Origin of the sequence: Acinetobacter psychrotolerans, assembly GCF_048552595.1 — a bacterium.
Taxonomy (GTDB): domain Bacteria; phylum Pseudomonadota; class Gammaproteobacteria; order Pseudomonadales; family Moraxellaceae; genus Acinetobacter.
On record NZ_JBIMDK010000020.1, the window covers coordinates 1 to 57,671 of the forward strand.

The window sequence follows — 57,671 nt, forward strand, 5'->3', positions numbered from 1 at the left end:
TCTCATTCGAAATCTTAACAACCCAACCAAGCTATTGATTTATCAGAAGTTTTATTTAACATCACCGCCGATGGATGTGCATTCTACAGCATTTCATACCCAGCACAACCCCTTTTTTAACTTATTTTATAAATAACAGTTCGTCTGTTTATTTATTCTACAAATTAACCATTATTTTTATTAAATTACTTAAAATTTGAACTATTTATATTTGTTTTTTTTCTTTAAACTGTTTTTAACAATCCAATCAATATTACTTTAATTCGAATATGGCCTATTTTATAAATAGAAAAACTTTATGTTTAGGGATCTTGCTTTCATTTAGCAACTATTCCCCTGCCAACTCGCCACATAATATTTTCATGATGACATTGTCAATTTTAAGTTATGCAAAATGGAACACCCCCAACCCTCTACTATGTGTAGTTGAGAATCCAAACTATACAACTCAATTCAATCATTATATTAAAAATACAAAATCTTCTTTTACCGCATCGCTCATTCATTCAAGTGAATTAAGAACTCGTGAATGTGATGCCGTGTTTTTTTCCAACACAACAGCATCTACAGAACAGACGTTAATTAATACGTCGCTCAACCCCTCTATTTTGTCTTTTAGTTCTAATAATAATGAATGTGAAATAGGAAGCGCTTTTTGCTTATCAACAAATAAGGCTGGGAATACAATTTTTAAAGTGAATTTAGATAGTTTGGCACAATCAAAAATCCACATTGATCCGCGTGTTTTATTACTTGCAAAGAACTCGGATTAAAGTAATGATTAAAAAACTATTCAAATCGACATCATTACAAGCTTTATTCCGTAAATCTCAGTTTACAATTTTTGCGATTACCTTATTCATCTGCACATCTACTTTTGTAACGATTTCCGTTTTTACAGTTGAATCTTATGCCAAGCAAAATCTAATATTAATCAGTCGCACAGTCTCCGAACGCATTCAACCCGCTTTGGTATTCTCAGATAAAATTGCGATGGCGCAAATTATTAATGAATATACATTCCAACACTCTGTCCGCTTGATTCAGGTTTATGATGCTCAAGGAAATCTGGTTGCAGAAAGTTTAAAAAATGTAGAGCATTATTCTTATATTCAGAATATTTTTGATCATATATTCCTAAAAGATGCAATCAATCTAACTGTTCAACACCAAGGGCAAACCGTTGGTCGTGTAGTACTGTATGGGAGCTCCTATGAAATTCTCTTGTTTATCTTTAAAATCTTCCTTGGGTTAGCATTTGGAATGCTCTTTATGGCATTCGCACTATTATGGTCTGTAAATTTAACTTATCGCCATATCATGCATTCATTCACACCACTGGTTCAAATCGCACAACTTCTTCGCAGCCAAAAAGCATATAACTTAAGATTTCCAAAGAACGATATCAAAGAATTCCAAGAGTTAAATGGAGCTTTTAACCAATTATTAGATGAAATCCAGTCTTGGCATACACACCTTCAAAAAGAAAATGTCGAACTCTCATATCAAGTTCAACATGATGATTTAACTCAACTTCCTAATCGTAATTATTTCTATCAAGTTTTGTGTAATTTATTTGATGATGTTAAACATCGTGAAAATCTAGCATTACTATTTATTGATAACAACAACTTCAAAGCAATCAACGATAAGTACGGACATTTAGTCGGTGATGCAGTACTTAAGGAAATGGCGCAACGATTACACGACCATATTCGCCAAGATGATTTCGTTGCACGTCTTGCAGGTGATGAGTTTGCAATTATTTTACGTTCAGTGTCTAAAGTTGAGCATCTGATTTCAATTGCAGAGAACTTACTTAAATGTTGTGAAGACCCTCTAATCTATAAAGATCAGAAAATATCTTTTAGTTTCAGTATTGGTATCGCAATTTCAAGCCAAGCATCCAACCCAGAAGATTTTATTTCTCAAGCTGATCAAGCCATGTATAAAGCAAAATCTCTACAACACCACTGGTACATTTATCACTCATAATCATTAATGTAGGTTTTTTATGACATTTAAAAATACACAACTGACCATTATTGCAGTTTTTTGTTTAATGCTGACAGGCTGCATGAATTTAGGCGGCCTAAGCTACAAGCAAGCTCATTTTGTAAAAAGTGAAGGCTTTACACTTACTGATGAAGGCTGGAGTCTCGGCTTACCTGAGCGATTATTGTTTGGCTTTAATGAATCTAATATAAAACCTGAACATCAATCTGAATTGGCTCGTTTAGCAACACAGTTAAACAAATACCACTTAGACAAACTGAAAGTTGTGGGTCATACAGATAATGTTGGTAATCCTGATTACAATCTAAAGTTATCTAAAGTTCGTGCCGAGGCTGTTGCAGATATATTTGTTTCACAAAAATTCGATCCAAAAAACATTCTAGTGATAGGTAAAGGTGCAGCACAACCCATTAAACCCAATGATACTGAAGCACATAAAGCTGAAAATCGTCGCGTGGCTGTGATTATTATTCCTTAATTTTTTAGAACAAAGCATGTATTTTTAAAGGTCTCTTCGGAGATCTTTTTCTTTTTATATTCATTATAAATTTTAGGCATAAAAAAACCGCATTTAAGCGGATAATTTATATTTAAGACTTGAGCAATCAGTTTCAAACTTAAATTGGTCGGAACAGTAGGATTCGAACCTACGACCCCCTGGTCCCAAACCAGGTGCGCTACCAGACTGCGCCATGCTCCGAGTGGGGTGGATGAAGGGGCTCGAACCCTCGACAACCGGAATCACAATCCGGGGCTCTACCAACTGAGCTACAACCACCATAAAAAATTTCAGGATCTATAACATCAAGCAACATATGGTGCGCCTGACAGGATTCGAACCTGTGGCCATCCGCTTAGAAGGCGGATGCTCTATCCAACTGAGCTACAGGCGCATGAACAATGACACTAAATATCATAAATTCCTTTGCCTTGAAGAATTGGTCGGAACAGTAGGATTCGAACCTACGACCCCCTGGTCCCAAACCAGGTGCGCTACCAGACTGCGCCATGCTCCGTTCATCTCAGCTTTTGCATCACACATCGTGTGGTACGGTGTGCATTCTAGGCGTGACGCCCGAAGACGTCAACACCTATTGTAAAAAAAAGTTAAAAAAACCAGTCAAATGTATATTAATCAAGCATCTCAGCTGTTTTTTATACAAATTTAACGTTTTAATTGTGCGCTAAAGTTTAACATCCGATCTAAAGGCAATTTTGCCCGTTCTGCAAGTGTTGCATCTACGAATATTTCTTGATCACCTTTTTGTAAAACATCTAAAATACCATCCAACTCATTCATTGCCATCCATGGACAGTGCGCACATGAGCGACACGTCGCCCCTTCACCTGCTGTTGGCGCTGCAATGAGGGTTTTATGTGGTACTGCTTGTTGCATTTTGTAAAAAATGCCACGATCAGTTGCCACAATCAATGTTTGGTTGGGTAGTGTTTGTGCCGCTTTAATTAATTGAGATGTACTTCCCACTGCATCTGCAACATCAATAACAGATTCTGGCGACTCAGGATGTACCAATACTGCTGCATCTGGATACAAGGCTTTCATATTGTCAATGCCACGTGAGCGAAACTCTTCATGCACAATGCAAGAACCATCCCACAACAACATATCTGCGCCAGTTTTCTTTTGAATATAACGGCCTAAGTGCTGGTCTGGTGCCCAAATAATTTTTTCGCCTAAACCATCTAAATGCTCGACAATTTCAACGGCACAACTTGACGTCACCACCCAATCTGCACGTGCTTTTACAGCAGCAGAGGTATTGGCATAAACCACAACTGTGTAGTCTGGGTGCGCATCACAGAATGCTGTAAACTCATCTACTGGACAGCCAATATCTAATGAACAGGTCGCTTCTAATGTCGGCATTAATACTGTTTTTTCAGGAGAAAGAATCTTTGATGTCTCCCCCATAAACTTTACACCTGCCACAACCAAGGTAGTTGCCTCATGATCACGCCCAAAACGCGCCATTTCCAATGAGTCCGAAATGCAACCACCTGTCGCTTCCGCAAGCTCTTGCACTTCTGGATCGCAATAATAATGCGCCACTAACACAGCATTACGCTTTTGTAATTCTGCTTTAATTTGTTCAAACTTCTGCTGTTTCAGCTCAGGACTTAAAGTTTTGTCCTTTGGCTCACCTAAACGATCTAAATGCGCTTGCACAATCGATTTTGCTTCGTTGGCAATTAAGTTATTCGCATCATTCATAAAAGGTCTTCTCTTTCCTTGGCGCTGGCGTCATGCGAGCATTGATACACTTGTGAATTCATTGTACTTTCTACTGCACACAAATCCACCACTAAAAATATTTTGTTATAAAAAAACCTCACGAGTGAGGCTTTTTAAAATATTTAAATTACGAACGATAATCTGCATTAATCTTGACATAATCATAGGATAAATCACAAGTATAAACTGTGTCTTTGGCTTGACCACGACCTAGATCTACTCGAATCGTCATTTCTGTCTGCGACATCACACGTGAACCGGCCTCTTCAGTATAGTCTTCTGCTGCACCACCATCTTTACAGATTTGCACATCATCTAGCCAAACTTGGATCTTCTCTACATCTAAATCTTTTACACCTGCATAGCCAATTGCGGCAAGGATACGCCCCCAGTTTGGATCTGATGCAAAAATTGCAGTTTTAACTAACGGTGAATGCGAAATACTATAGGCAATATCACAACATTCTTGTATATCATTTCCGCCCTCAACAGCAACGGTAATAAATTTGGTTGCGCCTTCACCATCACGAATAATCAATTGTGCTAAACGTTTCATCACACGGGATAAAACATCCAATACAACAGTATAACGTGCATCATTCTCAGAGGTGATTTCTATACCACCCGCCTGCCCTGTTGCCGCAAAAATGCATGAATCATTGGTTGATGTGTCACCATCTACCGTAATACGATTAAATGATTGATCTGCACTTATTTTTAGCATTTTCTGAACAAGATTTCGTGCAATTGGAGCATCTGTTGCAACAAAGCTCAACATGGTCGCCATATTCGGACGGATCATGCCTGCGCCTTTAGAAATACCCGTCATGGTATAAGTGATACCATCGAATTCGAATTGTTCTGATGCACCTTTTGGTGTCGTATCTGTGGTCATGATACCAGTCGCAGCATCAAGCCAAGAATCATCACTCAAACTATCTAAAGCAGGTTGTAAACCTTGTGTTAAACGTTCAATTGGAAGTTGTTCGCCAATGACACCTGTGGAAAATGGTAAAATTTCAAAAGGTTCAACTTGAGCCAATTCTGCAAGCTTAAAACACGTTATTTGGGCATTTTCCATACCCAACTTACCTGTACCTGCATTTGCATTGCCTGTATTGATAATCAGATAACGTGGATTCCCCATTTCCAAATGCTTTTTAGACACATGAACTGGTGCTGCACAGAATGCATTTTGCGTAAAAACACCTGCAACTTGCGTATCTTGTGCAAATTCAAAAACAACTAAATCTCGTCGATTTGGATAACGGACATACGCCTCTGCAGAGCCAACTTTTACACCTTGCACCACATGCATATGCGGCATAGACACGTCACCAACAGCCATTTTTAAATGTCCAAGCTTAATCAAGAAAAACACAGCTTATTAGAAAACTAAAAAAAAATCGAGCTTAATAAAATGCTTATTTATTTTTACTATAAGAAATGATGTTTGATTTGAATATAAAATTGAAAAAGCCAGTAAAACGTACTGGCTTTTTCAATTTTCATTGTGAATTTCTAAGTATTCTCAATGATTTTTAAATGAATGCGCATTTAGAATTTAAGTATTATTAAATCAAACCTTATTGTGCAGGTGATACTGCCGTAGTGTCTACAACCAACAATGCTTGTTTTACTTTTTCTTGGCTGCCGACAGATAAAGCAGGATTTGAAGCAACAACACGATTAATTGTTGCAGGTGTTACCGCAGCAATTGCAGCCGTTTTAAGGATAATTGGGCGACCACCTGTATCTCCCAAAGTATAACGAATACCCGTACGTGGGCTAATCACGGTAGTTGTTTCATTTTTTACTTCAGTTTGTGCAGTCGTCGCACCTGTTGCTGCTTGAACTTTTGCTACCGTCGTGGTTTGTGGTGCGGTATCTGCAATTGCCAATACTGGAATTGCCAAAATTACAGCAAATAAAGGTTTTAATAATTTTTTCATTGTCTTTCCACTGATATATCCAATTCAGCAAGTTAATAGCATTTAATTGGCATTCCTGCAATCAAAATTAACTCACTGCAATAACTTGTAAAAAAAGCAGAACAATTGTTCTGCTTTTTATCAATTTTCAATGTTGCATTAAATTAAATTTTACCGTGACATTGTTTGTATTTCAGACCTGAACCACATGGACAAGGTGCATTACGGCTTTCTGGTGCAGCAATAACATCATCATTTGCAAATTTTGCATCGACAATGACATCATTTACATTACCTGTTAAACCATCTATTTCATCATGTGCGAAGTTTAAACGCATAGACTCAGCTTGGGCATGTTGTTGAGCTTCCATTTCTGCAAGCTCTTCAGGTGTTGGAATGTGAATACGTGAAATATCCGTTACAACGTCAGACTTAATCACACCTAGCATATTTACAAATAAGTTAAATGCTTCTTTCTTATATTCTTGCTCAGGATTCTTTTGTGCATAACCACGTAAATGAATACCTTGACGTAAATAATCCATTGCAGCCAAGTGATCTTTCCAATGACGATCCAATGAACCGAGCATGAAATGACGCTCTAAAGTTGCTGCACTTTCATCGCCCATTTGTTCACGGCGACTACGGTAACGCGCAATGATATCATCAGAAATACGCTCTACCAATGCTTCTTCATCTAGACGACGATCATCTTCCAACCATTTATTGATCGGTAGATCGACACTAAAATCTTCTCTTAATGCATTTTCTAAGCCGTTAATATCCCATTGATCATGAATAGATTCTGGTGGAATATAATTTTCGATTAAACCTTTCACGACTTCACGATGCATTACTTCGATGTAATCTTGAAGTGTATTTTCTTGAAGAATCTCATCACGTTGAGAATAAATAATTTTACGTTGTTCATTATTTACATCATCGTATTTCAATAAGTTCTTACGAATATCAAAGTTACGCGCTTCTACTTTACGTTGTGCATTTTCAATTGAACGTGACACCATTTTGTGTTCAATGGCTTCATTTTCCTGCAAGCCCATTGCACGCATCATGCCGACAACACGATCACCTGCGAAAATACGCATCAAATCATCTTCTAAAGACAAGAAAAAGCGTGAGACACCTGGATCACCTTGACGACCTGAACGACCACGTAATTGGTTGTCAATACGACGAGATTCATGACGTTCAGAACCAATGATGTGTAAACCACCAGAACTGATCACCATTTCATTACTTTGTTCCCATTCCGCTTTTAGACGTGCTTCATCTTCCGCAGTATGGTTTTCAATTTTTCCAAGTTTCGCTTTCCAGTTACCACCCAACAGAATGTCTGTACCACGACCTGCCATATTGGTTGCAATGGTGACTGCACGTGGCGAGCCTGCTTGCGCAATAATATCCGCTTCACGCTCATGTTGTTTGGCGTTCAAAACTTCGTGTTCAATACCTGCTTCTTTCAATTTATCTGAAAGAATCTCTGAAGCTTCAATGGTCGCTGTACCAATCAAAATAGGCGCAACACCCGCTTCATGAATTTTTTGAATTTCTTCAATAATAGCGTTGTATTTACCTTGACGGTTTAAATAGATTAAATCGTTCTGGTCATTACGAATCATTGGACGGTGAGTTGGAATAAGTACCACATCCAAACCATAAATTTCGTTCATTTCCGCCGCTTCAGTATCAGCAGTACCTGTCATACCTGAAAGCTTTTTGTATAAACGGAAATAGTTCTGGAATGTTGTTGTCGCTAAAGTTTGGTTTTCAGGTTGAACTTCTAAGCCTTCTTTTGCTTCTACAGCTTGATGCAAACCTTCTGACCAACGACGACCAGGCATAGTACGACCTGTGTTTTCATCGACAATGACCACTTCATCATCATGCACAATATAATGAACATTGCGTTGATATAAGAAACGTGCACGAATTGCAGCAGACACATGGTGTACAAGATTTAGATTAGATGGTGAATATAAGCTTTCACCTTCCGCCAATAAACCCATTTGAATAAGTTCTTGCTCTACAGTCTCATAACCAAATTCTGTCATTTCAACTTGACGTTGCTTTTCATCAATCCAGAAATGACCACCGTCTGCGACTTTTTCTTCTTTTTGAGCTTTCAACTTAGGTGGAATATCATTAATTGCCACATAAAGTTGGGATGAATCATCACTTTGACCAGAAATAATCAACGGGGTACGTGCTTCATCGATCAAGATCGAATCGACCTCATCGATAATCGCATAAACTAGACCACGTTGCTTTTTCTCTGCCATAGAGAAAACCATGTTGTCACGTAAGTAGTCAAAACCAAATTCGTTGTTGGTACCGTAAGTGATGTCATCGCGATAAGCTTCTGCTTTTTCGACGGGTGATTGCATAGAATAAATCACACCAACGGTTAAACCTAAAAACTCATATAACGGGCGGTTTAACTCAGCATCACGTTGTGCCAAATAATCGTTCACAGTAATAACGTGAACGCCTTGCTCACTAATTGCATTTAGGTAAACGGCTAAAGTACCCATGAGGGTTTTACCTTCACCTGTACGCATTTCTGCAACTTTACCTTCATGCAACGTAATACCACCAATGAGCTGAACGTCATAGTGACGCATGCCCATTACACGCTTTGCTGCTTCACGACATACAGCAAAAGCTTCTGGCAATAATTTGTCTAGGTTTTCACCTTTCTTATATCGTTGTTTGAATTCTTCGGTTTTCGCAGATAAGTCTGCATCACTTAAGGCAGATATCGTCGGCTCGAGCGCATTGATCTTATCGACAACTTTACGCATACGTTTGAGTTCGCGCTCATTTTTTGTACCGAAGATACCTCCGATCAGACTTGCCAACATGAATAAACTCTCTAAATTGAAGGATAAGCAACTTTTCATCAATGAAAAGTTCGCAGTCCTTCTGCTGTCAAAATAATTTTTTCTCAGACGATATTATGGTGCTAGAAATTTGAAGTACAAGGGTTTTACACAAAACCAATTAAAAAAATCTCACACCTTGTTCTAGCGTATATCAACCAAGGCGCATTAATGTAGCAAATTTGATCGTTATTTACAGCGATGTTCAGGTCATTTTCAAAAATTTTTAGCATGATTCCATTATTAATAGCTATTTTTTTCATAAACAAATGCAAAAACACTATTTTTAATTATAAAAAAACTAAGAGATAGTCATTACTACGAGCTAATGATTGAATACTTTTTTAAATATTGAGGGTTTTACAATGACTTTACGATTAGGTGACATTGCGCCCGATTTCGAACAGGAATCGAGTGAGGGAACAATAAAGTTTTATGATTTCTTAGGTGATCATTGGGGCATTCTATTTTCTCATCCAGCAGATTACACACCTGTATGTACGACTGAACTTGGCTATACTGCGAAACTTAAAGGTGAATTTGAACAACGTGGTGTCAAAGCTATTGCACTTTCTGTAGATGATGTTGAATCACATAAAGGGTGGATTAAAGACATTAATGAAACACAAAATACCCAAGTGAATTTTCCAATCCTTGCAGATAAAGACCGTAAAGTTTCCACACTGTATGACTTCATTCACCCAAATGCCAGTCAAACGCTGACGGTAAGATCTTTAGTGATTATTGATCCAGATAAAAAAATTCGTTTAATTATCACTTACCCTGCATCTACAGGACGTAATTTCAAAGAAATTTTACGTGTAATCGACTCACTTCAATTAACCGACAACTACAAAGTAGCAACACCTGCAAATTGGCAAGATGGCGAAGATGTGGTGATTATTCCATCATTAAAAGATGAAACTGAACTGAAAGAACGCTTCCCAAAAGGTTACACGGCGGTTAAGCCATATTTACGACTCACACCACAACCCAATAAAAACTAAAAAATATCATCATTTATAGCTGCTTACTTTATTCGTTGAATATCTTCATATTGAATAAAGTAAGCAGCTTTTTTATTTATAGTGGTTTGATTCATTAGAATGTTGAGTCTGAGAATAAAAAAATATTGATCATTCACACAAATTATTGGGTTATTTCTGAGCAAAAACAACGCATCTCTGTTAAAGTTATTGCCTATAACAATGCATATTTTATCAACTACAATCATTGAGAAAAAGCATGAAAGGTACAATTTTAGACTACAACATACAAAGTAACTCAGGAATCATCACTGGTGATGATCAAATTCGCTATCCATTTTCAGGTGCAGAATGGAATGGGCAAACAGCACCGAGCCGAGGCTTACAGGTTGATTTTAATGTAGATAGTATGGGCAATGCCTTACAAATCTACACAACCCTTGGTCACAACAGTCCTCTTGCAGGAATTAATAAACAACTCAATCAAATTTCAGATCCCAACAAACATGAAGAGCAATATAATCCTGTTGATTGGTTCGTTAAGTGTATTAAAAATTATGTAACTTTTGATGGGCGTGCTCGCCGTAAAGAGTTTTGGTTTTTTATGCTCGTGTGCATAGGACTCGGAATAGTCGCACGAATTTTAGATCGCATTATTGGTACTGGATCTATGATTGATGGCTTGCTCAATTTAGCACTATTTCTACCGAGCCTTGCCGTTGGCGCTCGTCGACTACATGATGTTGGACGTTCAGGATGGTGGCAACTTCTAGCGTTTACCGTCATCGGCTTAATTCTGCTGATTATTTGGTGGGCAACAGACACTAAACAAGAACAAAACAAATATGGCGCTCCTGCACGCTCTTAATAGTTTTATTTAAACCATAAAAGGGCTTGATTGCCCTTTTATTTTTTGCATTTAGATGTCTTTAGATTAGCCGTATTTACGGGCAAAATCTTCATCTGAAGTACACAAATAAATAATGAACTCGATGAATGCGACAATGGACGGAATAAACGTCCAGCAGAAAATAAGATAAACAATACCCCAACCAATCTGCCCTAGATAAAATTTATGTGCGCCAAAACCACCTAAGAAAAATGCCAATAAAGCAGCAATAACTCGATTCTTTTCACCAATTTGATTTGGAAGTTGCAGTGACTGATTCATCAAATAAATCTCAATAGCTTGACCTGCGCCATCTACAGCAAAATCAACTCGCTGACCACGACTTGGCGCACGCTGATCACGCCATTGCACCCCAGAAAATTGATACCGATTTTGATCATCTCCAGTAATCACGCCTGAATTTGTTTGTATTGAATAATCGAGTATTTGACCTTTCATGTTTCACCTTTTTCTGTATGTTTTTTGAAGTTTTATCAGTGCTTAATAATATACTTAGTTGTTATATGATAAGAAATTTTAAATGCTCTGTATAAGCTTTTTTTTACAATGAAAATGTATGCCAAATTTATTTCGTTGAAAATAGCGATGTAACAAAATTCAGTACAAACCGACTCAATCACTAACTGACACTAAACTTTTTCTACTTCGATGACACTTTCAGTTAACTAAACTATTTAACCCGATACCTATAACCAGACAATCCCTAAATATCACGATATGGATGCATCCTTTCTTTGGTTTTTTAACCGATTTGTCTAAAAGTTAGGTTGTAAAAAAAGGTGCTTAAGCACCTTCTTCATACACATTTATATTTTGATTACGCAGGTATACGTAAAACTTGACCCGGGAAAATATCATCTGCATTTTTAAGCAATGGGCGATTTGCTTCAAAAATTTTATTGTACTGATTTGCATCACCATAATATTCTTTCGAAATCTTAGAAAGATTATCACCAGATTTCACGGTATAGAACTTACTTTCAGATTCAGGTGTTGCTACAGTCATCTGATCATCTACCTGCGCAACATGATCAATATTTCCAACTGCAAGAATAATTTTTTCTTTATCTGCTTGAGTCTGTACTTGACCCGAAATTGCAGCGCTATCCGTCGCACCGTTATATGACACAGATAAACCTGCTACAGGTAAGCCAAGTGCTTTAATATGACCCAATAATTTATTTGCAATCTCTTGTGCAGATGGTTCAGCAGGTGTTGCTGGTGCGGCTTGAGGTTCTGCAGGTGCTGTATTTTTTTTACCGATGCCTTTAATAAAATCAAAAAGACCCATTTATATTCTCCATTTCTTTGTTAAAAATTGTTTTATTGATCATGTTATAAAAATTTATAAACTCTACTTTTATAGCGAATAAACACATCTAAATACGTTGTCATTGGTAACATTACGGTGACTATATGTAACTGTTTTAATTATTCTAAATTATTTATGAAAAAAGCCACCAAAAATGGTGGCTTAATTCGTAGAAATCTACGTAGTCAGTCTATTAACCAAGTTTTTTAGTTACATAGTCAATAGCTGATTGAACTGTAGTAATTTCGTTTGAATCTTCATCAGGGATAGTGATGTCGAAGTCATTTTCGAAAGACATAACAAGTTCTACTAGGTCTAAAGAATCAGCACCTAAGTCATCCATAAAAGATGCTTCGTTTTTGATTTCTTCAGCTTTAATGCCTAATTGTTCTGCAACAGCTTGTTTAATGCGTAGTTCGATATCGCTCACAGGAGTTCTCCTCATTGCTTGTGGCAGCTTTTAACTGCCTGATAGTTTAATTGAATATTAAGTTTTTTCAAAGTTTATACATCGCATTAAGCCATGTATAAACCACCATTTACGTGTAATACTGTGCCTGTAATGTAACTAGCTTTGTCAGAAGCTAAGAAACTTACTGCGTTTGCAATATCTTGTGGTTCACCAAATCGGTTTAAAGCGACTTGATCATTCATTTTTTTACGAATATCTTCGTTCAATTGCTCAGTCATTTCAGTTGCAATAAAACCAGGTGCGATACAGTTCACCGTGATTTGACGGCTACCCATTTCTTTTGCAAGGCTGCGACTGAATGCTTCAATCCCCGCTTTTGCAGCAGAATAGTTGGCTTGACCTGGGTTGGCAAAATGCGCAACCACTGAACTGATATTGATGATGCGACCAAAACGAGCCTTAGTCATACCTTTCAATACACGTTTAGACAAACGGAAAACTGCTTTCAAATGAATATTGAGAATGTCATCCCAATCATCTTCAGACATACGAAGCAATAAATTATCTTTGGTAATGCCTGCATTATTCACCAAGATCATTACTGAACCATATTTTTGTTCAATATTAGTTACTAAAGTATCAATTGCAGCGCCATCACGGACGTCTAAAACTGCGCCTGTACCATTTTCAGCAAAAGCCACAGAAAGTTTTTCTGCACCTGCTTCAGAAGTCGCAGTACCAATAACAAAATAACCATCTTGAACCAATTGCTGAGCGATGGCTGCGCCAATCCCTCTGCTCGCACCTGTCACTAGTGCAACCTTGCGTTCTTGTGTCATGCAATTTTCCCTTCCGCCATTAGAATGGCATTTAGTGCATCTTCCATACGACTTTGTGTATCAATTGGAAATGCTTTTTCAATATTTGGTAAGCGTTTCGCTAAGTTAGCCAACACACTTCCTGGACCGCATTCTGCAACATATTGAATTCCTTGATCTTGAAGGAACTGCATTGTTTTTGTCCATTGCACAGATTGATATAATTGCGCAGTTAAAGCCTGACGTAATTGCGATACTTCTGTCGCGATTCTAGCATTCACATTTTGTATTACAGGTATGTGTGGTAGCTCAATGGCAGTTTGTTCCAATGCTTCTGCAAATTGTTCTGCTGCTGGTTTCATGAGTGAACAATGCGATGGCACGGATACAGGCAAAGCAATGGCTTTACCCGCATTTTCTTTAGCAGCCTGCATAACAGCCTCGACTAAAGTTTTATCACCAGCAATGACCACTTGACCTTTTGCATTATAATTTGCTGCTTCTACAGAACCACGACCTTGTGCATTTACTTGTTCACAAAGTTCTAGCACTTTTGCATCCTCTAAACCGAGAATAGCCGCCATTGCACCCTGCCCTTGTGGGACAGCCGATTGCATCAATTTACCGCGTAAGTTAACCAACTTAACTGCATCTGCCAATTTCATCGAGTTCGCTGCAACTAAAGCACTGTATTCACCCAGTGAATGTCCAGCCAGATACTTTGGCGCCACACCACCCAAATCTAACCATACACGCCACATTGCAATACTTGTTGTTAGTAATACAGGTTGGGTATTTTCAGTTTGATCTAAACCTTCGCCACTTTGAGCAATGTGCCATAAATCAAAACCAACGGCATCCGATGCTTCTGCGAAAGTTTCTTGCACACCACCAAACTGTTCAGCAAGTTCCGCGAGCATGCCCACTTTTTGCGAACCCTGACCTGGAAACAAAAATGCTGTTTTAGTTGCTTGAGCTGCTTGTTCGAGTCGCTTAGCAGACATATTAAAGTCCCTTCATTTAATCTTGATCGTTTCCGATGCGGCAATTTTACAGTAAAAAAAAATTATTTTAATTGCGAAATACAACAAAAACACAGTGATTAAAAACAAAAAAAGGGAGCTTACGCTCCCATTTTTTCCATTAAGCTTTCACCTAATGTTTCACCAATTATTCAGCATCAGCTGCTTTAGCGAATAATTGACGACCACGATAAAAACCATCTTTAGTCACATGATGACGACGATGAGTTTCACCAGTAGTCTGGTCTACAGTTAGTGCATTCTCGGTTAAAGCGTCATGCGAACGGCGCATGTCACGGCGAGAGCGACTTTTACGGTTTTGCTGAACGGCCATGATGGCTCCTTACAAATCGAAAAAATGGATCAGAACAAATTCGGTTGTCTTAACTAAATAGTATAACACAAAATTTAGTTAAGTTTACCCTTCAAACCTGCCAAAACATCAAACGGATTATCCCGTTTTTCTTCGACAATGTCCTCAACGGCTGGTTGATGCTTATGCTCACAAGCGTCATGCTTAGGAGATAAAGGCATCAACAATAATAACTCATCTTCTAAAAGTGCAAGTAAATTAACAGTTGCAGGCGTATTACTTGCGTAATCAGCCTTAGTTGTCGCATCACTTTCACCTAATACGATGAAATCAGCATCCTCATCCAAGCGCTCTATCAGTGACTCATCGTCCATCAAAGCTAAATGAAAGTCAGAAGCTAAAGAAATTTCAACAGACTCCAAACAACGTTGGCATTCCATTGGAACACTTACTTCCACACGACCATCCACCCATACAATACGATGATATGCATCCATTGATAGCTTACAGTCTATAGTAATCAATTGATGATCAATTGATCCAACAGCTTCACGGGCAATACGAACAAAGCGAGACAGTGGCAGGGTACCTGACCACGCGTAGCCTTGTTCAGCCCATTTAAACGGCTCAATCTGTGCCGGAAAGGTATTTGCTGACATAATTAAGGCGGCAATTCTACAAATTCATGGGTACTCTGTCAAAGATTAAGATACAATTTTGTACTTATTTAGACAGATCATTTTGGTAATACAAGCTATGCATCAGTTGCAGCCGCAACCTGAAGTCACCACTTCATTACAGTTCAATACAGGTTTAACTTCGGAACAATCTGAAAAAACAGCCTCAGTACAACGTTTACAGTGGACAGATTTAAAGACTGAAGTTCAACAAGTTGACTGGCTTATCTTACACTTTAATCAATGGTTTTCCCACTTAAATGTTGTTCTTGTTCGTGGAGATTTCGAACCTGAATATTTTCCTTCGATAGATCAAGCCCCTGCACGCATTCAATTTGCACATGGTTTTTTTAATAGCGCTTTACATGAAATAAGCCATTGGAGCATTGCAGGTGAAAAACGTCGATTACTATCCGATTTAGGTTATTGGTATGCACCAGATGGTCGCACAGCAGAACAACAAACTTTATTTGAACAAGTCGAAGTTAAACCTCAAGCGATTGAGTGGCTATTCTCAAATGCATTTGGTCGGAAATTTCAAGTTTCTTTGGATAATTTAACGGGTGATGGTGGGAACGGGACAACATTTAAAGACAACGTCTATGCGCAAGTGCAACGTTATTTAGCTGGTGAATCCAAACTTCCTCGTGATGCAAAACATTTAATTGAGTGTATTTGTGCCTGTATTCGAAGTGGCAAAACATTACAAAGCGATGAGTTTAGAAGAGAAATGCTCGATTAAGCAGATGAAATGTTTTTTGTAGATTGAAACATCATCTTGATTCAAGTGATAATGAACACATGATATGAATCAGGAGAATAATTATGCTGCATTTAAGAGTACATCCTGACAACCCTCAACCACGTTTAATCAGTCAAGCTGTTGAAAGAATTCGAGCTGGTGACGTGGTGGTTTACCCAACTGATGCCGCCTATGCGATTGGCTGTCAGATTGGAAATAAAAATGCCATGGAACGTATTGCACAAATTCGTGGTTTAAGTCCAAAGCATCAATATGCGATTATTTGCGCAGATTTGTCTGACATTGCCACCTATGCAAAAGTAGACAATGCCATGTATCGCTTACTCAAAGCGAATACCCCTGCTGTAACCACTTATATTTTACCTGCGACCAGTGAAGTTCCTCGCCGTTTAATGCATCCAAAGAAAAAAACCATTGGATTACGTGTTCCTAGTAATACCGTCTGCCAAATGCTACTCAAAGAGTTAGGCGAACCCTTACTGACCAGTACATTGATTCTTCCTGGTCAAGACTCTCCTATGGATGACCCATATGATATTGAGCAACAACTGGAAAAGCGTATTGATGTATTTATAGACAGTGGTTTAGGCTCGTTAACCACCACCAGTATTATTGATTTATCTGGCGTAAACCCTGAAATTATTCGTCGTGGTGTGGGTGATGTAAGCGCTTTTGAGTGAGCAGCTTTCAACCCAAATCGTTTTATAGAGAAGCTGCTATTTCTAAAGGTGAAGTAACAGCTTCAATCTCTATTTGCCTTCTTCAGTTGTAAAGAAACTCAATCATCGATGGAATACTAAGCAACATAGTTTATAGGCATTGATATTTATGGATTTATTTACAACATTATTGAATATTAATCACTTCCAAGAAAAACAATTTTTATATGTAGAACAACCGTGGTCACCTGAATCTGAGGTTGAACTTAGAGAAACGGATCTAACTAAAAATACAAACCCATCAAAATTTGAATTTTTCATAGAAATCTCTGAACTAAAATCACTCTTACAGCACTTTGAAAATAAAAATGTTTGTTTAAGAGAGACTTGCTACCTCATTATTGAATACATTCTTGATCAAAAATAATCAACGGCACATAAAACTGAAGCATGATTACAAGAAAAAATAGATATTTAAGGAAATGAAACTGTACGCATTTTTAAATCACAAAAATGTAAATAACGATCCCATATTCATAAATGAGTAAGATCGATTACACAACAGCATCATTTACAGATTGGTATTTTGCTTAATTCAGTTTATAAACTAAACAACAATCCTAAAAACAAATGCTTAAACTATGATTTATAACGTACATCATCTGCATTGTGGCACGATGTGTCCTGTTTGTGCGCCACTTTATGGGCAGCAAGGCATCACAGCTAAAATGGTATGTCATTGCTTACTTATTGAAACCGATCAAGGACTAGTTTTAGTCGATACAGGTTTCGGTATGCAAGATTATTTGCATCCACAAACACGTTTAGGCAAATTATTCACCACAGTCAGTGCGATTCAATCCGATTTCAATCTGACCGCTATTGCACAAATTCAGCAACTTGGCTTTAAACCTTCAGATGTGAAGCATATTTTGGTCAGTCATTTAGATTTAGACCATGCCGGTGGCATTTCAGATTTTCCTCAAGCAACGATTCACATTTTATCGAGTGAATTCAATGCTGCACAAAAAATTTCTGTAATGAATAAGTTACGCTATCGTCCACAACAATTTAAAAATCATCGCTACTGGAATTTCTTAGAACCTCAAAATGGTGAAGCTTGGTTTAATTTCAATCGAGTCCAAGGTTTTAGCATTTTCAATGATGAAATATTGTTAATACCATTATTGGGTCACACCGCAGGACATTGTGGTATTGCCATCAAACAGCAAGACCGCTGGTTATTATTCTGTGGAGATGCTTATTTTTCACATTTAGAATTGAATCCAAAAAATAAGTTGAGGCTACTCGATAAAACTGAACGCTTATTGGCGGACAACAATACACTTCGCTTAAAGACATTATCGCAATTACAAACACTTGCATACAATGAGCCTAAAATTGATATTATTTGCGCACACGACCCTGTTGAACTAGGCCGATACTTCTAAATGCTTAAATCTACTTTATCTCGCTCAGCTATCATTCTTATAGTCAGCTTACAACTGACTGCATGTATGACGACACAGGCCTTACCAGATCATGAGCGCCCTCAAAATTGGGGATCCATGATTAACAAGCAGCATAATCTATATCAAATCAGCCCTATGCTTTATCGTAGCGAACAACCGAATTCTGTCTTTATTCCAGAGTTAAAGAAAAATAATATTGATGTGGTGATCAATTTAAGAAGTCGAAATAAAGACAAAATGGTGCTTGCTGAGCAAAATTTTAAATTGGTTCATATCCCCATTAATACTTGGGCGATGGATCGAAATGATTTATTGGATGTGATGAAAGCGATTCAAACAGCAAAACAGCAAGATCAAAAAGTCTTAATTCATTGTTATCACGGTTCAGATCGTACCGGTGCAAGCGTTGCAATGTATCGTATCATTTACGAAAACTGGACGATTGATGATGCTTTGAATGAAATGAAACATGGTGGTTATGGGTTTCATCCGATTTGGGGCAATATTGAAAAATTATTCTCCCCTGAAAATATAAAATGGATTCGTGAACAACTCACGAATCCATCTGTTTAATAAAACCTCTCTCTAAAAAAGATTGAGAAAGGCTAATCATCAATTCAATTTAGCGGCGATCCAAAGGTGTCCATTCATTCACCCATGCAGATTTCATTCCTAAACTGGTATCTGCATTAATTTTTTTACGTGTCGCATCTGCTGCTTCACGGTCTTTAGAAGGCCCAACCATGATTCGTACACCTTTTGAAGTTGGGCTTTTCGTGACTTTATAACCTTTCGCACGCAATTTTGCAGAAACCGCATCCGCATTGGCTTCATTGGCAGCCAGTGCCACTTGTACCATCCACTGTTTATCACCATTTTCCAGCAACTCTCGCGCTTTTTCAGCTTCAGCCTTTTTCTTGGCATCTTCTTGGGCTTTATGCTTTTTATCAGCTTCTGCCTTTTTGTCTTCGGCTTCAGCCTTTCTTTGAGCTTCTGCTTTCTTATCAGCAGCGGCTTTTTTATCTGCCTCAGCCTGACGTTGTGCTTCGGCTTGTCGTTTCTTTTCTTCTGCTTTTTTCTCTGCTTCTGCGGTAGCTTGACGCTTCTGCTCAGCTAACTTTTTTTCAGCTTCATTTTTTTGTTTTAATTGTGCATTTTGCTGTTCAAGTTTTTTCTGCTCTGCAGCTTTTTGCTGTGCTTTGACTTTTTCATCTTGTACCAATTCAGGAGGAATATCGGCACCCTCTTGACTAGCAGCACCACGTCTTGCATTTGCAGCAGCATATTCTTCAGCTGCTTTACGTGCAGCATCAGCCTCTGCTTGTTGTTGCATACGCAAAAATTCAGCAGCTTTTGCTTCTTGTTCAGCAACGGCTTTTTCACGAGCACGCTTCTGCTCTTCTAATAAGCGTTTTTCAGTTGCAACATCGACAGTCAATGGTTGTAATTGAACAGGTTCACCTGCAGGCGTACTTTTATTTGGTTGTACTTGTTCAGCAAGTGGAGTTTGCACCTGTTTTTGGTGAATTTCTTCTTTACCTTTTAGGAGTAATGCCGCTAATAAAACACCACCACTTAATAATACAACTCCACCCATCCAGCGTTGCTTGTTATTCATTGACATTCTTCTAAATACTCCCAGACCGCTTCTAAGGTATGGAACGAACCGCACACCAAAATCAGCTGATTATTTTTTGTATCTGCAAGCGCTGATTGAAATGCTGCTTGTACACAATTAAATTGTTCGACTGTCTCACCTTGCAATGCAGCTTGTAATTGTTCCAAAGGTGCTGCACGTGGCACAATCAATGCTGCAATTTTCCACTTTAATACAGTATTTTTCAATAACTTGATCACAGAATCTATGTCTTTGTCAGACAACATTGAAAAAACTGAGACAACTTCTGTGTATTGTTTATTGCATTCTAAAAATTTCTGCAATTGCTTTAACAAAAAATCTACACCATGCGGATTGTGTCCCGCATCAAAAATAACTGTTTTATCTTTTATTTTACGAATTTCAAAACGACCTTGTAGCTGTGCATTTTGAATACCTTGTGCAATCGCATTTTGCGAAACTGTTAATCCACTGACTAGAATCGCAGCAACAGCGGTTGAAATGTTTTCTATCGCCAAATGCCCAAGCGGTAATTTAAGCGTGACACCTGAACCTGCAAAATTCCATGATTGCCCATCATCCGCATAATCATAGAAATAGTCACGATTCACTGTAAATAGCTTCGCTTGGCATTCATCTGCTTTGTTTTGAATTGCTTGCGGTAAGTCTTGCACACCGCCAAAAATTACGGGAATATGTGGACGAATAATACCTGCTTTTTCATACGCAATTTTTTCAATGGTATCACCCAACCAATCTGTATGGTCTAAACCAATATTTGTGATGACAGCAATATCTGGATCAATCACATTGACCACATCCAAACGACCACCTAAGCCAACTTCAAGTATCCAGACATCACATTGTTTTTGTTTGAAAATGACGAATGCAGCCAAAGTCGTGGCTTCAAAAAAAGATAAGGATAAATCACAGACACGGCGTGCTTGATCGACTTGTACAAAAGCATCAATTAAGCTTTGATCATCAACCTCTTGCCCTGCTAGTTTGACACGCTCGTTAAAACGATAAATATGTGGCGATTGATATAAACCGATATTTAAACCTTGTGCATTCAAAATTGCAGCAAGGGTTGTCGTGGTTGAACCTTTGCCATTGGTTCCTGCAACTGTAATCACTTTCGCTTGGGGTTTCATTACCCCGAGTTGTTCTGCAACAGGAATGACTCGTTCTAAACCTAAATCAATCCCTGTAACATGAACATGGCTCCAATAATTGAGCCATGTTTGTAAATCATCAATACTTAATGGTGCTTTGTCGTTCAAGGCAAGTTCATCAATTTCGCTACAATACGGTATACAGTATCACGTAATGCATGACGATGAACAATTTGATCGACTACGCCATGATCAAGCAAAAATTCAGCACGTTGGAACGGTTCTTCTAACTTTTCACGTACTGTTTGCTCGATAACACGTTTGCCTGCAAAACCAATCATGGCTTTAGGTTCAGCAATGTGAACATCACCAAGCATTGCCAATGATGCAGTAACACCACCATAGACAGGATGGGTAAGTACAACGATATATGGAAGATGTGCTTCTTTCATTCTTTGGATTGCAGCCGAAGTACGTGCCATTTGCATCAAAGACAACATGCCTTCTTGCATACGTGCGCCACCAGATGCAGCAAAACAAATGAGTGGAAGTTTCTTAGCAATGGCTTTTTCAGCAGCTTGGACAAAACGGTCACCAACCACAGTACCCATTGATCCAGCCATAAAGTCGAATTCAAACGCACATGCAACCATTGCAATGCTTTTCAGTTGACCTTGCATCACCACAAGTGCTTCAGTTTCTCCTGTTTTTTCCTGGGCTTCTTTAATACGCTCTGGATAGGGCTTACTGTCCACAAAATGTAACGGATTTTTTGCAACAAACTCTTGACCAAGTTCAGTGGTCACATTATCAAAAAACCAATTTAAACGGTCACGTGCTTTCATTTTCAAATGTTCATCACACGATGGACAAACATAGGCATTGAAAGACATTGCTGTACGAGTCACTAAGGCATGACATTCAGGGCATTCAATTGTCGGCTCTGTAAAAATTGCTTTAACTGACTGTTGTTCATCTGGCACATCAATGCCTGGTACAGTACGATCTGTCCAAGGTGTCGATGGATTAAGGACTTTCCCTGATTTCACTTCTTGATTCATACTAACTCATCGAGCGCAGCTCGAAGCTCCTTGACTTTATTGACCGCTGCTTCCACGGCTTGTGCTGGCGCTACATTCGCAAAAGGTTTAACAAAAGCACTTCCGACAATCACAGCATCTGCAACACTACCCACTGCTTTTGCAGAAGCAGCATCGCTAATTCCAAAACCTACACCCACTGGAATATCGGTGTAAGTTTTAATTTTTTGAATACGTGCTGTAACTTCTGCGGTATCCAATGTTGCTGCACCTGTAACACCTTTAAGCGACACATAGTAAATAAAGCCTGAAGCCTGTTTCACCACATGTTGAATACGTTCATCGGTAGATGTCGGCGCAAGCAAGAAGATTTGATCCATATCGTATTTCTTTAATACTTCACCTAAATCTTTTGCTTCTTCTGGTGGTAAATCCACTAGAAGCACACCATCGACACCACTTTCATTCGCAATAGACACAAACTTTTCATAGCCAATCACTTCAACAGGATTTAAATATCCCATTAAAACAACAGGTGTCGTTGTATCTTTTTGACGAAAGTCTTTAACCATATTTAATGCATCAAGGGTACTGGTTCCTGCAGCCAAAGCGCGCTCTGCTGCAAGTGCAATCACTGGACCATCTGCCATAGGGTCGGAAAATGGTAATCCAAGCTCAAGTACATCTACGCCCGCTGCAACCATCTGATGTAATAATGGAACAGTTACATGTGGCTGAGGATCACCCGCCATAACATAAGAAACCAAAGCTTTACGCTGTTGAGATTTAAGCTGTGCAAATCGGGTGGCTAAACGTGACATTGGTGTACTTTCCTTAGATTGTTAAAACTTGAGGAGTTGATGTAAAAATGCAAGACGTTGCATTGTAACGCTATTTTTCACTCATTGAATAGAGTTACTCGGTAGCACAATGTTATCTCATATAGATACACAATTTTATATAACAACCCAATGACTACATTTAGCTATATTTTACTTTTATGAACAATGATCAAAGCTTCCTATTTTTGGTCTTTTTTAATGATTACAAGTATTTATAAAAACTTCATTTCTCTTATAAAAAGCTTTTTAAAAAAACCATTTAGCTAAATTTGCATAACTTTTCAGAAATTGCAAAAGCTGTTCTATACTACGCAGGAATTTTAAATTTTATCTGTTGTGTATGACCTCCCACGCCACCCCTAAGGTGCAAGCACGTGTGCTTGCGCTATTACCGCTTATTGTATTTTTAGCCATTTTTTTAGGCAGTGGTATTTACCACTCAATCATCGGTACCGAATTTGCTTTTTATCAAATTAAAGCACCCGTTGCTGCCTTACCTGCGATTATTTTAGCTGTGCTGATTTATCGTGGAAAACTCAATGAGGCAATTGATGAGTTTCTAAAAGGCGCAAGTCACCCAAACCTCATCTTGATGTTTATGGTGTTCATGCTCGCAGGTGCATTCGCCAGTGTATCTAGTGCGATTGGTAGCGTAGATGCAACTGTGCAATTTGGCTTGTCCATTATTCCGCCTGAATTTGTTCTACCCATGCTCTTCATCATTTCTGCATTTGTTGCAACTGCAATGGGTACATCGATGGGAACCATAGCAGCATGTGCACCCATTGCTTTCGGGTTTTCTCAAGCAACAGATATCGCAACAGTCTATGCGATTGGTGCCGTCGTAAGTGGTGCGATGTTTGGCGATAATTTATCCATGATTTCAGATACAACCATTGCAGCAACACGAAGTTTAAATGTGGAATTAAAGGATAAATTTCGAGTCAATATTTGGATTGCACTCCCTGCTGCAATAGTGACAGTCTGTATTTATATGTTGAATATCCATTCATCTCAAGCCATTGAATATAAGGATTACAACCTTTGGCTCATCTTGCCCTATGTCGCTGTTTTTTTCCTTGCATTCACTCGCCTGCATGTACTCGCCGTGCTTACTATTGGCGTTGTGCTTTCTGGTGTCATGGGCTTAATAGAAACTCCTGCCTTTAGCATTTTCAAATTAAATACATCTATTTATGATGGCTTTACAAGCATGTTTGAAGTTGCTTTATTGTCAATGTTCTTAGGTGGTCTCTCCGCCATCATGCAAAAAGAAGGTGGTTTAGAATGGTTAATTCAACGGATTTATACTGCAACACGATTGTTTAAAATAGGCAAACAACGTGCAGGTGAAATCGGGATTAGCTTTTTGGTGATTTTTTCTAATTTATTTGTTGCCAATAATACCGTTGCAATCATTTTATCAGGCGATATGGCACGAGAAGTTGCCAAAGAATACGGCGTAGATCCAAAACGTGCAGCTGCATTTATGGATATTTTTTCTTGCATCGTTCAAGGGATTATTCCATACGGTGCTCAATTATTACTTGCATGTTCAATTGCCAAACTCTCCCCTGTGGAACTCATCGGTTCGATTTATTATTGTTGGGTTTTGGCAATATTAGCAGTATTGGCAATTGTATTTAGGTTTCCAAAACTAAAAGCATTAAGATGATGAATACTAAAAACAGGGATGATCAAGTGTGAATCATACGCTTTATCATCCCTTCAACCCTTGTTTTCTCTGCAGTAAAGTCTGCCCACTATGTGCCTTATAAGCTCTCGCTAAAGCAGACTGATCTGAATAACCCAAACGCATCGCAATATCGGTAAAATGTATATTATTCTGTAAAAAATGCTCACAGCGCTTCATGCGCTCAATCTCTACAATTTTTTTAAATGATGTATCCAAATCATTGAGCTGACGTTGTAAAGTCCGAATCGAAATATGTAACTCTTGTGCAATTTCATCTATTTTCGGTGCTTGTTCTTTTAGACGTAAATATTCAGCGACAAGTAAATGCAAATGCTCTGCTACGGTTTCGAACCGTGGCTTAGATGCAATCGCATCTTCCGCCTGACGAACTAAAAGTTGCATCAGTGATGGATCAGCTTGCAGTAATTTCAAGTTTAAACCCGACAAACTTAAACCAAAACAGTATTCAGGCTGGTTAAATAACACGTCACAAGCATAAAACTTTTGATAATGATAAACCGCAATTTGTGGGCTATGTGCAAAATGCACACACTGTAAAGGAAACTGATAATCTGGAACAATTTGACGTGCTAAACACACCATTAAAGCATTGGTTAACTCACTAATCAGACAGTATTTTTCTTGTAAAAATGGCCAACAAAGATAAACCACATCATCTTTTCTACGTACCTGCATCGGGGTAATTTCATCTCCATCAATCACCAATCGACTAAAGCGCCCAATATATTGTAAGGCCTCTGCAACAGTATTACTTCGTGCTGCCATATAACCCAATACACCAAAATGTTCTGGTCTAACATAGCGCGCCATTTCAAATACAATGTGCGGGCAATTCAATGCTTGCTTAGTTTTTTCAATCACTTGGAAAAAAAGTGTATAGGACGACTGTGTATCTATCGGTAATGATAAAATATGGGTCAATTGTGAACGTTCATCTTTCAAAAAATCAATATGCTGCCAATCAATACCCTGCTCAAACAAATAAGTCTGCCAAAGATGATAAAAACCATTTGCGATGAGTATTTCATTCATACTATTTACTCAAGTTCCTTCAAGTCACGTTCCAATTTGACAAGCTGTATTTTCATTCTGTCGTAAAATGTATAAAAATTGGCAACAACTGTCAAAACAAAGTTGTAAAAGCCCGACATACTGAAACCATCAAAGGCTATGCAAGTAAAATAAAATGAATGCTTTAGTCCATTATCAAGTAGACCCTGTTGTTCGAACTAAATTGGATTTTAAACTGGAAGATGTTCCTCGTTTCTGGTTCGCTGGCGACCCATTTCGCACACGTATGTTTGATGCGTTAAGTGTTACATTCCCAGACGGCGAGCGATATTTCATCGAATGTGTACGTTTGTTCCGTGACAAAATTACTGATCCAGACTTACAACAACGTGTTGCAGATTTCATTCGCCAAGAAGCACAACATGGCATCGCACATGACAAAATGAATCAAGTCATGAAACAACAAGGTATGCCTGTAGAGCAATTTATTACCTTTTTAAACAAGGTGTTTAAACTTGAACTCAAAAAACGCTCACCGCAGTACAACATTGCCATGACAGCCGCCGCTGAGCATTTAACAGCTTTAATGGCAGAAACGTTCTACAGCAAAAGAGAAACATTAGCCGAAGCACATCCTTATGTACGTGCGTTGCTCGCTTGGCATTCAATTGAAGAAATGGAACATCGTGACGTGGCTTTTGATGTAATGAAACAAGTCGGTGAAGTCCCTGAAAGCACACGTAAATTTGCACTGGCTTTTACCACAATCATGATGTTTAACTTCACCATGTACCGTGCCAATATCATGCTCAAATATGACGGATTTTCTCGTTTAGATCGAGTCAAAATGATTGCGAAAGGATTACCTTGGTTTATCGGTAAAAAAGGGATTTTTAATGCTATGCGTGGGCAATATTTAGATTGGTATAAACCTAATTTCCACCCAAGCCAACACCCTATTATTCGGCAATATGATGTCTGGGTTAAAACCATGGCTGAAACAAATGATCCAATTTTAGCAGGTGATGCTTTTTGGAAAGCTGGTTTGTAAATCACCTTAAAATGTTGATCATTTTCATTTTAAAAGTTTAGGTTTTTAAGATCATCATAGCGAGAAATAAAACAATGAATGCTTATGTAAAAAATCAGGTTGAGCCTGTGGTACGTTCGAATTTGGATTTCAAATTAGATCAAATTCCGCGCTTTTGGTTCAATGGCGATCCATTTAAAACACGTATGTTCGATGCGCTTAGTCTGACTTTTCCAGTGGGTGAACGCTACTTTATTCAAAGTGTTCGTTTATTTAGAGATAAAATCATTGATCCTGAATTACAGCACAAAGTTACAGATTTTATTCGTCAAGAAGCACAGCATGGCATCGCACATGACAAAATGAATGATGAAATGAAGCGTCAAGGCATGCCCGTAGAACAGTTCATTAACTTCTTAGGCAAGCGCTTCGAAGAGTTAATACAAGTACGTTCTCCGCAATACAATATTGCAATTACAGCTGCATCTGAACACCTGACTGCGCTCATGGCAGAGACTTTTTACAGTAAAAAAGAAACCTTACAAGATGTCCACCCCTATGTCCGAGCATTATTTGCGTGGCATGCGATTGAAGAAATGGAACATCGTGATGTGGCTTTCGATGTAATGAAACAAGTTGGGGAAGTCCCTGAAACTACACGTAAAGCAGCACTACTTATCACAACATGTTTAATGTTTGGCTATACATTTTATCGTGCCGATGTCATGTTGAAATATGACGGCTTTAATCGTTTGCAACGCGCTCAAATGGCAGTAAAAGGATTACCGTGGTTCTTTGGACGTCACGGTAAATTAACAGCTATGCGTAGCCAATTCATGGATTGGTTTAAAGCAGATTTTCATCCAAGTCAGCATCCTGTGATTCGTCAATATCAGGTTTGGATTGATACTTTAGCTGAAACAAATGATCCCATCGCAGCCGGCGAGGCTTTTTGGCAAGCCGCTTTATAGACTTATTTTAAATGTTTACACCTATTTAAATATTTGCATTCACATTTAAATTAAGGTATGAATTGTTTAAACGTAAATGGTTTTAAAATAAACAATTCAGTGATACTTTCTAATTTACCCTTTCAGCAACATAAGTAGATATCCACTGTAGCTTATGTTGCTTTTTTATTTATTCATTTCTGAAAAAGTAGAATGATTGCCCAAAACTAACCTGTATAAACTTAAAATTGACAAAAAATCTGTAAAAAGTTCACTTGTCACGTCAATCAGCGCTTTATACACATGAAAACACTATCCCAAACAATATATTATGTATATCAATGTAGCATGTGAGCACTTAACTAAATTCATGAAAATGCTGTTTCAATGAATATTAGCTATGGCAGAAACACATCTATTCATTCGAGCTCTCGTTGATAGTTGATAACAAATATCTGATCCAATTCTTGCAGAAGATGCTTTTTGGTATGCTACTCAATAAAAAATAAATAAAGTGAAATTAACAAGTATTACCATTTAGCATAGTGCTGCTCCAACAATCCATACTCTTTATTGAGTTGAAAAATTTCACCCGTTTCAGTCTGTATAGTTCCACTAATTTTAGATTGCCACTGACTAAACTGGCTTCCGACCAAACGAAGATTTAGATTTTCAAAACGACGCCAGCCTGTTTCAACAGTCAATTGTAATTTTCCGTCCAAAGAACGAATTGACCAAACATTTTCATCTAATTTTTCAAAGAGTACATCTGACATTGCATATAACATGCCATTCACCCAAAGACAGTTTTCATTACCAAAACTTTCATTGACTCCAGACGCAAGGTTTAATCCGATACGCTGCCCATTCACATCCCAAAAATTACAAGAAAGCCAAAACCAAGCAGTTTCAGGTCTTAAAAAACCACAAGTGTCATCCAATGCAGCCAATGTTTTATCAGTAAAATGAATCTCTTGCTTATTTTTATTAATAAAAAAACCTTCTACTGCCAATGTAGTTTTCTTTTGCGTATATGTCCATCCGTTGATACCATTTGGACTACACAAACTCAAAGGCTCAGTTCCGGCACAAAAAATACGGGCTTTTAATTGTATTTCACCATGCCGCTTAGCTTGAATATAACGCACACCATTAGCATGTTGCATCTCAAACTCGAATGGTGATTTACTAAAATGGCTTTGGCTATACAAAGGCTGTTCATCGACCACTGTACCACGACCTAAAATAGTATTAGCATTCCATTCCAACACTTCATTCGTCGAATGGTCGTAGATATAAATAAACCCATGTCCTGCCCAACCAATATCTGCAATCGCAATTCCAATTGTGTATTGATCGTGTTGAATGCAACAGAATTTAAATTTTTTATATTTTAATTGCTTACGCCAACCTGTTAGCTCTTTCCCATAAGGTGTTTTATACACATATTGTGCCACATCGATTGTAGTTGGAAGCTCTTTAAAACGTCCATAACGCGGTTGACCATTGCTTTGTATTAAATCCATTTTTTATTCCCAATCCTTTATTTATGGGAGCGAATAAGACTTTAGTCGATCATTTAATTATTACTATTTTTGTAAATTTAGCAACCATAGAAAAATATAAATTTACCCAAAAAAATTCCCCCTCAGCGTAATTTCTAAATTTAGCGCTATATTTTCTCATCATTATTATGATGCAAAAGAATATAGGGCAATTGCCCTATATTTTAAATCTCTATTTCAATAAACTTCGTGCTTATTTGGCTGGACTACCCCATTGATTTGATTCAGGTTTAGTTTCTGTTGCCAACCAAACAATGAGCAAAATTGCGCCAACAATAGGAACGAGACAAATAAAATACCACCACCCCGAACGTCCAGTATCATGCAGGCGACGAACTAAAACGGCTAAATAAGGAATAAATAATGCAAGTGCGGTAATGATATAAAATACAGATGGTTTTTTAAAAATAATCGAATCTAAGATACATGCAATAATGATTAATCCAAACTGGACAAGTGCAAAATACCAAAACTCTTTACGACGCGCACGTCCTGAAAAGTTAGCATAATTACTTAACCCTTTTTTAAACCAATCAATTGGATTGTATTGGTCTTCAGTTTTAATTTGCGACATATGTTTTCTCACTGTTTATTTTAAGTGTTGTAAAAATTTTTATAAATATCGAATAAATAGTAGCCTAATTTATTTACATTTTCGAGACTATTTATCATTTTATAGTAAATAAAAAAGAGGCAATATTGCCTCTCTCTTATCTTCTGATCAAAAAATAAATATTAGAAACCAGAAATTTTCTGAGTCACTAGATATTGGATTAATCAATTTTACCGCTTGCCACTTTATCTTTTAAGCGTTGTGGTGCTTTAAAACGCTCACCATATTTCGCTTCAAGCTCGTTAGCACGCACTAAAGCTTTTTCTAAACCATATTGATTTAAGAACTGAATTGCACCACCTGTCCACGGTGCAAAACCTATACCGAAAATCGAACCAATATTGGCATCTACAACAGATTCCAATACATTTTCTTCGTAGCAGCGTAAAGTATCTAACGATTGCACAAACAGGAAGCGGTCTATCATTTCTTGTTCAGAAATATCGATATCTTTCTTCCAGTGGCTCAAACCATCCCAAAGTTGCTTTTTGCCACCCTCTGGATAATCATAGAAGCCCGCACCCGCAGCCTTACCTTTACGGTCAAACGTGTGGATCATCTTTTCAATCACTTCATCTGCACCTGAACGTGGCAAATCTTTACCTTCAGCTTGAAGTGCTTTACGAGTTTCAGCTGCAACGTGTTCAGATAAAGTTAAAGATACTTCATCCTGAATTGCCAATGGACCAATTGGCATACCTGCTTTAAGCGCAGCCATATCAATACGTGCAGGATGGATTCCTTCAGAAAGCATACGCAAACCTTCCTGAACAAATGTACCAAATACACGACTGGTGAAGAAACCACGGCTGTCATTCACAACAATTGGAGTTTTACCAATTTGCTGAACATAATCGTAAGCTTTTGCCAAAGTTTCAGCAGAAGTATTTTGACCTTTGATGATTTCAACCAATGGCATTTTATCTACAGGACTAAAGAAATGTAGCCCAATGAAATTCTTGTCATCTTTAGATGCTTTAGCTAAACCAGTGATTGGAAGTGTTGATGTATTCGATGCGAAAATACCGCCATCAGCAAGGAATGCTTCTGCTTCTTGTGTAACTTTTGCTTTGAGTTCTGGATTTTCAAATACAGCTTCGATAATTAAATCACAGCCTTTTAAATCTTCAGGATTCGCCGTTGCAGTAATTAAGCTTAATACTTGTTCACGTTTTTCCGCAGTCATACGACCTTGAGAAACACGTTTATCCAGCAGTTTTTGACTATACGCTTTACCTTTATCTGCATTTTCCTGAGAAACATCTTTCAAGACAACAGCAATACCTTTCATCGCCGTAGAATAGGCAATACCAGCACCCATCATCCCTGCACCTAAGATACCTACTTTGGTCGATTGCCATTTTGCAACATTCTGCGGACGACTTGCACCTGCTTTAATCGCATTTAGACCATGCCAGAATGTACCAATCATGTTCTTCGCAACTTGACCTGTTGCAATTTTAGTGAAGTAGCGTGATTCGATACGTAATGCTGTATCAACATCAACCTGAGCACCTTCAACTGCAGCAGCCATAATTGCTTCTGGCGCAGGATAACAACCCTTGGTTTTATCACGCAGCATTGCAGGGGCAATCGCAAGAACTTGAGCAACCGCAGGTGTTTTAGGATCACCACCAGGAATCTTATAACCTTTCACATCAAACGGTTGTTGTGATTTAGGATTCGCTTTCACCCATGCAATTGCTTTATCAAATAACTCTTGTTCAGTGTCAGCAGTATCGTGGATTAAGCCTAAAGATTTTGCTTTATCTACGCCAAATTGCTTACCTTCCATAAGGAATGGGAATGCATTTTGTAAGCCTAATAGGCGAACCATACGTACAATACCACCGCCACCAGGCAGTAAACCCAAAGTAACTTCAGGTAAACCAAATTTGCTCTTAGGATCATTTAACGCAATACGCGCATGACAACCCAGTGCAATTTCCCAGCCACCGCCAAGTGCAGTACCATTCAGTGCAGCAACAACAGGAACACCTAAAGTTTCGATGTAACGAAGTTCATGCTTCATTTTTTCCACAATTTGGAAAAATAAAGTTGCATCTTGAGGCGTTGCCTTAATCAGCTCATCTAAGTCACCGCCTGCAAAAAAGGTTTTCTTTGCAGAGCGGAAAATAACACCTGTGATGCCAGATTCAGCTTTAAATTTTTCTATAATTTCAGTTAAAGCGACCTGAAAGTCAGCATTCATAGTATTTGCAGATTGATTTGGAGAATCTAAAGTCAGAATAACAATACCATCAGCATTTTTTTCAAATTGAATTGCGCTCATTATTCTTCCCCTTATACCAACTCAATAATGGTCGCAATACCCATGCCACCACCGACACATAATGTCGCCAAACCACGCTTTTTGCCCTGACGCTCAAGCTCATCCAACAACGTACCTAAAATCATTGCACCTGTAGCACCCAATGGATGACCCATTGCAATAGCACCACCATTCACATTCACTTTTTCAGCAGGCACTTTCAACTCAGTCATAAAACGCATAACTACAGATGCAAATGCTTCGTTCACTTCAAATAAATCAATATCATCAATGGTTAAGCCCGCTTTTGCCAATGCTTTACGTGCAGCAGGTGCAGGGCCTGTTAACATAATCGTCGGGTCTGTACCGACAAGTGCTGTCGCAAGCACTTTGGCACGTGGTTTTAAACCTTGTTCTTTTACCGCTTTTTCAGATGCAAGTAGAACAACTGCAGCACCATCAACAATACCTGATGAATTTCCTGCATGATGTACGTGATTAATTTTTTGTGCTTCAGGATATTGTTGTAATGCAATCGCATCAAACCCCATACTACCCATCATTTCAAAACTTGGATTTAGTCTCGCAAGACCTTCAGCAGTTGTTGCCGGTTTAATAAATTCATCTTTTTCTAAAATGACCACGCCTGCGCCATCTTTAATGGTGATCACAGATTTATCAAAACGACCTGCTGCTTGAGCGGCGGCGGCTTTTTTCTGTGAGTTTGCGGCAAATGTATCTACATCTGTGCGGCTATAACCATCCAATGTTGCAATTAAATCTGCACCAATACCTTGTGGTACAAAGTGTGATTTTAAATTAGTTTCAGGATCAAGCGCCCAAGGGCCTCCATCCGAACCCATTGGAATACGTGACATAGACTCTACGCCACCCGCCACAACAATATCCTCCCAACCCGAACGAACTTTTTGAGCTGCCATATTCACAGCTTCAAGACCCGATGCACAAAAACGATTAATCTGAACACCAGCAACATCATCACTCCAACCTGCAGCAATTGCAGCAGTTTTAGCAATATCACCACCTTGGTCAGAAACAGGGGTTACACAACCCAGTACGATATCATCAACTTTAGATGTATCTAGGTTATGACGATCTTTCAATTCATTTAACAAGGTCGTAAGTAGCGTAATTGGTTTCACTTCATAAAGTGAACCATCTTTTTTCCCTTTTCCGCGTGGTGTGCGAATGGCATCGATGATGTAAGCCTCGCTCATAGCTGTTCCTTTTTATGACTTTAAATTTGTTATGGTGAGTTGAGTTTAATGATTAATCATTGAAGTGCAATGACGAGAACGGGAAAGTCTATTGATAGTTTTGGTCAATGGGAATGGATCTGTTTACGGGCATATTCAGATGTTTACTCAGTAAAATGAATTTCCATGATGGCAATATTGTCAATTCATGATTTTGAATGAACATAACAAAAACATAAGATATATTTTAAATTTTTGAGGAGCAAAATCCGTTTAAATGCATGTGTCGTATAGACTATTGGTTACAGATAACCAGAAATTTATTCTAAGCGTTTGGAATAATTTTTTATTAGAATTTACTGAATAAATAAGCATGTCATTATTTTAAGCAAAAAAAAACCGAACTAGTCGGTTTTTTATCACTAAAAGAGTAAGTTGACCTTACTCTTCTTAGTTAAATATGTATTATAGAGCTACGATGTTTACAGCATTTGGGCCTTTTTGACCTTGTGCAATGCTGAATTCAACTTGTTGGCCTTCAGCCAAAGTTTTGAAACCAGAGTTTGCGATTTCGCTGAAATGAGCAAAAACGTCTGGACCTGACTCTTGTTGAATGAAACCGAAACCTTTAGTTTCGTTGAACCATTTAACAGTACCTTTAACAACAGCTGAGTTTGACATAATATAAATCCTAATGATTTTTTAAATAATTTAAAGTCGTCTTACCGACCTACAATGACTTTGAAAATAATAAAGAATGGAACCTAAAATCTAAAAAAACGAAGGATTATGACTAAAACTGCGATACTTAAAGAAGATTTAACGAAACAAAACTTTTTTTCAAGCCTAATAATACACTTTTCCCCAAAGTATACAAGCAATTATTAGAATTATTTTATTAATTAAAGCTGATATTTTAAATAATCATTTATTTACAATAACTTAAATCAATAATTTTTTATTAATTTTATCTTTACTAATGATTATAGCTAGAAATCAAACATGATCTAGTGTTTTGGATAGGTTCTACAATAAAAAAAAGACCTGATAATCAGGTCTTTTTCAGTGCTTTAATTTTTTTATCAACATAAATTATCGATATAAATTAATGATAACCATGTAACTGACGATATAAGCCAGGGGTTACACCTGTCCATTTTTTGAAAGCACGATGGAAAGTCGATGTTTCACTAAAGCCAACTTGTTGCGCAACATCTTCTAAGGTTAAATCTGGATTCAATAATAAATGAATCGCAGCATCACGGCGTAAAGCATCCTTAACACCCTGATAACTCTTACCTTCCGCAGCCAAACGGCGACGTAAAGTTTGTGGCGATAAGTAAAGCATTGAAGCCACATCATTCAACGTTGGCATTTCTTCGCCAATCTGACTCTTTAATACTTCACGAATACGAGATGTGAGCGAATTGGTATTTTTAAATTTAACCAGAAGTTGCGCAGGAGCAGCTTTTAGAAACTCCTCCAAACTCGCTTCATCTTGACGAATAGGTAAATCTAAATAATCTGCGGCAAAAGTAATTTCGGTACGTGGCATATCAAATTGCATGACGGGAGCAAAAAATAGTGCATCGTATTCGTCAGCATGACTCGGTCGCGGATAGCCAAAATGAACGCGCTCCAAAGGAATGCGGCGTTCAATTAACCATGACGCTAAACCATGCCAAATCATAAGCATACTTTCAGTAATGAAATGATCTGGATCCATGGTTTTTGGAATAAGCGGCACTAAACGTGCTTCATGTTTATCACGCTCAACAGCAACAGACCACTCGTCTCCGAATAGCTTATAGAATTGCGATGAGAGCTCTAGGGCTTCACCCAAGGTTTTGGCATGAATGATCAATTGACACATGATAGCAAACGAGCCTAAACGTCTTGGTTGAATATCAAAACCAGCATGCTCGTCTTGAGTCACCATCCACATCATTTTAATAAAACGCGTGTATTGCTCAGGAGAAATACGTGCTTTAGGTTGACGAAGTAATTCCGCTTCTATGCCTACGTGTGAAAGTAAGGTGTCAACATCCATTCCTAGACGCTTTACACCTGTCAGGGCTGCATTAACGAAATGGATACTAATCGTATCACGGCTCATGTTAATTCCTTCAGTCTCTTTGATGTTCACTTTCAATTGACCTAAATGACACTAAAAAATGTTTGATTGGCGATTTACAACATAGCAAATCACCTTTTTACATCTTAAATTGCCGAAATGATCAAGGTAAATGGCTGAACATGACATTGTTATGTTTGTTTTATATTTCTAATATGATGTAAAAATCAACCTGAATTTGGTAAAAACGACTATGACAACAGCTTTAAAAGGATTGAAAGTTCTCGATTTTTCGACTTTATTACCCGGTCCATTTGCGACTATGTACCTTGCAGATATGGGTGCAGAAGTTGTTCACGTAGAGTCACCTACACGTCCAGATCTAGTCCGTTTGTTCCCTCCTTATGCCAATGGACAAGCGACTTCACATAGCTATTTAAACCGTAATAAACAATCTGTAGCACTCGATTTAAAAGATCCTAAAAATATAGAACTCATCAAACAAAAAATTTCAGATTTCGATATTGTTGTTGAACAGTTTAGACCCGGTGTGATGCAACGTTTAGGATTGGATTATCAAACACTTGCAGAGATTAACCCCAAACTTATTTATTGTTCAATTACAGGTTATGGTCAAACTGGTTCATATAAAGACAAAGCAGGTCATGACATTAACTATGTTTCATTGTCAGGGATTGCAGGACATAGTGGTCGCCAAGACAGTGGACCACCGCCAATGGGGATCCAAATTGCTGATGTTGCAGGTGGATCTTTACATGCGGTCATCGGTATTCTTGCAGCAATTACAGAACGCCAAAGCAGTGGTATCGGACAATATATTGATATTTCGATGACAGACTGTGTGGTAACTATGAATAATATGGCTGCAGCAGCCAGTATTGCTGGTGGACAAAACCAATGTGTAGAAAATGAACAACTGAATGGCGGAACATTCTATGACTATTACCGTACGCAAGACGATCGTTATATTTCAATCGGCAGTTTAGAGCCACAATTTATGAATGGTTTAGCTACAACACTTGAACTACCTAGCATCTTACAAAAAGGGGCTTCTTTTGATTCGGATGACCGCAAAGAGGTCAAACAAGCCATTCAAAATAAAATTCAAACAAAATCTTGGGAGGAATGGCGTCAAGTTTTCAGCCACCTCGATTATTGTGTAGAACCTGTTTTAAAACTAGAGGAGGCTTTAACCTCTCCATTGGCAAAAGAACGCAATTGGGTGGTCGATGTTCCATTAAAATCTAATGCTGAGCAAAAAGAACCACAATTAGCATGTCCAATTAAATTTTCTCGTTCACAAATGCGTTATGACTTTATTGGTCAAGATTTAGGGGAAGGTGAATGGTAATTCATCTCACCATTGAGCCTTAAAATTTCGATTATTAAAATTACAAATTTGCTTAAATATTAACAATTCACATAAGTTGTAACTTCACATATAGATGTAACCTACAAAATAAGGGTTGTATCTATATGTTTTTTAGCATTTTAAATACTTGCTTTTTTCACCAATAAAAACCGCCTTTTATTTATACGATTAAAAATATAACGCCAATCCATAATCCTATTGCCCCACCCACAAATCTCAAAACTAGATTCTTAATTTAATCTTTAAAAACAGTATTTTATACATTCGTTAATATTTACCATTTTTTAATGTTCTCTCGGCATAATAAGCAAGTAGGCACGCCTTAAAAAATACTCAAATAATTATCACAATAAGATAAAATAGCAAGAATAAGTTACATAAAATCGATCAAAATAATAGATTTATGTACTAAAACGAGAGTATTATTTACAATTAGTTGCAGTTTTGTTAATAAGGTCGCCGAATATGAAGAAAATTAAAGATAGTCCATTTTGGGTTATTAGTCTTTTGTCATTAAGTTGCTCTATACAAATTGTACATGCTACAGAAGCATTTAATCCTGAAAGCCAATGGATGTTGGGGGATTGGAATGGAAAACGTACCGAATTACAGAAAAAAGGTTATGACTTTAGCTTAGGCTATACAGGTGAAATGGCAACGCTACTCGATGCCAATCATCATTCAAGTCACGGTACTGAATATGCTGACCAATTCGCGATTGGTACACATATAGATTTAGAAAAAGTCCTCGGTTGGAAAGACACCGAAGCTCAAATCACAGTGACTGAACGTAATGGTCGCTCACTGTCTCAAACTTCAGATGCCTTAGCAGGACATTTAAGTTCTAGCCAAGAGGTTTGGGGACGTGGTCAAACTTGGCGTTTAACCGATTTCTGGATAAAGAAACAATTTTTAGATCAGAAACTGGATATCAAAGTCGGACGCTTTGGTGAAGGTGAAGATTTCAATAGCTTTGATTGTGATTTCCAAAACCTCGCGCTATGTGGCTCTCAAGTGGGTAATTGGGTCGGTGACCAATGGTACAACTGGCCTGTTAGCCAATGGGCAGCTCGAGTGAAATACTCGATTCAACCTGATTTATATGCACAAATTGGTGCTTATGAATACAATCCTGAAAATTTAGAACGTGGTAAAGGTTGGAATCTCAGTACAGATGGTTCACATGGTGCAATCATTCCCGCAGAAGTTGTGTGGCAACCCATTGTTGGCGTGAGCAAATTACCGGGCGAATATCGTTTTGGTTATTACTACAGTACGGCGGATGCAGCTGAAATCTTACATCCTGAACAAACCTATCATAAACAAGGCGCTTGGATTGTTGCTAAGCAGCAATTAACAGCGCATAACGGCGATAAAACCCGTGGTCTAACTGGTTTTGTGAATGTCACCGTACATGATTCGGATACCAACCGTGTCGGTAATATGCAAAACGCTGGACTTGTCTATAAAGGTGCTTTTGATACGCGGCCTAAAGATGAAATTGCTTTTGGTATCTCTCGAATCAGCATCAATGATGATGTCAATGACATACAAACTCGTCAGCAAGACGATGAATATAACGCTGAAATTTATTACGGCGTTCATGCAACCAATTGGCTCACCATTCGCCCGAATGTGCAATATATCCGTCATGTTGGCGCATATAAAAATGGGGAAAATGCGTGGGTTGGTGGCATCAAGTTACAAACTGCGTTTTAGTTTATAGATAATAAATATTTCTCTGCACAGTATTCACACAGCTGTGTTTTGAGATATTTAAGATCTAAAAATTCAACCAAAGTACCTCATCATTCTGACTTAAGATCGTTGAGGATTTTTAGAATTAAGAAAATATAGGTGGTCATTATGCAGACTCCATCTTCCGGACTGAGAACATTGACGATTGTAATTGCAATCATCTTTGGTCTAGTTCTATTGATCGGTGGAATATGGCTTGCAGTTTTAGGTGGGTCTTGGTACTACATCATTGCAGGCTTATTGTTCATTGCAACAGCAATATTATTACGCAAACATAAGGCAACTGCCCTACTGGTCTATTCAGCACTGGTTCTCGGCACTGTCATTTGGGGACTTTGGGAAGTTGGTTCAGACTTCTTTGCACTTGCTCCTCGTTTAGATATTTTAGGTGTATTTGGTCTGTGGTTACTCATTCCCGCAGTCACACGTGGTTTCGAAGCCAAAACTGCAAAAGTTGCTTTATCGGGTACATTAGCAATTACCATTGCAGTCATGGTTTATTCTATTTTTAATGATCCACAAGAAATCCGTGGCACATTATCGACTAATCAACCTACCCCTCAAGCAGTTGAAGGCATTGCCGATGCAGACTGGCCTGCTTATGGTCGGACTCAATCGGGATTACGTTATTCTCCATTAACTCAGATTAATGAAAAAAATGTTAAAGATTTAAAAGTTGCTTGGGAATATCACACCAACGATTTCAAAACAGATAAAGATTCTGGAGAAACGACCAATCAGGTGACGCCAATTAAAATTGGCAATAACATGTACATCTGTACAACTCACCAAAAATTGGTTTCTTTAGATCCATCAACAGGTAAAGAGAAGTGGGTATTTGATCCAAAACTCAAAGCGGACAATACTTTCCAACATTTAACTTGTCGTGGTGTTTCGTATTACGATGCAAATAATACCACTGGGTTTGCAACAAGTTTACAAGCTAAAAAATCTGCTTCTACAGAATGTCCACGTAAAGTTATTCTTCCTGTAAATGATGGTCGTCTTGTTGCCGTGAATGCAGATACAGGTAAAGCATGTAGCGATTTTGGTCGTAATGGCGAAGTTGATTTACAAAAAGATATGCCTTTCCCTTATCCGGGTGGCTATATTCCAACCTCACCACCTGTTGTCACAGGGACAACCATTATCATAGCAGGTTCAACCACAGATAATTATTCAACAGAAGAACCTTCTGGTGTAATCCGTGGTTATGATGTGAATACGGGGGCATTACTGTGGGTATTTGACACAGGTGCTGAAGATCCAAATAAAATTCCTGGACCTGGTCAAAAATATGTACACAATTCTCCAAATGCGTGGGCACCTTTAGCTTATGACGAAAAATTGGATATCGTATATGTCCCGACAGGTGTAGGCACACCAGATATTTGGGGTGGAAACCGAACAGAATTACATGAACGTTATGCGAACTCTATGCTCGCAATTAATGCTTCTACAGGTAAATTAATCTGGAATTTCCAAACAACCCATCATGACTTATGGGATATGGATGTACCTTCACAACCAACCTTAGCTGATATTGATGTAAAAGGTACTAAAGTTCCTGCAATTTATGTTTTAACCAAAACTGGGAATGCCTTTGTATTAGATCGTCGTAATGGTGAAGCAATTGTACCCATTACTGAACGTCCAGTACCGCAAAGTGTGAAACGTGGACCACAAACCAAAGGTGAAAGATATTCACCTACACAACCATTTTCAGATTTTGATTTAGCACCGAAAGATAAATTAACAGATAAACAAATGTGGGGTGCAACCATGTTTGACCAGTTAATCTGTCGCGTGTCATTTCATAAATTAAACTATGACGGTATTTACACTCCACCATCTGAAAATGGAACACTGGTTTTCCCTGGTAATTTAGGTGTATTTGAATGGGGTGGCATGTCAGTCAATCCAGATCGTCAAATCGCAGTGATGAATCCAATTGGCTTGCCATTTGTATCTAAACTAATCCCTGCCGATCCGAATCGTAAACAAACTGCGAAAGGTGCAGGAACAGAAGCTGGTGTGCAGCCAATGTACGGCGTACCTTACGGTGTGGAAATCAGTGCTTTCTTGTCTCCATTTGGCTTACCATGTAAACAACCTGCTTGGGGCTTTGTGGCAGGCGTAGACTTGAAAACACATGATGTTGCTTGGAAAAGACGTATCGGTACAATTCGAGACAGCTTACCAGGTATTCCTTTACCTCCATTTAAAATGGGCGTTCCAATGCTCGGTGGTTCAATCTCTACTGCTGGGAATGTCATGTTCATTGGCGGTACACAAGATAACTATATCCGTGCGATTAATGTGACCAATGGTGATGAACTTTGGAAAGGTCGTTTACCTGCAGGCGGTCAAGCAACGCCTATGACCTACGAAATGAATGGTAAACAATATGTGGTGATTATGGCGGGTGGCCATGGTTCATTTGGTACCAAAATGGGTGACTCTTTAGTTGCTTATGCGCTACCTAATTAATCAATCAATCAACTTAACCATATCTCTAAAAAACAGGTCTTCGTGACCTGTTTTTTTTATTGTCTTTTTAATGAGGGAAATAACTAAAAGGCTCTACTTTTCACCTGACCATTAAAATAAAAACAATCTTCTACTCGAACCTTCTGTACAGGCGATAACGCATCTAAATCAAACCATTGATATTCAGAATGTTCATTACTCAGCCGAATACTTTGCCCTGCTAAAATTTTACAACGAAAGATAAATGCATGCGAATTGACCGCTGCATGAAAATAAACCCCAGACAAATACTCCACGGTAATCTCGCAACCCAATTCTTCAGCACATTCACGAATTAAAGCCTTATGAATCGTTTCACCATGATCCAAGCCACCACCAGGTAAACCCCATGCATAATCGGCATAAGTCGCTTTGAGCAATAAGACTTGATTCAATTCATTGAAAATAACAGCATGTGAACTTAGACGATAAAAATCATGAAATCCCATAATTTAGATCCATTCAAACCTATTTAGCCAAATAGCATTTAGAAAATATTAAGCGCAATGCATAAACAATGGCGATTGCAAAAATACTATAACCGAGTGATTGAATGAACATGGGAATACACAAGACGACAATCGTGGTGATTGGATATAGCCACCTTTTAAAACCTGACAGATGGTGTAATTCGTGCAAAAACCACAAAGTTACATTATAAATTATTAAGGAAACGGCAACAAAATAAGCAACCTGTTGTCCAGATACTTCTGTCTGATGTGTGACGACATCTACAGCTGCAGCCAAACCTGCACCTAAAGCCGCAATACTGACAAAGATAAAGAAATGGCCATAACCCCATATAAATGCACGTTTTTGACTCACTAAACGGTCTGCAACTTCATGATCGAAATACGCCCACCACATGGTAAACATAATCAATAAGCCACCAATCATTAAAAATAGTAACTCTGTACTAAATAATTGCTGACTCAAAGCATCTGAAATAGCAGCAAAGCAACCAATAATCGACTCACCCAATACAATAATCGTCAATAAGGCATAACGTTCTGAAATATGATGTGGATGCCATGGCGTCATGTTATGTGCCTCTGCAAAAATAGGGACACTAAGTTCCATGACAACCAGTAATAAGAATAAATAAATCGTGAAATTAATTGGAGTGAAATGAAACAATAACCAGCCGACCTGAACAATAATAATTCCAAAGGCATAACGTAAAGCTGTTTGTCTACGCTCAAGGTCATTCACCGCGACTCGAAACCATTGCGTAACCAAACTCAATCGCATGATCACATAACCAATAATAATCACGTCAAAATCCTGTTGCTGAAAAGCAAAAGGAATCCCTGCGGCAATAACCAAAGACCCAATAATTTGAATAAAGGTCAAAATACGATAAATCGCATCGTCATTGTCATAAGCAGAGGCAAACCAACTAAAATTCATCCAAGCCCACCACAGAGCAAAAAACACCATAAAATAGAGTGTTAGACCATGAGCCCAGTGATTTTCAACAATACTATGATGTAACTGTTGCCCAGCTGTAGCAATTGCCACAACAAAAATAAGGTCAAATAATAGCTCTAGGGGTGTTGCAACACGATGTGATTCATGTGGATTTCTTGGAGTTAAAGGTTTAAGCCACTCATGCTTAGCTAACAATGGATTGGGCATTTTTGATTACTTTATTGAAATTATGTACATAATTCTTTCAAATCCAAATCATTCATTCAAGTGGATTCTAATTATTTTTTCTGTTTTTAAGATGAAGTGTGACTCATTATATTGTAATCACTATTGATCTTAATCACTGGCTAGATTCATCACTGCAATTATAATTTTTTAAACTCACGGATTGAGTCACAAAAATCCACACATAAAAACTCTAATGTGAATTGATATTAGAGCTTGTTATATAAAAAATCGTCAAATAACCAACCTCAATTTAGGTCGATCCTTGAGTACAATCGCTTTCCCAGTCACCATATCAATCGGCATAGAAATATGTTGATGAACCACCAACCAATGACCCTTTTTCTTTTGCATACATAAAGTTGTTCGGCACCACGGCATCTGCAACTTACCTTGAAGTAACGAATTTTCAACTTTAGAATGACAATGTATAACCGCAAGATCATCTGACGTGTAAACTTTCATATCACGACGAACAATCTTGATATGGTCATTGAAGTAAGGGCTAAATTTCTGCCATTCTTGTTTATAGGCATCAATACCATCGAGTTGTGAACTCACATCAAACATACTTACATCATGCGCACATTGTTCAACTAAATGGTCTATCTGCTTACCAATGACAGCAGCATCCCACAATTCGATCTGTGACAAAACCTCATTTACGATCTGTTTATTACCATCAACTTCAATTTTCATCGGGTAACCTCTTATTTTTTATTTGTGATGAATTTATCATTTAATCTACAATATGTGAAGTATTTTATTTTATCTTTTGGTGAATTTTATATTCTTAATGAAATTTTAGATCTGTTTTTATACTTTTAATTTCATATAATATTTCTATATTATAAAATTATTCCAAAGCAACAACACTAAAATTAATAAAACCCAAATAAATCAGCATCATGTTTTATTCAGTTAACATGCAATCTGACTTGTAAAATATTTTGCATTTTTTTTAAGTTATATATTATCAAGTATTAATTAATAAAACTTCACGAAATATTAATTTAAAATTAACCCACCCTCAAAAAGACCCTTTACTAAGAATCTATTTCAGATCAATCATATAATTAAGACAATATTATTATTTTTAAAAATATTGAGAATTTTTACTGTTAGCTAATGAGAACCCATCAGAATTGTTAACCGATTCATTTTCATCATAAATAGAAAAAAGCATGTTAAAACATGCTTTTTTCTATTCTTCATGACACTTATGCTTCTAATGTTAGATCCTTAATCTGATCGGATGCACCATTTTTCTTCACAGACTCGATACCATTATCACGTGCAGAATCACTTGAATAGAACTGACTAGTTCCAATAATTTGGTGATTTGCTGCTTTCAAATTAAAATAAGGTTTACCATTTTTAGCTTCTAAACGCTCAAAACTAGTATCATTTGGGCTGTTTTTTTGAACAGATTCAATTCCATTATGCGCAGAGGCTTTGGCTTTATACAATTCACTGTTCAGAATAACTTCCCCATTCCCTGCTTTTAATACAAAGCGATATTGACCATCTTTTGCTTGACTAATTTCATACCATCCTGACATGCTTCACCTCTTCATTATTTTCAGTTTTTGTATTTCACAGCGTATATTGAATAAAAATCACGCTATAGATATGAAATATAAATGACTTTTTCAGTTTAAAAAAGTTTATTTTGTTATCACTTTATTACTTACATAAACCTTTGTTTAATCTAATTAAAATTGCGATATATAAACAAAACTAACTACGCAAGTAGATGGCTAGAATATAAAACAATAAAATTCAAAATTTTAATTATCATGCATTTTAAGTTTAAGCAGATGAGTCTCTATCCTATTCATAACCATGAAACAGCAGTGATATAAGTCCTCACAGATATCATTCAATTGGATATTGTAACGATGAAGATTCTCTTAGATTGATTGTTAAATAACGTTGCTAATAATTTGAAATATTGGATTTTTATTATCGAATCTACAATTATAAAAAGCCCAAAAATGTAGTTTTTGAGCTGAATTAAAACATTGATATTTCACTACTCATTCAAGAATGAGTAAATTATGCTTTTTTAACAAACTCAGATTTCAGCTTCATTTGACCAATACCATCAATTTTACAATCGATATCATGCCCATCACTCACATCAGTCAAAACACGAATATTTTTAACTTTCGTGCCTACTTTGACTACAGATGAAGATCCTTTGATTTTTAAATCTTTGACCACAGTTACCGAGTCACCATCCGCCAAAACATTGCCAAAAGCATCCTTAATGACAGCATCTTGATCTTGAAGTGGCTGGTCATTTTCTTTCCACTCAAAGGCACATTCAGGACAAATGAGTAAATCATTGTCTTGATAGGTATATTCTGAGTGACATTTAGGGCATTGTGGTAAAGACATAACAACCTCAAAAAAATAGCAAAGAATTGATCATAACATTAATATATTTTTCATGAGCTTAAAACCCATATTAATTCTATGGAAATATATTACATCATTGCTAAAAAAGCCATTAATACATCGACATGATTACGACCTTGATTTTTTGCTGCCGTCACTAAAGTAACATCATTTTTTTCAACTATTTGATGTAATTCAGCCAGTTGTGTTGTAGAACTCTGTAATTCAGTCTGATATTTTTGCTGAAACTCTTCCCATCGATTTTCAATATCTTCGTGATACCACTTCCGAAGTTCGTTGGATGGCGTAATTTCTTTCGCCCACCAATCAATTTGAGCATTTTCTTTTTTTAATGCCTCTAGTCCACAGACGATCGACCAAAATACGTTTGCCATCAGCATCTGAAACTTCATCATAAATACGTTTGCTTCGAATCGTCATTTTACCCCTTACCTACTTGAGTCTCTGATCAACTCTGATAACAATCGATCTGATTAGGAATCGTTCTCTATATTTCTATTGATCAGGAATAGATGGATTAACCAATAATCCCAACAACTGTAAAGACTCTTGCCAACCCAAGTAGCATGCTTCGACAGGAATCGCCACTGGAATACCAGACTGGGTAATATTCACTTCAGTTCCAACTAAAACGGCTTTAAGTTCAATCGTTACGTTTATTTTTCCAGCCAATTCAAGATTATCAAACTCGTCAAAATAACGAATATATTGGTTCGGAATTAACTCTTCATAAGTACCACCAAAAGAATGAGTAGAGCCTGTAGAAAAATTGGTGAATGACATCTTATACGTTCCACCCACAGTGGCATCGATATGATGAACTTTGGCAGAAAAACCATGTGGCGGCATCCATTTAACCAAAGCATCTGGATCTAAAAAGGCACGATATACACGTTCGGGAGGCGCACTAAATACACGATGCAGCTTGACTGTATTACTCATTTTTCAAATCCTTTAATTTTATTTTTATCACCAAAATACAGTGTACAGCTCACTAAAATGATATTTGTATCTTTTTTATTTCATATGGCTTTGTCTTAAACCCAAACTTTGCAAAAAGTGAGCAGAATAATCTAACTTTTCTAGCACACATCAACACTACCTCAAATTGAGAATAAACAAGAAAAAAAGCAATAAGTTACAAATAAACCAGTTGAAAAATAGTCTTATGCCTACTACATTGAAGATGAAAGTCAAAATATAGCAAGGAGCATATTCATGACTAAACTCGCAGTAAACCTATCTATGATTTTTACTGAAGTCCCTCTCATCGAACGCTTTGCTTTGGCTCATTCACATGGATTCCATCATATTGAAATCCAATTTCCCTATGAACTGAGTATTGATGATATTCAAGCTCAAATGAAGCTATATGATTTACATATCTGCCTGATTAATGTGCCTGCTGGGGATTTAATGCAAGGTGGAGATGGCTTAGCAGGTATTCCAGGTCGTGAAATTGCTTTTCATCAAGCTTTAGAATTGGCAATTGAATATGCAATAGCACTTAATGTACCCAGTCTGAATATTTTGGCAGGAAAACAGCCTAAAGATGCAGACCTACTTCCTTGTTTAAATATACTTTCAGACAATTTTAAACTGGCATGTCACCTTCTGTCTGAATATAACATTCAGCCTGTATTTGAAATGATTAATGGCACGGATATGCCACGGTTTTTGGTTCAAAATATCGCTCAAGCGCAAGAAATGTTAGAAGCCGTTCAACATCCTGCATTAAAAATGCAATTTGATTGTTATCACATGGCGATGATGGGAGAAGATGTTCTTTCAGCGCTACAAGAAAATATTGATTGGATTGGACATATTCAATTTGCAGATTGCCCAGGACGTCATGAGCCAGATACCGCTCAAATTGACTATTCATCGATTTTTACTTGGCTTAAAAAAAGCACATATACAGGCTATATCGCCGCAGAATACAAACCACAATCACATTCTAATCAATCATTTGCATGGAAGGATAAATACTTTTCCAATAATAATAGCCACTAAATTGATTGTTTTTAACCCAATATTCACATTCTGAATGTTTGAATTTTTTACATAAAAGCGTTATATTAGTGGGTGAAATATAGTTTGGAAAATATACCTTAATGAATTTAGAACCATCGCCCAGCGCTTCTAATTCTCAAGAACTTGCAATGAACCCTAGAAATCTAGATGTAGACACTTGCCTTAAAGTTGTACAAGAAGCTCTACTTGATGTAAAAGCCAAAGATATTATTGAACTTGACGTTAGTGCAATCAGCAACGTTTCAGATGCTATTGTTATTGCTAGCGGCACTTCAACTCGCCATGTAAAGGCACTTGCAGATAATGTAGCTGATGAAGCTCGTAAAGCAGGTTTTCGCCCGATTGGTGTTGAAGGCGAACGAGATGCAGAATGGATCCTAGTCGATTTAGGTCTTGTTGTTGTTCATGTCATGCTACCTACTGCACGTAAATTCTATGATTTAGAAAGCTTATGGCGTGTAACTCCCGAGAAAGCATAACTTGATTTAAATACTAGCGAAAACAAATACTGGAAAAGCGACTATATGTCGCTTTTTTTGTTTTCAGTTCCTGTTGAAACATTTCTAACTCGGCTTTTTAGATTTACTATTTTTAGAACTTCTGATTTTAAATCTGTTGTTGCTGTTTCAACTTAAGCCATGAGTCTATTTTACAAATCGTTTTAAACACAATATATGCAATGGTAAAACTCCATATAAAGTTGACCAATATACCTAAACCTTGTGCCATAAAACTGGTTTTTCCAATCAACTCTGGTGCTAAATTTTGATGGAATGCGACTGCCCAAGCACCCCAAACCCCACAAACGCCATGCACAACAAGCACTTCTCGGACATGCTTAGAATCGATCCACCTCGTTAATAGGGTTGGAATATAAACAGTTAAGATTCCAGAAATCAAACCAATAAACAGTGCAAAGTAAATATTCACAAAACCACAACTTGCGGTAATTGCAACCAAACCACCTAAGGCGGCCTTGATTAATTCAGACCATGACATGATGCGTTTATTTAAGAATAAGGAAAATATTAACGGAGAAATCATTGCCCCAAACAGTGCTGCAAATGAGTTCATGACAATAATACTCACATCAACCCGAATCGCTGAAATATAAATAACATTTAAACCAGACCAAGCCAACCAAAGTACAAAACCTGCTAATGCTAAAGATAGAATTTTATAATCTTCAAACATCAAATCTTTTTTAATAAATTCTTCTTTTTGCTTAGATTTTAGCGTTAAGTAACCTGCTAAAACGATCCAAGCTGCTGTGGAATGCACAACCGTTGACCCTGCAAAATCAATGAATCCTGCTCGCTTTAACCAACCACCACCAAAAATTAAATTCCCCCAAACCCAACTACTAAAAATAGGAAAAATAATCGCAGAAATCATCAGACCTGTGAGCCAATGCACCACAATTGAGGATGATGATGGAATAACACGCCCAACCACTGTAGTAATCGTCGTTGCCATAAGTGTATAAAAAAATAGTAGATTCCAATGCCAACCTTGCAAACTATTTGCCAGACGATTAGAAGTATCACCAATCCCCCAAAATACCAATTTCGAACAGATAAAACTAAAAAAAATGATGCCTATAATGGCTGAAATATAATTGATGATTAAACTATAAATAGATTTAGAATTATGTTCATAGCCACCCTCTGCAACAGCAAAACCTGCTTGCATTAAAATGACAAAAATACCGCCTAAAAATAATAACTTGAAGTCTGGAACGAGATTAAATGCTGCAATATCAATTTCTAACGATGTACTTAATGCAAAGCTACTAGAACTATAGAAACCCAATAATAAAAGCATACTGTACTTGAGTCGCATCATTTTGACTGACCTTAATTTATTTTCGACCTATTCATTACAATATAAAATCACAAAAAATATGGTTTTAGATGAGTAGGTAACACTTAATGTGCACAGTATAGTTGTTTACACAAAACAAACAAACTACATTTTTGTATTCTTAAGGCGCTTAAACTGAAGTTTACATATTATTTTATAATCAGAATATTTATTTTACTATTTATCAATTGATAAATTTTAGGGTGATTGTATTTTTTAATATTGATCTATTGGATAAAATTTTGTTTTTCTTTCCACTTTCTCCCCACCCAATTACGCTCTCACGTCAACCCGATCACCATTTGATGAAGTTGCATCCTCAATAAACTCTCAAACAAGTAAAAGAGCTTTTTTAGGTACAACTTGATATTCAGCGCGAATATGATGACAACAACCACTTTTATTAATAGTTTTGAACCACTCTTCATTTCAAAAGTTTACGTATATGAAATTGGTGAAATAAGCAACAAAACCATTCCTAAATTGATTCCGATTAGCTTCATTAAAGTTCTCGTATAGATTCTTCATATTCTTGTTTGAATATTGGCAATAATGAAACATTAAAAAACCACCCGAAGGTGGTCTTTTACATCAATAGCGCCAGAACTTAATGTCCATTGCCATTAATTGCTTTCGTCATTTCTTCAACAACTTTCTTCGCATCACCGAAAATCATCATTGTTTTATCGTTATAAAACAAGTCATTATCTAGACCTGCATAACCTGTTGCCATAGAGCGCTTGATCACCATAATAGTACGTGCTCTGTGTGCTTCAAGAATTGGCATACCATAAATTGGTGATGTTGGATCATCTTTTGCCGCAGGGTTAACCACGTCATTTGCGCCAATAACCAGAACGACATCTGTCGCAGGGAAATCAGAGTTGATTTCATCCATTTCTAAGATATCTTCATACGCAACATCTGCTTCTGCAAGAAGTACGTTCATATGACCAGGCATACGGCCTGCAACTGGGTGGATCGCAAAACGAACTTTTACACCTTGTTCTTTTAGGATTTCACACAATTCTTTAACCGCATTTTGTGCACGACCTTGCGCCATACCATAACCAGGTACAATCACAACGCTGTCCGCATTTGACATAAGGAAGCCAGCATCATCTGCAGAACCTGAACGGTGGTTACGTTGAACTTGTTCACCTTTGTCTGTAGCAGCAACCGCCGTACCGCCCATCGCACCACCAAATAACACATTGATGATAGAACGATTCATCGCTTTACACATGATGTAAGACAGAATCGCACCAGATGAACCGACAAGTGAACCTGCAACAATCAACATATTGTTTTCAAGTGTGAAACCAATACCTGCCGCTGCCCAACCAGAGAATGAGTTAAGAAGCGATACTACAACTGGCATATCACCACCACCCACTGGTGCAATCCAGACCCACCCCAATACAAGTGCAAGTGCTGTCATTGCCCAGAAAGCTTGCATATTACCTGTCGTGAAGAAGTAAACTCCACAAGCTAACATCGCAAGGAAAATGATTGCCTGAACAGGTTTAACCCATGCACCAGAAATCGTTTTTGCCCATTTTTTCGCAGCCAATTTACCATAAGCAAATACAGAAGCTGTGAACGTAATAGCACCGACGAAACAACCTACAAATAATTCAAACAAATGTACGCTGCTCATATGAGCATGTTGTACACCTGCAGCAGTCAAAGCAGATTCATTTTGAGCAAATAATGCAGTCAATTGGTTGTTATGTAGAATTGCAGCAATCGCAATTAGTACTGCAGCCAAACCAACTAAAGAGTGCATCAAAGCAACTGTTTCAGGCATTTGTGTCATTGGCACTGTACGTGCACGAGCAATACCTACAACGGCACCAAGTACCATCGCACCACCAATCATCCAAACAACAGGATGGTCAGCAACAAAGAAAGTGGTGATTACAGCTATCGCCATTGCGACCATACCGTAACGGTTACCTTGAATTGCTGTTTTAGGACCTGACAAACCACGTAAGGTTAAAATGAAAAGTACAGCACCAACAAGGTAGAACCAATCTGCATATTCTTTAATGAATTCCATGGATTAGCCCTCTTTTTTCTTTTGTTTCGGCTTAAACATTTCAAGCATACGCGCTGTTACAGCGAAGCCACCAAAAATATTAATACTTGCCAAGAACACTGCAACTGCACCAAGTACACTCACAACATTAACCGATTGGAATTGCACGCTTGCTTCAACTAAACCAGGAATACCGACAGTTTGTAGCATTGCACCCACAACGATAATTGAAGACAAAGCATTGGTTACCGCCATTAATGGCGTATGCAATGCAGGTGTAACACCCCAAACCACGTAGTAACCAACAAAGATGGCTAAGACGAAAATAGTAATAGTTTCAACCATGATGACTCTCCTTAACCACGTTTGAGCAGTACTTGACCGCCATGAGCTACCAGAAGTGCTTTATGAATTTCGTCTTCTTGATTGATCACAAAGTTTTTCTCTTGATCAAATAAAGTTTCTACGAAATTAAAAACGTTACGTGCATACAATGACGAAGCTTCAGTCGAAACTGTAGAAGGGATATTTGGGATACCTAAAATGGTCACACCATTGTCAGTCACCACATTTTCGCCATTCTTAGAACCTTCAACATTACCGCCCGATTCCACTGCCATATCCAGAATAATTGAGCCTGGCTTCATTTTGGCAACTGTTTCAGCCTTAATTAAGCGTGGTGCATCACGACCCGGTAAAAGAGCTGTAGTAATCACGATATCTGCATTCGATACAGCTTTATCAACAATGATCGCTTGGTCTTGAATGTATTGCTCACCTGGCATCCATCCATAACCATTTTTAGCAGCATCAGCCGCTTTTTGTTTTTCTTCATCAGACATCGGTACGTCTAACCATTTACCGCCAAGTGATTCCACTTGATCACGTGCAGTTGGACGTAAATCTGTTGCTTCAACAACTGCACCCAAACGTTTTGCAGTCGCAATCGCTTGAAGACCTGCAACACCAACACCCATAATGACAATACGTGCTGGTTTAACAGTACCCGCAGCAGTCATCAGCATTGGGAACATACGTTGATATTCCGCAGCAGCTAAAAGCACTGACTTATAACCTGCAAGGTTGGCTTGAGAGGACAATACATCCATGTTTTGTGCACGTGATAATGTACGTGGCAAAAGCTCTAACGCAAATGCAGACACTTGTTGTGACGCAAATTGATCGAGTTCAGTATTACGGTAAGGGTCAAACATTGCAACAATAGCGGTACCTGCAGCAAGTTTTTGAATTTCGTCACCATGCGGCGCACGAACTTTCAAAATAATTTGACTACCTGTATAAGCATCGTCGGTAATTTTTGCACCAACTTGTTCATAGGCACTGTCAATGAAAGCAGCTTTTTTACCTGCTCCACGTTCAATGACTACACTATGACCAGCACTGATCAATTTTTTTACTGTTTCTGGCGTAGCAGCAACACGGTTTTCACCGACAACAGATTCTGTTGGGATACCAATCTGCATGAGCGTTCCTCAAGCTAATTTTTCTTCAAATAAACATCGTGTTTAGACGACGTTTTTCCCATAATGCGTTCTTATGAATTTTTGGATTCTAATTGAACTTAAATAAAATACTACCCAATATTTATTTAATAAATACCCATATTTTGAACTGATGATTCACAAATATCTTTAAATGACATATAAGGGCTTGCTTTTGTAATGACAAAAAATGCGACATTTTTCACCTATTTTCATCAAATCATAGGTTTTAAGTCCCAAATTGTTTATTTTTCACACACCACTTTTCTCAATTCTGTATTGGCTAGAAATTGCTTACTGGCATTTTCGGCATACAGTATATTTTTGTGCTTCGATGTGGATAGGATGAATCACTAGCAAAATAGATGCTTTCACCATCCTCAAATACATCATTCGCATTTCTGACAAAATTTCCGATTATTTTAAAGATCAAAATTGGCTATTTATTCCAATATTAGTGTCACAAATGTGAGTCTTTTTTTCATTCCATTTTTTAATTTAATTAATAAAAAAAAGTACTTAAAATTACCCCATTAAATGCCCTCTTTAGAAGTCAAAATTGATTACAAAATTTTCTACTATTTTTCCATTCGCCATTTTGCCGTGTAATACCTAAAGCACGTATTCATTTGAGTATTGTTTAAATGCACTATTTTTGTGCGCATTTTTTATACTTATCTTCATCTTCTTTATATCAAATGCATTTTGGGGGATCACTTTTATCTATTTTTCTTATTTTGATACATATTCATTGCATTTTAATGAAGTATTATTCAATTTTTTGCTCAAAATCACTTTCATCATGCTTTAAATCTCATATTACATTTTTTGATTGGATTAATTCTTTTTTTGCATTTTTTCTCATATTGGTCTAGGGCTATACTGCTTTGAGCACTTTTATTTTAAAAGCCTCTTCAATAAAGTTGATGTCATGAAACTCTCACTCTCTAGTACGCAAATGGGTTCAATCTTTGCACTTGGCGCAGCGTTCTTATTCAGTACCAAAGCTATTTTTATTAAACAAACTTATGCTTTATCGCCTTTAGTTGACGGCACTGTATTGATGGCTCTGCGCATGGTCAGCGCCTTGCCTTTCTTTTTATTACTGTGCTGGTTTAATCGTCACCATAATAAAAATATCGCAGTAAAAGATTGGATCTTGCTGGTTTTAGCAGGTCTGATTGGTTATTACTTTTCAAGTTGGTTAGATTTTTCAGGTTTGATGTATATCAGCGCATCGTTAGAACGGATCATTTTATTTTTATATCCGACATTAACGGTTATAGCGACAAGCGTTATTTATAAACAAAAAATGAGATTAAAAACCATCATTGCCATAGCCCTCAGTTACGGTGGAACAGTCATTGTGATGTTACAAGAGCAAAGCTCTGTACCCCATGAAGGTGACTTTTGGCTCGGTGTTAGCTTGGTCTTTGCGAGCGCTGTGTGCTTTGCAGGCTATTTGTTAATGACACCTAAACTGATCCAAAAATTTGGTTCATGGAATTATACGGGTTTAGCTTTAAGCATTGCCTGTTTTGGCACATTAACCCATTTCGCAATGACAACACCGAACCCCATTCAATTATTGAGTCAATTACCCATGCAGGTGATTTGGTACGGAATTGCCTTAGGCTTATTGGTCACAGTCTTACCTACCATTTTGATTGCGCAAAGTATTTCACGTTTAGGTGCTGCTCAAGCTGCCATGATTGGTTCGATTGGTCCAATTCTCACCATTATTTTGGCAGTCGCTTTACTCGGTGAACATATGAATGCGATACAATGGTTTGGTTGTTTATTAAATATTATTGGTGTCATGATGATCACCTTGTCTAAAAAGAAACTTGCACATTAAAACGTGCAAAAATTTGGAAGAAAAATGCATTTTAAAATTGTATCGCCAAGTGCGTGTGTAGATATTGAAAATATTCAATTGGCTCAAGCGCAGTTAGAACGTCTGGGTCATACCGTTAGTTTAGGGCAGCATGTATTTTCACAATATCGCTATTTGGCAGGTACAATTGAACAACGTATTAAAGATTTAAAACAGGCTTGTCTAGACCCAAATGTAGATGCAGTCTGGTTCGCGCGTGGTGGTACAGGTGCGGCAATGTTACTACCATACTTGGATGAATGGATTTTGAATAAACCAATCATTGGCTATTCAGATTCCACGGTGCTTTTAAACTATGTCGCAATGCATGGCGGTATGGCTTTACATGCACCTGTTTTCCAAGAAATTGCGGTGAAAAACCTAGACAATAGCCCTTTGTCATATGATGCTTTAAAAACCATTAGCCTATTAAATACCGATCAAAATAAGCCACAGCATTACACATTATCCAGTTCGAATTGTTTTACTCAAGAACAAAGCACAGATGAAATACAAATTTTGGGTGGAAATTTAACCGTCTTATGTAGCTTACAAGGTACACCCTACCCCTTACAACTGAATCAACCGAGCATATTATTGATTGAAGATGTCGGTGAACCTTACTACCGCATTGAACGCAGTTTAACGCAACTTTTACAAAGTATTGATACTTCACAACTCAAAGCACTAATTTTAGGTGATTTTTACCAATGCCCGCAAAAGAACGTCACGCAAAGCATGACAGAAATTGTGAGTGAACATTTAGAACCTTTAAAAATACCATTATATCAATGTGATTGGTTTGGGCACGGTGCGCTAAATCGACCTTTTTGGATAGGTAAAAAAGGGAAAATTATCGATTCTCAATTGGTGATTTAAGTGATCAGTGCTCATTGATGACATTAAAAATAAACTACTCATCTGCTTTTGCATTTATTTTTGCATCAAATAACGTCATTAACACTTCTTGAAAATGCGCTCCTGCTGACTCATGCCCCAATTGATCATCTGGATTACGTAGTGGACATTGCTGTAAAGACAAACAGCCGCAACCAATGCATTTATCTAATTGCTGTCTTAACTTGAGCAAATTCATAATATGTTGATCTAATTGAGCTTGCCAAACCTGCGACATCTTTTGCCAATCTGCCTTACTGGCGATTTGCTGTTTAGGTAAAACCTGAAAAGCATCTTTGACCTGTTGCAGGCTAATGCCAACTTGTTGTGCAATTTTTACAATTGCAATACGACGTAGCATTGCTCTTTGGTAACGTCGTTGGTTGCCTTGCGTTCGAGTACTCCAGATTAAATCCTTTTCTTCATAAAAACGAAGCGTTGCCACACTTACACCACTACGATGTGCCAAATCACCAATGCTTAACCATTGCCGTAATTCATTTTCATCGACAGCTTTTTCATGGGTGACTTTTTCAATTGATGGTTTTTCAGCATGTACTTTTGCATCAAATTGGTTTTTCTTCAATTTTAGCTTGACCTCAAGTTAACTTGAGCTTTGATACTAGCAAAAAATTGAATGAGAGTGTAAGGACAACGACATGAATTCGAAACTAGAATTGTGCCAAATCAAGCCATTCCAAATGCACAACCCAAATAAACTTTATAACCCGAGTGCATTTGCGTATAGTCACGTGGCTGAAGTACGTCATTATTTACGTATTCTTCACATTTCTGGACAAGGTGGTGAAAACCAACAAGGACAACTTTCCAAAGATTTTGCACAACAAGTTCATCAAGCATTTTTAAATGTTCAACATGCTTTAGATGATGTTGCTGCAACGATCACGGATATTGCTGTTTTAAGAATACTTGTGGTTGACCACAGCCCCAAGAAACATCAGTTTTTAATTCGGGAAATGCAGCAGCTTTGGAATGGTCAAGCTTTTCCTGCCTGCACGCTTATCCCTGTCCCGTGTCTTGCTTTACAAGGGATGCTTATAGAAATAGAAGCAACCGCTTATTGTATGTAACATCAAGAACTAGGAAATCCTTATGAATGCTCAACTCGATATTAGCCAAAATAAAACATTATTGTGGCTAATGGCGATTGCCTGTGGTTTATGTGCAGGAGCAAACTATTATTGCCAACCGTTGATTCACTCGATTCAACAATATTACCAAGTTCCAGAGTCACAAGTAGCACTCACCGTTACTTTTGCCCAAGTGTCTTATGCCTTAGGTTTGTTGTTCATTGTTCCAGTTGGAGACATTGTCAATAAAACCAAACTTATACCATTACTCATGTTCTTTGCAGCAATTGGTTTACTGATATGTGCTTTTGCTGTCAATTTGCCTATGTTATGGGTGGGTACAGTGATCGTCGGGCTATTTTCAGTCGCAGCACAAGTCCTGATTCCACTTGCAACCATGGCAGTTCGACCTGAAAAAACAGGCGAAGTGGTTGGTTTTCTCATGAGTGGGCTTTTGGTCGGGTTATTACTCTCGACCAGTTTGGCAGGTTTATTATCTAATCTGTTTAATTGGCGATTGATCTATATTGTCAGTTCAATTCTGATGCTCGTCTTAGCCTTTTTACTCAGAAAACGTTTACCACACGTTCCAACCATTAAAATGAGTTATGGCAAAATTTTTAAATCCATGGCAACTCTTTTAAATGAAGAAAAGCGTTTGATTTATCGCGCATTAATCGGTGGTTTTGCTTTTGGTGCGATGAGCATCCTATTTTCAACAATTGCTGTTTTACTTACATCTAAGCCATTTGAATTGGCAGATGTGATGATTGGCTTAGTCACCTTGATAGGGGTATTTGGTGCATTAAGCACCACAAAAATTGGGAAAATTGCAGACCGAGGTCACACCGACTTACTCACATGGATCGGCATTGTTGTCTTAGCGATCAGCTGGATATTCCTATACTTTGGCGGGAAATCGTTAATCAGTTATATGCTCGGCTATGGCGTCATTAATTTAGGACTTGCGATTGTTCATACTAGTAATCAAAACATTATTTTCCGACTTAGACCCAATGCAAAATCACGTATTAATTCAATTTACATGACGGTCTATTTTACAGGTGGTGCATGCGGTTCAGCACTGGGAGTCTACGC

55 protein-coding genes, 4 tRNA genes and 1 pseudogene (1 of these 60 running past the window's edge) are annotated in these 57,671 nt (G+C 37.7%); 22 read left to right on the forward strand and 38 right to left on the reverse strand.

The features are described from left to right. Positions 1-362 precede the first annotated feature (362 nt). Genes yfiR through yfiB form a run of 3 tightly spaced genes read left to right on the forward strand, consistent with a single transcriptional unit; the run spans position 363 to position 2,494 of the window. Positions 363-773, forward strand: coding sequence for a regulatory sequestration protein YfiR (gene yfiR / locus ACG94X_RS14420; RefSeq protein ID WP_419384405.1), 411 nt, complete (start codon positions 363-365; stop codon positions 771-773). Between the two features lie 4 nt (positions 774-777). Then, positions 778-1,995: a diguanylate cyclase DgcN/YfiN gene (gene dgcN / locus ACG94X_RS14425; protein WP_419384406.1), complete on the forward strand. Its 1,218-nt coding sequence runs from the start codon at positions 778-780 to the stop codon at positions 1,993-1,995. Between the two features lie 19 nt (positions 1,996-2,014). Further along, entirely contained in the window at positions 2,015-2,494 is a 480-nt protein-coding gene (gene yfiB, locus ACG94X_RS14430; RefSeq protein ID WP_419384407.1) for an outer membrane lipoprotein YfiB, read from the forward strand. A 145-nt stretch (positions 2,495-2,639) separates the two neighbouring features. On the opposite strand, the gene ACG94X_RS14435 is transcribed toward yfiB, so the two are convergent. From ACG94X_RS14435 to secA, 8 genes are all read right to left on the reverse strand, one after another. Beyond that, positions 2,640-2,716, reverse strand: a tRNA-Pro gene (locus ACG94X_RS14435). Between the two features lie 2 nt (positions 2,717-2,718). After that, positions 2,719-2,794: transfer RNA gene (locus ACG94X_RS14440), tRNA-His, on the reverse strand. A gap of 38 nt (positions 2,795-2,832) precedes the next feature. After that, positions 2,833-2,909 (reverse strand) — tRNA-Arg (locus ACG94X_RS14445). Positions 2,910-2,955: 46 nt separating this feature from the next. Further along, positions 2,956-3,032: transfer RNA gene (locus ACG94X_RS14450), tRNA-Pro, on the reverse strand. Between the two features lie 149 nt (positions 3,033-3,181). Beyond that, positions 3,182-4,249: a quinolinate synthase NadA gene (gene nadA, locus ACG94X_RS14455; protein ID WP_419384408.1), complete on the reverse strand. Its 1,068-nt coding sequence runs from the start codon at positions 4,247-4,249 to the stop codon at positions 3,182-3,184. Positions 4,250-4,397: 148 nt separating this feature from the next. Next, entirely contained in the window at positions 4,398-5,618 is a 1,221-nt protein-coding gene (argJ, locus tag ACG94X_RS14460) for a bifunctional glutamate N-acetyltransferase/amino-acid acetyltransferase ArgJ (protein WP_419384409.1), read from the reverse strand. A 238-nt stretch (positions 5,619-5,856) separates the two neighbouring features. Beyond that, the gene (locus ACG94X_RS14465) at positions 5,857-6,222 is read right to left on the reverse strand and encodes a hypothetical protein (RefSeq protein ID WP_419384410.1); all 366 of its coding nucleotides are present in this window, start codon (positions 6,220-6,222) and stop codon (positions 5,857-5,859) included. A gap of 143 nt (positions 6,223-6,365) precedes the next feature. Continuing rightward, on the reverse strand, positions 6,366-9,083 hold the full coding sequence (gene secA / locus ACG94X_RS14470) for a preprotein translocase subunit SecA (protein ID WP_419384411.1): 2,718 nt from the start codon (positions 9,081-9,083) through the stop codon (positions 6,366-6,368). Between the two features lie 383 nt (positions 9,084-9,466). On the opposite strand from secA, the gene ACG94X_RS14475 reads away from it, so the two are divergent. Beyond that, entirely contained in the window at positions 9,467-10,108 is a 642-nt protein-coding gene (locus ACG94X_RS14475; RefSeq protein WP_419384412.1) for a peroxiredoxin, read from the forward strand. 238 nt (positions 10,109-10,346) lie between these two features. Further along, complete coding sequence (locus ACG94X_RS14480) at positions 10,347-10,955, forward strand: DUF805 domain-containing protein (RefSeq protein ID WP_419384413.1); 609 nt, start codon at positions 10,347-10,349, stop codon at positions 10,953-10,955. A gap of 66 nt (positions 10,956-11,021) precedes the next feature. On the opposite strand, the gene ACG94X_RS14485 is transcribed toward ACG94X_RS14480, so the two are convergent. The 7 genes from ACG94X_RS14485 to ACG94X_RS14515 form a co-directional block, all read right to left on the reverse strand. Beyond that, positions 11,022-11,435, reverse strand: a complete 414-nt coding sequence (locus ACG94X_RS14485) for a TM2 domain-containing protein (RefSeq protein ID WP_419384414.1) — start codon at positions 11,433-11,435, stop codon at positions 11,022-11,024. Positions 11,436-11,814: 379 nt separating this feature from the next. Next, on the reverse strand, positions 11,815-12,288 hold the full coding sequence (gene lysM, locus ACG94X_RS14490) for a peptidoglycan-binding protein LysM (RefSeq protein WP_419384415.1): 474 nt from the start codon (positions 12,286-12,288) through the stop codon (positions 11,815-11,817). Between the two features lie 214 nt (positions 12,289-12,502). Further along, a complete protein-coding gene (gene acpP, locus ACG94X_RS14495; protein WP_419384416.1) occupies positions 12,503-12,739 on the reverse strand; it encodes an acyl carrier protein in 237 nt (78 codons plus the stop codon). An 86-nt stretch (positions 12,740-12,825) separates the two neighbouring features. After that, entirely contained in the window at positions 12,826-13,560 is a 735-nt protein-coding gene (fabG, locus tag ACG94X_RS14500; RefSeq protein ID WP_419384417.1) for a 3-oxoacyl-ACP reductase FabG, read from the reverse strand. Continuing rightward, complete coding sequence (fabD, locus tag ACG94X_RS14505) at positions 13,557-14,543, reverse strand: ACP S-malonyltransferase (protein WP_419384418.1); 987 nt, start codon at positions 14,541-14,543, stop codon at positions 13,557-13,559. Before fabD ends, fabG begins: the two co-directional genes overlap by 4 nt. Before the next feature lie 166 nt (positions 14,544-14,709). Beyond that, positions 14,710-14,895 (reverse strand): 50S ribosomal protein L32, encoded by a 186-nt coding sequence (gene rpmF, locus ACG94X_RS14510; RefSeq protein WP_004723964.1) that lies wholly within the window; start codon positions 14,893-14,895, stop codon positions 14,710-14,712. Positions 14,896-14,969: 74 nt separating this feature from the next. Next, positions 14,970-15,533, reverse strand: a complete 564-nt coding sequence (locus ACG94X_RS14515) for a YceD family protein (RefSeq protein ID WP_419384419.1) — start codon at positions 15,531-15,533, stop codon at positions 14,970-14,972. A 97-nt stretch (positions 15,534-15,630) separates the two neighbouring features. Between ACG94X_RS14515 and ACG94X_RS14520 the strand changes: the two genes are divergently transcribed. From ACG94X_RS14520 to ACG94X_RS14540, 5 genes are all read left to right on the forward strand, one after another. After that, the gene (locus ACG94X_RS14520) at positions 15,631-16,293 is read left to right on the forward strand and encodes an elongation factor P hydroxylase (protein WP_419384420.1); all 663 of its coding nucleotides are present in this window, start codon (positions 15,631-15,633) and stop codon (positions 16,291-16,293) included. Positions 16,294-16,376: 83 nt separating this feature from the next. Beyond that, on the forward strand, positions 16,377-16,994 hold the full coding sequence (locus tag ACG94X_RS14525; protein ID WP_419384421.1) for an L-threonylcarbamoyladenylate synthase: 618 nt from the start codon (positions 16,377-16,379) through the stop codon (positions 16,992-16,994). A 148-nt stretch (positions 16,995-17,142) separates the two neighbouring features. Then, positions 17,143-17,400 (forward strand): hypothetical protein, encoded by a 258-nt coding sequence (locus ACG94X_RS14530; protein WP_419384422.1) that lies wholly within the window; start codon positions 17,143-17,145, stop codon positions 17,398-17,400. 214 nt (positions 17,401-17,614) lie between these two features. Next, on the forward strand, positions 17,615-18,424 hold the full coding sequence (locus ACG94X_RS14535; protein ID WP_419384423.1) for an MBL fold metallo-hydrolase: 810 nt from the start codon (positions 17,615-17,617) through the stop codon (positions 18,422-18,424). After that, entirely contained in the window at positions 18,425-19,018 is a 594-nt protein-coding gene (locus ACG94X_RS14540; RefSeq protein WP_419384424.1) for a dual specificity protein phosphatase family protein, read from the forward strand. A gap of 49 nt (positions 19,019-19,067) precedes the next feature. On the opposite strand, the gene ACG94X_RS14545 is transcribed toward ACG94X_RS14540, so the two are convergent. The 4 genes from ACG94X_RS14545 to trpA are packed head-to-tail and all read right to left on the reverse strand — an operon-like array spanning position 19,068 to position 23,039. Beyond that, on the reverse strand, positions 19,068-20,069 hold the full coding sequence (locus ACG94X_RS14545) for an SPOR domain-containing protein (RefSeq protein ID WP_419384425.1): 1,002 nt from the start codon (positions 20,067-20,069) through the stop codon (positions 19,068-19,070). Beyond that, positions 20,060-21,346, reverse strand: a complete 1,287-nt coding sequence (gene folC / locus ACG94X_RS14550; RefSeq protein WP_419384426.1) for a bifunctional tetrahydrofolate synthase/dihydrofolate synthase — start codon at positions 21,344-21,346, stop codon at positions 20,060-20,062. Before folC ends, ACG94X_RS14545 begins: the two co-directional genes overlap by 10 nt. Then, positions 21,343-22,239: an acetyl-CoA carboxylase, carboxyltransferase subunit beta gene (gene accD / locus ACG94X_RS14555; RefSeq protein ID WP_419384427.1), complete on the reverse strand. Its 897-nt coding sequence runs from the start codon at positions 22,237-22,239 to the stop codon at positions 21,343-21,345. Before accD ends, folC begins: the two co-directional genes overlap by 4 nt. Beyond that, entirely contained in the window at positions 22,236-23,039 is an 804-nt protein-coding gene (gene trpA / locus ACG94X_RS14560) for a tryptophan synthase subunit alpha (protein ID WP_419384428.1), read from the reverse strand. Before trpA ends, accD begins: the two co-directional genes overlap by 4 nt. Positions 23,040-23,400: 361 nt before the next feature. On the opposite strand from trpA, the gene ACG94X_RS14565 reads away from it, so the two are divergent. Beyond that, on the forward strand, positions 23,401-24,735 hold the full coding sequence (locus tag ACG94X_RS14565) for a Na+/H+ antiporter NhaC family protein (protein ID WP_419384429.1): 1,335 nt from the start codon (positions 23,401-23,403) through the stop codon (positions 24,733-24,735). A gap of 45 nt (positions 24,736-24,780) precedes the next feature. Here the strand turns inward: ACG94X_RS14565 and ACG94X_RS14570 are convergent, their stop codons facing one another. Beyond that, on the reverse strand, positions 24,781-25,809 hold the full coding sequence (locus ACG94X_RS14570) for an AraC family transcriptional regulator (protein ID WP_419384430.1): 1,029 nt from the start codon (positions 25,807-25,809) through the stop codon (positions 24,781-24,783). 154 nt (positions 25,810-25,963) lie between these two features. Here ACG94X_RS14570 and ACG94X_RS14575 point away from each other — a divergent pair, with 154 nt between their 5' ends. Both ACG94X_RS14575 and ACG94X_RS14580 read left to right on the forward strand, forming a co-directional pair. Then, positions 25,964-26,839: a metal-dependent hydrolase gene (locus ACG94X_RS14575; protein ID WP_419384431.1), complete on the forward strand. Its 876-nt coding sequence runs from the start codon at positions 25,964-25,966 to the stop codon at positions 26,837-26,839. 74 nt (positions 26,840-26,913) lie between these two features. Beyond that, positions 26,914-27,789, forward strand: coding sequence for a metal-dependent hydrolase (locus ACG94X_RS14580; protein WP_419384432.1), 876 nt, complete (start codon positions 26,914-26,916; stop codon positions 27,787-27,789). Between the two features lie 509 nt (positions 27,790-28,298). On the opposite strand, the gene ACG94X_RS14585 is transcribed toward ACG94X_RS14580, so the two are convergent. The 6 genes from ACG94X_RS14585 to ACG94X_RS14610 all read right to left on the reverse strand — a co-directional run bounded on the left by ACG94X_RS14585 (position 28,299) and on the right by ACG94X_RS14610 (position 35,551). Next, complete coding sequence (locus tag ACG94X_RS14585) at positions 28,299-29,294, reverse strand: DUF2804 domain-containing protein (RefSeq protein ID WP_419384433.1); 996 nt, start codon at positions 29,292-29,294, stop codon at positions 28,299-28,301. Between the two features lie 232 nt (positions 29,295-29,526). Beyond that, entirely contained in the window at positions 29,527-29,907 is a 381-nt protein-coding gene (locus tag ACG94X_RS14590) for a DUF805 domain-containing protein (RefSeq protein ID WP_419384434.1), read from the reverse strand. Between the two features lie 199 nt (positions 29,908-30,106). Continuing rightward, entirely contained in the window at positions 30,107-32,239 is a 2,133-nt protein-coding gene (locus tag ACG94X_RS14595; protein WP_419384435.1) for a 3-hydroxyacyl-CoA dehydrogenase NAD-binding domain-containing protein, read from the reverse strand. An 11-nt stretch (positions 32,240-32,250) separates the two neighbouring features. Then, positions 32,251-33,456, reverse strand: a complete 1,206-nt coding sequence (locus ACG94X_RS14600) for an acetyl-CoA C-acetyltransferase (protein WP_419384436.1) — start codon at positions 33,454-33,456, stop codon at positions 32,251-32,253. A gap of 444 nt (positions 33,457-33,900) precedes the next feature. Next, entirely contained in the window at positions 33,901-34,116 is a 216-nt protein-coding gene (locus ACG94X_RS14605) for a cold-shock protein (RefSeq protein WP_419384437.1), read from the reverse strand. 424 nt (positions 34,117-34,540) lie between these two features. Beyond that, positions 34,541-35,551 carry an AraC family transcriptional regulator gene (locus tag ACG94X_RS14610; protein ID WP_419384438.1) on the reverse strand — a complete coding sequence of 337 codons (1,011 nt, stop codon included), beginning with the start codon at positions 35,549-35,551 and terminating at the stop codon, positions 34,541-34,543. Between the two features lie 211 nt (positions 35,552-35,762). On the opposite strand from ACG94X_RS14610, the gene ACG94X_RS14615 reads away from it, so the two are divergent. From ACG94X_RS14615 to ACG94X_RS14625, 3 genes are all read left to right on the forward strand, one after another. Then, positions 35,763-36,881 (forward strand): CaiB/BaiF CoA transferase family protein, encoded by a 1,119-nt coding sequence (locus ACG94X_RS14615; RefSeq protein ID WP_419384439.1) that lies wholly within the window; start codon positions 35,763-35,765, stop codon positions 36,879-36,881. A 486-nt stretch (positions 36,882-37,367) separates the two neighbouring features. Beyond that, a complete protein-coding gene (locus ACG94X_RS14620) occupies positions 37,368-38,621 on the forward strand; it encodes a carbohydrate porin (protein WP_419384440.1) in 1,254 nt (417 codons plus the stop codon). A gap of 147 nt (positions 38,622-38,768) precedes the next feature. After that, complete coding sequence (locus tag ACG94X_RS14625) at positions 38,769-41,150, forward strand: glucose/quinate/shikimate family membrane-bound PQQ-dependent dehydrogenase (protein ID WP_419384441.1); 2,382 nt, start codon at positions 38,769-38,771, stop codon at positions 41,148-41,150. An 83-nt stretch (positions 41,151-41,233) separates the two neighbouring features. Here ACG94X_RS14625 and ACG94X_RS14630 read toward each other — a convergent pair whose 3' ends face one another. The 7 genes and pseudogenes from ACG94X_RS14630 to ACG94X_RS14660 form a co-directional block, all read right to left on the reverse strand. Further along, positions 41,234-41,638 (reverse strand): NUDIX hydrolase, encoded by a 405-nt coding sequence (locus ACG94X_RS14630; RefSeq protein ID WP_419384442.1) that lies wholly within the window; start codon positions 41,636-41,638, stop codon positions 41,234-41,236. A gap of 19 nt (positions 41,639-41,657) precedes the next feature. Continuing rightward, positions 41,658-42,827: a low temperature requirement protein A gene (locus tag ACG94X_RS14635; protein ID WP_419384443.1), complete on the reverse strand. Its 1,170-nt coding sequence runs from the start codon at positions 42,825-42,827 to the stop codon at positions 41,658-41,660. 252 nt (positions 42,828-43,079) lie between these two features. Continuing rightward, positions 43,080-43,544 carry a YybH family protein gene (locus ACG94X_RS14640; protein WP_419384444.1) on the reverse strand — a complete coding sequence of 155 codons (465 nt, stop codon included), beginning with the start codon at positions 43,542-43,544 and terminating at the stop codon, positions 43,080-43,082. A gap of 521 nt (positions 43,545-44,065) precedes the next feature. Continuing rightward, positions 44,066-44,407 carry a YegP family protein gene (locus ACG94X_RS14645; protein WP_419384445.1) on the reverse strand — a complete coding sequence of 114 codons (342 nt, stop codon included), beginning with the start codon at positions 44,405-44,407 and terminating at the stop codon, positions 44,066-44,068. Positions 44,408-44,903: 496 nt separating this feature from the next. Beyond that, a complete protein-coding gene (locus ACG94X_RS14650; protein ID WP_419384446.1) occupies positions 44,904-45,248 on the reverse strand; it encodes a zinc ribbon domain-containing protein YjdM in 345 nt (114 codons plus the stop codon). 89 nt (positions 45,249-45,337) lie between these two features. Continuing rightward, a pseudogene (locus tag ACG94X_RS14655) lies at positions 45,338-45,689 on the reverse strand (DUF488 domain-containing protein). 75 nt (positions 45,690-45,764) lie between these two features. Then, complete coding sequence (locus ACG94X_RS14660; RefSeq protein WP_419384447.1) at positions 45,765-46,211, reverse strand: SRPBCC family protein; 447 nt, start codon at positions 46,209-46,211, stop codon at positions 45,765-45,767. A gap of 276 nt (positions 46,212-46,487) precedes the next feature. Here ACG94X_RS14660 and ACG94X_RS14665 point away from each other — a divergent pair, with 276 nt between their 5' ends. Both ACG94X_RS14665 and rsfS read left to right on the forward strand, forming a co-directional pair. After that, positions 46,488-47,282 carry a hydroxypyruvate isomerase family protein gene (locus ACG94X_RS14665; protein WP_419384448.1) on the forward strand — a complete coding sequence of 265 codons (795 nt, stop codon included), beginning with the start codon at positions 46,488-46,490 and terminating at the stop codon, positions 47,280-47,282. A 101-nt stretch (positions 47,283-47,383) separates the two neighbouring features. After that, the gene (gene rsfS / locus ACG94X_RS14670) at positions 47,384-47,782 is read left to right on the forward strand and encodes a ribosome silencing factor (protein WP_419384449.1); all 399 of its coding nucleotides are present in this window, start codon (positions 47,384-47,386) and stop codon (positions 47,780-47,782) included. A 127-nt stretch (positions 47,783-47,909) separates the two neighbouring features. On the opposite strand, the gene ACG94X_RS14675 is transcribed toward rsfS, so the two are convergent. From ACG94X_RS14675 to ACG94X_RS14690, 4 genes are all read right to left on the reverse strand, one after another. Beyond that, on the reverse strand, positions 47,910-49,148 hold the full coding sequence (locus ACG94X_RS14675; protein ID WP_419384450.1) for an ammonium transporter: 1,239 nt from the start codon (positions 49,146-49,148) through the stop codon (positions 47,910-47,912). Between the two features lie 625 nt (positions 49,149-49,773). Beyond that, positions 49,774-51,228 (reverse strand): NAD(P)(+) transhydrogenase (Re/Si-specific) subunit beta, encoded by a 1,455-nt coding sequence (locus ACG94X_RS14680; RefSeq protein ID WP_419384451.1) that lies wholly within the window; start codon positions 51,226-51,228, stop codon positions 49,774-49,776. A gap of 3 nt (positions 51,229-51,231) precedes the next feature. Further along, entirely contained in the window at positions 51,232-51,552 is a 321-nt protein-coding gene (locus tag ACG94X_RS14685; protein WP_419384452.1) for a proton-translocating transhydrogenase family protein, read from the reverse strand. A gap of 11 nt (positions 51,553-51,563) precedes the next feature. Further along, positions 51,564-52,691 (reverse strand): Re/Si-specific NAD(P)(+) transhydrogenase subunit alpha, encoded by a 1,128-nt coding sequence (locus ACG94X_RS14690; protein WP_419384453.1) that lies wholly within the window; start codon positions 52,689-52,691, stop codon positions 51,564-51,566. Between the two features lie 949 nt (positions 52,692-53,640). Between ACG94X_RS14690 and ACG94X_RS14695 the strand changes: the two genes are divergently transcribed. After that, a complete protein-coding gene (locus tag ACG94X_RS14695; RefSeq protein WP_419384454.1) occupies positions 53,641-54,567 on the forward strand; it encodes a DMT family transporter in 927 nt (308 codons plus the stop codon). Between the two features lie 24 nt (positions 54,568-54,591). Beyond that, positions 54,592-55,464 (forward strand): LD-carboxypeptidase, encoded by an 873-nt coding sequence (locus ACG94X_RS14700; protein WP_419384455.1) that lies wholly within the window; start codon positions 54,592-54,594, stop codon positions 55,462-55,464. A 34-nt stretch (positions 55,465-55,498) separates the two neighbouring features. Here ACG94X_RS14700 and soxR read toward each other — a convergent pair whose 3' ends face one another. Beyond that, a complete protein-coding gene (soxR, locus tag ACG94X_RS14705) occupies positions 55,499-56,020 on the reverse strand; it encodes a redox-sensitive transcriptional activator SoxR (protein ID WP_419384467.1) in 522 nt (173 codons plus the stop codon). Positions 56,021-56,141: 121 nt separating this feature from the next. Here soxR and ACG94X_RS14710 point away from each other — a divergent pair, with 121 nt between their 5' ends. Beyond that, a complete protein-coding gene (locus tag ACG94X_RS14710) occupies positions 56,142-56,573 on the forward strand; it encodes a RidA family protein (protein WP_419384456.1) in 432 nt (143 codons plus the stop codon). A gap of 22 nt (positions 56,574-56,595) precedes the next feature. After that, positions 56,596-57,671, forward strand: the 5' portion of a protein-coding gene (locus ACG94X_RS14715) for an MFS transporter (RefSeq protein WP_419384457.1). The gene runs 115 nt beyond the window's last position; the window shows 1,076 of its 1,191 coding nt (coding positions 1-1,076); its start codon is at positions 56,596-56,598; the stop codon falls past the right edge of the window.

Bases quoted from the DNA above. Each gene is read 5' to 3' on its own strand.
- yfiR (WP_419384405.1), top strand. From the start codon at position 363: ATGATGACATTGTCAATTTTAAGTTATGCAAAATGGAACACCCCCAAC.
- dgcN (WP_419384406.1), top strand. From the start codon at position 778: ATGATTAAAAAACTATTCAAATCGACATCATTACAAGCTTTATTCCGT.
- yfiB (WP_419384407.1), top strand. From the start codon at position 2,015: ATGACATTTAAAAATACACAACTGACCATTATTGCAGTTTTTTGTTTA.
- nadA (WP_419384408.1), bottom strand. From the start codon at position 4,249: ATGAATGATGCGAATAACTTAATTGCCAACGAAGCAAAATCGATTGTG.
- argJ (WP_419384409.1), bottom strand. From the start codon at position 5,618: ATGGCTGTTGGTGACGTGTCTATGCCGCATATGCATGTGGTGCAAGGT.
- ACG94X_RS14465 (WP_419384410.1), bottom strand. From the start codon at position 6,222: ATGAAAAAATTATTAAAACCTTTATTTGCTGTAATTTTGGCAATTCCA.
- secA (WP_419384411.1), bottom strand. From the start codon at position 9,083: ATGTTGGCAAGTCTGATCGGAGGTATCTTCGGTACAAAAAATGAGCGC.
- ACG94X_RS14475 (WP_419384412.1), top strand. From the start codon at position 9,467: ATGACTTTACGATTAGGTGACATTGCGCCCGATTTCGAACAGGAATCG.
- ACG94X_RS14480 (WP_419384413.1), top strand. From the start codon at position 10,347: ATGAAAGGTACAATTTTAGACTACAACATACAAAGTAACTCAGGAATC.
- ACG94X_RS14485 (WP_419384414.1), bottom strand. From the start codon at position 11,435: ATGAAAGGTCAAATACTCGATTATTCAATACAAACAAATTCAGGCGTG.
- lysM (WP_419384415.1), bottom strand. From the start codon at position 12,288: ATGGGTCTTTTTGATTTTATTAAAGGCATCGGTAAAAAAAATACAGCA.
- fabG (WP_419384417.1), bottom strand. From the start codon at position 13,560: ATGACACAAGAACGCAAGGTTGCACTAGTGACAGGTGCGAGCAGAGGG.
- fabD (WP_419384418.1), bottom strand. From the start codon at position 14,543: ATGTCTGCTAAGCGACTCGAACAAGCAGCTCAAGCAACTAAAACAGCA.
- rpmF (WP_004723964.1), bottom strand. From the start codon at position 14,895: ATGGCCGTTCAGCAAAACCGTAAAAGTCGCTCTCGCCGTGACATGCGC.
- ACG94X_RS14515 (WP_419384419.1), bottom strand. From the start codon at position 15,533: ATGTCAGCAAATACCTTTCCGGCACAGATTGAGCCGTTTAAATGGGCT.
- ACG94X_RS14520 (WP_419384420.1), top strand. From the start codon at position 15,631: ATGCATCAGTTGCAGCCGCAACCTGAAGTCACCACTTCATTACAGTTC.
- ACG94X_RS14525 (WP_419384421.1), top strand. From the start codon at position 16,377: ATGCTGCATTTAAGAGTACATCCTGACAACCCTCAACCACGTTTAATC.
- ACG94X_RS14530 (WP_419384422.1), top strand. From the start codon at position 17,143: ATGGATTTATTTACAACATTATTGAATATTAATCACTTCCAAGAAAAA.
- ACG94X_RS14535 (WP_419384423.1), top strand. From the start codon at position 17,615: ATGATTTATAACGTACATCATCTGCATTGTGGCACGATGTGTCCTGTT.
- ACG94X_RS14540 (WP_419384424.1), top strand. From the start codon at position 18,425: ATGCTTAAATCTACTTTATCTCGCTCAGCTATCATTCTTATAGTCAGC.
- ACG94X_RS14545 (WP_419384425.1), bottom strand. From the start codon at position 20,069: ATGTCAATGAATAACAAGCAACGCTGGATGGGTGGAGTTGTATTATTA.
- accD (WP_419384427.1), bottom strand. From the start codon at position 22,239: ATGAATCAAGAAGTGAAATCAGGGAAAGTCCTTAATCCATCGACACCT.
- trpA (WP_419384428.1), bottom strand. From the start codon at position 23,039: ATGTCACGTTTAGCCACCCGATTTGCACAGCTTAAATCTCAACAGCGT.
- ACG94X_RS14565 (WP_419384429.1), top strand. From the start codon at position 23,401: ATGACCTCCCACGCCACCCCTAAGGTGCAAGCACGTGTGCTTGCGCTA.
- ACG94X_RS14570 (WP_419384430.1), bottom strand. From the start codon at position 25,809: ATGAATGAAATACTCATCGCAAATGGTTTTTATCATCTTTGGCAGACT.
- ACG94X_RS14575 (WP_419384431.1), top strand. From the start codon at position 25,964: ATGAATGCTTTAGTCCATTATCAAGTAGACCCTGTTGTTCGAACTAAA.
- ACG94X_RS14580 (WP_419384432.1), top strand. From the start codon at position 26,914: ATGAATGCTTATGTAAAAAATCAGGTTGAGCCTGTGGTACGTTCGAAT.
- ACG94X_RS14585 (WP_419384433.1), bottom strand. From the start codon at position 29,294: ATGGATTTAATACAAAGCAATGGTCAACCGCGTTATGGACGTTTTAAA.
- ACG94X_RS14590 (WP_419384434.1), bottom strand. From the start codon at position 29,907: ATGTCGCAAATTAAAACTGAAGACCAATACAATCCAATTGATTGGTTT.
- ACG94X_RS14595 (WP_419384435.1), bottom strand. From the start codon at position 32,239: ATGAGCGCAATTCAATTTGAAAAAAATGCTGATGGTATTGTTATTCTG.
- ACG94X_RS14600 (WP_419384436.1), bottom strand. From the start codon at position 33,456: ATGAGCGAGGCTTACATCATCGATGCCATTCGCACACCACGCGGAAAA.
- ACG94X_RS14605 (WP_419384437.1), bottom strand. From the start codon at position 34,116: ATGTCAAACTCAGCTGTTGTTAAAGGTACTGTTAAATGGTTCAACGAA.
- ACG94X_RS14610 (WP_419384438.1), bottom strand. From the start codon at position 35,551: ATGAGCCGTGATACGATTAGTATCCATTTCGTTAATGCAGCCCTGACA.
- ACG94X_RS14615 (WP_419384439.1), top strand. From the start codon at position 35,763: ATGACAACAGCTTTAAAAGGATTGAAAGTTCTCGATTTTTCGACTTTA.
- ACG94X_RS14620 (WP_419384440.1), top strand. From the start codon at position 37,368: ATGAAGAAAATTAAAGATAGTCCATTTTGGGTTATTAGTCTTTTGTCA.
- ACG94X_RS14625 (WP_419384441.1), top strand. From the start codon at position 38,769: ATGCAGACTCCATCTTCCGGACTGAGAACATTGACGATTGTAATTGCA.
- ACG94X_RS14630 (WP_419384442.1), bottom strand. From the start codon at position 41,638: ATGGGATTTCATGATTTTTATCGTCTAAGTTCACATGCTGTTATTTTC.
- ACG94X_RS14635 (WP_419384443.1), bottom strand. From the start codon at position 42,827: ATGCCCAATCCATTGTTAGCTAAGCATGAGTGGCTTAAACCTTTAACT.
- ACG94X_RS14640 (WP_419384444.1), bottom strand. From the start codon at position 43,544: ATGAAAATTGAAGTTGATGGTAATAAACAGATCGTAAATGAGGTTTTG.
- ACG94X_RS14645 (WP_419384445.1), bottom strand. From the start codon at position 44,407: ATGTCAGGATGGTATGAAATTAGTCAAGCAAAAGATGGTCAATATCGC.
- ACG94X_RS14650 (WP_419384446.1), bottom strand. From the start codon at position 45,248: ATGTCTTTACCACAATGCCCTAAATGTCACTCAGAATATACCTATCAA.
- ACG94X_RS14660 (WP_419384447.1), bottom strand. From the start codon at position 46,211: ATGAGTAATACAGTCAAGCTGCATCGTGTATTTAGTGCGCCTCCCGAA.
- ACG94X_RS14665 (WP_419384448.1), top strand. From the start codon at position 46,488: ATGACTAAACTCGCAGTAAACCTATCTATGATTTTTACTGAAGTCCCT.
- rsfS (WP_419384449.1), top strand. From the start codon at position 47,384: ATGAATTTAGAACCATCGCCCAGCGCTTCTAATTCTCAAGAACTTGCA.
- ACG94X_RS14675 (WP_419384450.1), bottom strand. From the start codon at position 49,148: ATGATGCGACTCAAGTACAGTATGCTTTTATTATTGGGTTTCTATAGT.
- ACG94X_RS14680 (WP_419384451.1), bottom strand. From the start codon at position 51,228: ATGGAATTCATTAAAGAATATGCAGATTGGTTCTACCTTGTTGGTGCT.
- ACG94X_RS14685 (WP_419384452.1), bottom strand. From the start codon at position 51,552: ATGGTTGAAACTATTACTATTTTCGTCTTAGCCATCTTTGTTGGTTAC.
- ACG94X_RS14690 (WP_419384453.1), bottom strand. From the start codon at position 52,691: ATGCAGATTGGTATCCCAACAGAATCTGTTGTCGGTGAAAACCGTGTT.
- ACG94X_RS14695 (WP_419384454.1), top strand. From the start codon at position 53,641: ATGAAACTCTCACTCTCTAGTACGCAAATGGGTTCAATCTTTGCACTT.
- ACG94X_RS14700 (WP_419384455.1), top strand. From the start codon at position 54,592: ATGCATTTTAAAATTGTATCGCCAAGTGCGTGTGTAGATATTGAAAAT.
- ACG94X_RS14710 (WP_419384456.1), top strand. From the start codon at position 56,142: ATGAATTCGAAACTAGAATTGTGCCAAATCAAGCCATTCCAAATGCAC.